The sequence below is a fragment of the Collinsella sp. CLA-ER-H4 genome, assembly GCF_040092395.1.
Lineage (GTDB): Bacteria > Actinomycetota > Coriobacteriia > Coriobacteriales > Coriobacteriaceae > Collinsella.
This window is the reverse complement of the sequence record NZ_JBBNLQ010000010.1, coordinates 1-57,671: the sequence shown is the minus strand read 5'-3', so window position 1 is coordinate 57,671 and position 57,671 is coordinate 1. Positions and strand designations below refer to the sequence as shown.

Sequence of the window (57,671 nt, the reverse complement as noted above, 5' to 3'; positions counted from 1 at the left end):
CGTGACCGTCTACGAGGCGAGCGATCACTTGGGCGGCCAGATTGTGCTGGCGGCTGCGCCCCCGCGCAAGGACGAGATCATGCGTTCCGTCGAGTACTACGAGAAGATTCTGCCTGGCCTGGGCGTAAAGGTTGAGCTCAGCCACGTCGCTACGGCAGAGGACCTCAACGCCGCCGATGCCGCGATTGTGGCCGTGGGCGCGCACGACGTGGTCATCCCCGTTCCGGGTGCCGACTCGGACAAGGTCGTCTCGAGCTGGGACGTGCTGGCCGGCAAGGTGGAGCTTACGGGCCGCGTCGCCGTCATTGGCGGCGGCCTGGTGGGCACCGAGACTGCCGAGTACCTGCTGCAGCACGGCTGCGAGGTGGCGATCGTGGAGATGCTCGACAAGATTGCCGCGGGCGAGTCCGAGACCATTCTGCCGCTGATTATGAGCGACTTTGCCGAGCACAACGTGGAGCAGCACGTGAAGACCCGCCTGACCGCCATTACCGACGAGGGCGTGGAGGCCGTGCGCACCACCGAGGACGGCGCCGAGGAGCCGGTAAATATCGCCTGCGATTACGTGGTGATGGCCGTGGGCTCCAAGGCCAACGCGTTTGACCTGGACGGCGTGACGGTGCCCGTGACCTGCGTGGGCGACTGCTCGGGCGAGCGCACCGCCGACATTGCGAGCGCCATCCGCACGGCGTATCACGCGGCCAACGAGCTGTAGTTGAGCATCGCGGCCAGGCGGGGCGGTAGCACGGATCCGCCTCGCCCGACTGCGTCCCGTCGGGTGTCAATCGGTGCGGGGCCTGCAAGCGCAGCAGGTCCCGCCCTTTTGTTTTGCTCCGGTGGATGGCAATGCGCGGTAATCATGAGGAGTGAGGACGTCTACTGCCTTGCAGATTACTCAAAATTATTGGGGGAGGGGTTAATAACTATATCTTCTATACCAAAGGACATAAAGAGATGCCAATTTTGTTGACAAGCGAATGACGATTAGCTGCGAGTCAGCTACCAGCGTAAATAATCGATAAAGAAATGTCGTAATTTGGTGCCAAATGCCCAGATAACGCCGCGTCTATTTTAATTAACTGCTTTGAGCAAACAGTAAAATGCTACTATCTAACTTGCACGTAAGAAAGCAGATTAACGGTTAAAGCTAAGAAGTGGCAGGTATGTCGGAAGCAACTAGGACTCGCACGCATGCGCCTGAGGTTAGGCAGCGCGCCGTCGAGATCCTCCAAGAGGGGGTCGGTCATCGCGCCCTCGCTGCGGAGCTTGGCATTCCCCAGGCCACGGCTCGTCAGTGGGCCCGCGCGTATGCCGTGGGCGGTGCCGACGCCGTTCTCAACGCCGGTTCGCATCATCACACCTATTCGTACGACGTAAAGCTCGCTGTGGTTAAGGACCGTCTGGAAAACGGCTTGACGGTTCGCGAGGCCATGATCAAGCACAAGATTCCCAGCGAGTCTTCGGTCAAGGCTTGGTGCCGTCAGTACCGCGAGAGCGGTGAGTCCGCACTGGTCGATAAGCCGCGCGGTCGCAAGCCGCGCGTTAAAAAGGCGGAATAGCAAACGGGATGGTGCGCCCACAGGGGCGCATTTTTCTTGCCGCGCCAACTTTTTGGACCGGCGCGAGCCTATTGGGACATCCTCCAAAGTGCCCAATAAACCGCGCGCAGTGGCCCGCGCGTCCGTCGCTGCGGTAAAGGGACGTCACCCCTCTACTCCAATGCGGACAGACTCCTTGCCCCGTACGCCTAAAACTCCCCAGTTGACCGAAAACCTGCCACCGCAACCCCGTAATTGAGCTATAACGTTAAACAATTGCAGCGTTTTTGCATGGGGGAGTGATGGTATGACGCTACTGTATTTCCTTACCCTGTTTCCGCTGGTACCGGCGCTGGGCATGCTGCTCGCGCGCGGTGACCGCACCCGCGATGCGGTGGGGCTCATAGGCTCCGGCATTATTATGGCGGTGACAGTTGTAGTCGCCGTCATGTTTTTTGGCACGGGTCCGCAGAGCTTTGAGGTTGCCCCCGGCACCTCGCATGTGCTCTCGATCATCAGTTCCGTTATCGACGTCATCCTGTGCGCCGTCATCCTGTACAACGCGTACAAATATAGGAACGCGCTCACCACGGTGCTCAGCGTAGTCCAGTTGGTGGGCTCGCTCGCCTTTGCAGCCATGACGCTGCCCGCGACCGAAGCCGTCACCGCAACCCCGCTCTACCTGGACTACATGAGCGTGATCATGGTCCTCGCCGTCGGCATCGTCGGCAGCCTTATCTGCGTGTATGCCCTGGGCTACATGAAGGACTTCCAGGCCCACGACGAGCACGAGGCTGCGCTGCGCGGGCAGACCGCGCCCGACCGTCGCCCGCAGTTCCTGGCGCTTATGTTCCTGTTCCTCTCAGCCATGTTCGTCATCGTGACGAGCGACAACCTTGAGTGGCTGTTCTGCGGCTGGGAAATCACCACCGTGTGCTCGTTCCTTATGATTGGCTACACGCGCACGCCCGAGGCCATCAAGAACGCCTTCACCCAGATCATCCTCAACATGCTGGGCGGTATCGCGTTTTTGGCCGGACTCATGTACCTGCACGTTAACAGCATGCCGCTGACCATCTCGGGCATGATCGAGCTTTCCGGCGCCGGAACCGCGCAATCTGCGCTGCTGGTGATGCCGGTCATTCTGTTGTCGCTCGCCGCGCTCACCAAGGCCGCACAGATGCCGTTCCACACGTGGCTGTTGGGTGCCATGGTTGCCCCCACGCCCACGAGCGCCCTGCTGCACTCGTCAACCATGGTCAAAGCCGGCGTGTTCCTGATGGTCAAGCTGAGCCCACTCTATGCCATCTATCCCGTGACCGGCTTTATGGTCACGAGTGTGGGTGCCATCACGTTTTTGCTCGCTGCCCTCATGGCCATCTCGCAGAGCAACGCCAAACGTGTGCTCGCGTACTCCACCATTTCCAACTTGGGCCTTATCAGCGCCTGCTTGGGTGTCGGCGCGCCCGAGGCCGTATGGGCCGCCATCTTTCTAATCCTGTTCCACACGGTGGCAAAGTCGCTGCTGTTCCTGTGCGTGGGCACGGCCGAGCATCATATCGGCAGCCGCAATATCGAGGACATGGACGGTATGTTCAGCCGCATGCCGCACCTGACGCGCCTTATGATGCTGGGCATCATGGGCATGTTTGTGGCGCCGTTTGGCATGCTCGTGTCCAAGTGGGGCGCCCTGGTGGCGTTTGCGCAGACCGGCAACGTGCTCATGATCATGGTGCTGGCCTTTGGCTCGGCCGCGACGTTCTATTTTTGGGGCAAGTGGCTTGCCAAGCTTTCGGGCGTCGACCCCACGGCTCAAAACGTCGAGGTCAATGTCCATAAGACCGAATGGATGGCGCTCAACACCATCGCCGCGCTGCTGATTCTGTGCTGCGTGGCGTTTCCGGTTATCTCGAGCGGTCTGGTATCGCCCTATCTCGCCATGGTGTTTGGACGCGTGCCGTACGTTATTGGCAAGGACGCCATGTATCTGATGGTGGTTATCGTAGCGTTTATCGCCGTGGTGCTGCTGACGTCGTTCCGCGTGAGCAATAAGCCGCACGTCAACGTGTACCTTTCGGGCGTGGGAACCGACAAATATCGCCATTTCCGCGGCTCGATGGGACGCGAGGTGAAGGCCGAAAAGCGCAATTGGTACTCGGAGGACGCCCTTGGCGAGAAGCGTATTGGCCCCGCGGGTAGCGTCGTGTGCTGCAGCATTATCTTGTTTGCGCTGCTGTGTTGCGCGTGGATTGGGCCCGAGCGGCTTGCCATGAGCGCGCCCTCGGTGTTGCGCGGCAAGTATTTTGAAGGTTCGGGCGTCGTGGGCATCTTTATTGGCACCGTGGCGTTTGCCTTGATTGCGCCTTTGGTTGGTGGCCTGATCGACGGCGTTGACCGTAAGCTTTCGGCTCGCATGCAGGGCCGCGCGGGCCCGCGCCTGCTACAACCCTTCTACGATGTGGCCAAGCTCCTGCGCAAGGCCCCCGCCAGCGTAAACACCATGGACGACACCTACATGGCGTGCGCGCTCATCTTTACCGTGGTGGGCGGCGGCATCTTTGTGTCGGGCTCCAACACGCTGCTGTGCGCGTTTATGGTTACCCTCGCCGCGATCTTTGTGGTGTTGGCGTCCGCCTCGACGCAAAGCCCGTTTGCTCAGGTCGGCGCCGACCGCGAGCTGCTGCAGGTCATGAGTTACGAGCCCGCCGTTCTGCTGATGAGTGTGGGCCTGTACCTTGCCACCGACAGCTTCGATTCCATTGCTGTGACGGGGCAGTCGGCCCCTATCATCGTGTACAGCGCGCCCATTTTCCTCGCGTTGCTCGCGGTGCTTACCATCAAGCTGCGCAAGTCGCCGTTTGACCTTTCGTACTCGCATCATGCGCATCAGGAGATCGTCCAGGGCGTCGCCACCGAGATGAGCGGCGGCACGCTGGCCAAGATGACCCTTATGCACTGGTGCGAGACCGTGCTGTTTTTGATGTGGGTGGGCATGTTCTTTGTTTGGGACAACCCCGTGAGCTGGGTTGTAGCCCTGGTCGTGATGGCCGCGACGTATTTTGTCGAGGTCCTGATCGACAACACCTTCGCACGCAGCACCTGGCGCAGCTGCTTTAGGCTCGGATGGGGCGTGGCGCTGGTGTTTGGCCTGCTCAACCTTATGCCCATCCTCGTCGACGTATTTATTTAGGAGGCGGCATCCATGGATCATAAAATGTCGCGCTCGCCGTGGGTTATTCATTACGACGGCTCGAGCTGCAACGGATGCGATATCGAGGTGTTGGCCTCGCTCACGCCGCTGTTCGATGCGGAACGCTTTGGCGTGGTCAACACCGGCAACCCCAAGCATGCGGACATCTTTTTGGTGACGGGGTCGGTCAATGTCCAGAACCTGCCTGTCGTGCGCCAGATTTACAACCAGATGCTCGAGCCCAAGTGCGTGGTGGCCTGCGGCATCTGCGCGTGTTCGGGCGGCGTGTTCCGCGATGCCTATAACGTGACCGGCGGCGTGGACCGCGCAATTCCCGTGGATGTGTACGCGCCTGGGTGCGCCATTCGCCCCGAGACCGTGATCGATGCCATCGTGGAGGCGTGCGGCATCCTGGACCAGAAAGAGGCCGTGATGCGCGCCGGCGGCGATCCGCTTACCGTGGGCGGCGCCGCTACTTGGGACGGTGGCGTTGAGCTGGGCGAGGACGGGTTTGTGGCTGCGGGGGCCGGGGCCGGCGACGCGCATGCCGCTGGCGACGCACCTGCTGAGACGCCCGCCGCTGCAAGGGAGGCCGAGTAATGCAAAAGGCAATCTATACCACCGTCGGGATTGACGAGCTCCTGTCTCATGCCCAGGCGCTCAAGGGCGTCGGCGCGCGCTTTGTGCAGATGCATGCCGAGCGCAACGTCGACGATGGCTCGTATCGCTTGGTCTATACGTTTATCAACGTTCGTGCTGCTCAGGAGCATATTGCGCAGGACGGCAGCTATGCGATTGAGAACCTGGTGGTTGAGGGCATCGACCAGTACCAGGAGATTCCGTCCATCAGCTCGTATTACCCCGCGGTGTTCCCGTTTGAAAATGAGGCCCACGACCTGTTTGGTCTTGCCATCACTGACATGCAGGTCGACTTTAAGGGCTTTTTCTACCAGGTTTCGACTGCCGAGCCCATGAGCGTTATCACGCCCGAGGTGAAGGCCGCGCGCGAGAAAGCCATGAAGGTCCGTGCCGCTGCCGAGGCCAAGGCGCGCAAGGCCGCGGCCGAGAAGGCTGCCGCTGCCGCCGCTGCTGCCGGTGATGCTGCGGGCGCTGCCGCTCAGCCCGATGCGGCTGCCGGCTCCGATGCTCAGCACGATGAAGCTGCTGCGAAGGCCGCGCTCAAGGCCGCCGAGCTGGAAGCAAAGCTCGCCGCCATGGATCCCGAAAAAGCGGCCAAGGTCCGCGCGGCGCTTGCCGCCAAGGCTGCCCGCGACAAGCAGAAAAAGGAGGCGTAAGGTCCATGGCACATCGCTCCGTTATTCCGTTTGGCCCGCAGCACCCGGTGCTGCCCGAGCCGCTTCATCTGGACCTGGTGATCGATGACGACCGCGTCATCGAGGCAATTCCGCAGATCGGCTTTGTGCACCGCGGGCTCGAGAAACTCACCGAAAAGCGCGACATGCATCAGTTTGGCTACATCGCCGAGCGCATCTGCGGCATCTGCGCCGTGGGCCACAGCTGCGGCTATGCCAGCGCCTGCGAGCGCATGCTCGACATCGAGGTGCCCGGCCGTGTGCAGTATATCCGCACCATTTTGCACGAGCTTTCGCGCATTCACTCGCACCTGTTGTGGCTGGGCCTGCTCGCCGATGCCTTTGGCTTCGAGGCGCTGTTCTATCGTTCGTGGACCCTGCGCGAGCAGATTCTCAAGATCTTTGAGGGCACGTGCGGCGGCCGCGTGATTTTGTCGATCAACGAGATCGGCGGCCTTAAGCACGACATCGAGGACTCCGAGCTGGCGGGTATTGTCCAGACGCTCGACGCCATGCGTCCCGACTACGAGGCTCTGGTGCATACGTTTTTGGACGACAATAGCTGCGGCGAGCGCCTGCATGGCGTGGGTGTGATCAGCAAGAAGGACGCGCTTGATCTGTCGATGGTCGGCCCGTTCGGCCGCGCCTCGGGCGTGGACTACGATGTGCGCATGTTTGGCGACGGTGCCTATGCGGATCTGGCCGCGTTTGAGCCTATTGTTGCTAGCGATGGCGACTGCTATGCCCGCTGCCAGGTGCGTTGTGCCGAGGTCACACAGGCCATGGACGTCATCAAGGAGCTTGTCGGCAAGATTCCGCACGACGGAATCGGCGGGCGCACCAAGCTCACGCCGGCCGACGGCGCGCGCGGCGAGGTTGTGATTGAGCAGCCGCGCGGCGAGGCGTATTACTATGTGCGCGGTAACGGCACCAAGAACCTGGACCGTTTCCGCGTGCGCACGCCGACGTCGCAAAACCTGGCGGGTCTGACACATGCGCTGCAGGGCGTGCTCCTTGCCAACGTGCCCATGATTATCCTGACCATCGACCCCTGCATTAGCTGCACGGAAAGGTAGGCGCGGCATGAGTTTACTGACATTTGCCAAGACGGCCTTGGGTTCTATGGTCAAGCAGCCGGTCACGGTTTGTTATCCGCAGGAGAAACTGACGGCGCCCGAGCGCTTGCGCGGGCACATCGTCAACGACATGGACGTGTGCATTTGCTGCGGCATGTGCGCGCGTCGCTGCCCGGCGGGCGCGCTCGCGGTCGATCGCAAAGGCGGCACCTGGTCGATCGACCCGTATGTCTGCGTGGTGTGCGGTGAGTGCGTCGAAAGCTGCCCCAAACATTGCCTGACTATGGACACCGCCCGTACTCCAGTCACGGCGGATAAGACTCCCACGATAGAAACCAAGCCGGAGTAGCGCTGGAATAGAGCTGGAATAGAGCTGGAATAGGGTCCGGTGGGGCAAAATTGCCCCACCGGACCCGCGCTTAACGCGCGGTGGAGCCGCCGCGAACAAAACTATGCCGGATTACGGGGCTGGATAGCGAACCTCCGACCATACAGAAAATCGCAAAAACAAAACCGCAGGTAGATAGCCTTCCGTTTTTGAAAAAATGAAGGTATGGATGAGGGTCCCGACTTTAGCCCCGTAATCCGGCATAGTTTTGAAATGGCACCATATCCGTAACAGCCCCTGATCTCCCGTGGACAGAGGGAAACGGATCATTTTGGCCTTGCGAGGGCTGCCTCGTGATCCGTCTGCCACGAAATGGGCCCATCTACTACGTTTAGGCCGCTACCCTCAACCATGCCAAAAAACGCGAAAACAAAATTGCAGGTAGAACGCCTGCGGTTTTTCATGAAAAGCGGTTATGGTCGGGGGTATCGATTCAAACGTAGTAGATGGGCCGATTTCGTAGCGAGCACCACCAATTGATCCCCCGGAGACGGAGGAAAACGGATCATTTTGGCCTGTCGGCTCCGAGCCGCACCCGTTTTCCTGCGAAAACTCTCGTGTCTCAACTTTGGTGAGACATTTGTCTCACGCCCAAAATCAAATCTGGAACGTGTGTCACCTGCCCTAATTGTGTCTCATTCCGTAACTTTAGGCTGATGCAAGGTCTGTGACCGCGAGAAGGGAGACGCGATGAGTAAGTACACGAGGGGTCTCTTGGCGGTGATACTTGCCGTAGTGCTAGTATTGCCAGCTGCAGCATTTGCCATGCTGCCCGAGGCCAACGCCAGGTCCAGCACAGGAATGGACGGACCGACAATGAGCGGAAAGGTCGTCGTCGATCCCGACACCAGCGGACGCTGGGAAATCTGGGCGGCCGGTCACAACGGTAATAAAGTAACGACTCAAAACGTCGGCCGAATCTGGACCGACAAGACGGTCGAGGCAACTGAGGAAAACGAAGAGTCGGATTTTCTGACCACGCTTTCGGCCATGTCCTCGACGTCTAATTCAACCGTGACGGTTACTACGCCGCTCGACATCGTGATGGTGCTGGATGCATCTGGCTCGATGGATGATCCTATGGGTGGCGGAGATCGCACTAAGCGTATCGATGCACTGAAGAACGCTGCGAACAGCTTTATCGATACCATCGCCAAACAAAACGAGAGTATCGAGGGTGTCGATAGGCAACATAGGGTTGCCATTGTTAAGTTTGCGGGCGAGAAGTCCAACAATATCGGCAACAATATGTATCGCGACGGAGGGTACTCCTACAATTACACCCAGGTTATGAAAGAATTGACCTACTGTTCCGGCAGCAATGCGGATGATCTCAAGAAGAATACAATTAATAAAATTCAGCCTGCCGGCGCCACGCGCGCCGACTATGGCCTAGAGCTGGCCGAGAAAATCACTACCACTTATGGCCGCAAAGATGCCAAGAAGATTATTGTGTTCTTTACCGACGGTACGCCAACAAAGCAAAATACATTCGATGCGGGTGTCGCCAACGCTGCCGTGACAGCTGCTAAGAATATGAAGGACGGCAAGGCCACCGTTTATACCATCGGCATCTTTGATGGCGCGAACCCCAGTGCTGGTATCCAGGATTCGGGAAAAAGCCAAAAAGAGAACAAGTTCATGCAGGCCGTTTCGAGCAACTACCCCAATGCCACGGCATGGGATGCTCATGGTGCACGCGCGGAAAACTCCGACTACTACAAGTCGGCGACCGATGCCGAAGAGCTCAAGAAGGTCTTCGACGACATCTCACAGGCCATTACGTCAGAGGCGCCTTATCCGACCGAAATTGATAAGGGCTACGACGCGACCAAGTCCGGCTACATCACGTTTACCGACGAGCTGGGCGACTTTATGCAGGTCGACAGCTTCACCGAGGTCGTCATCAACGGCACGCCGTTTACCAAGACGGACAAAACGGTCAATAAAGAAACCAATACCGACACCTACGAGTTCACCGGCAAGGCAAAAGACCTGCTCATTACCGTGCAGCGTGCTGGTGATGACAATCCCCAGAAGGGCGATGTCGTAACGGTCAGCATTCCTGCGTCGTTGATTCCGCTGAGCCACTTTAAGACCGTAGACGGCAAGCTTTCGGTCGACAGCGCTCAGCCTATCCGCGTGAAGTACACCTCGAGCGTGAAGAGCACTGCACTCGACAACCTGTTTACGCCCGAGAAGGTAACGGGGCTCAAGGATTACATCGAGAACAATACGACCGTTGCCAACGGCGCCAAGACCGTGAATTTCTACGCGAACAAGTGGGCTGCCGGCGATCTGGGCAATACGGTTGCGACCTTTGAGCCGGCCGACACCAACCGCTACTACTACTTCCAGAAGCAGACGCCCATTTACACGGACAAGGATTGCACGCAGCCTGCAAAGAATTCGCTGGCAGATACCGGCACCTATTACTACAAGGATGAGTTTGAGGAGCAGGGCGAAAACGGCGAGGCCAAGCCCGCCTCTGCCGTCATCGAGTTTATCGGCGGCGACGCTGCGAAGTTTGACGGCGCTATTGTTGCTGACGAGGACGGCAACCTTTCGTTTAGCGTGGGAACCGCGCGCCTAGCCTTTATCGACGAGCTCCACACCACCAAGGATAACGTGGGCGGCAACAACACCGAGACCGCGAAAGACGTTCTCAACCCCAAGTGGAACAACACGTCCGCCAAGGCGACCGCGACGCATGTCAATTCCTACTTGGGCAACAACGGCAAGATTAGCTTTGCGTACAACATGACGCCGGCGACGGTGGAGACCAAGGCTAGCTTTGGCCTGACCAAGGTGCTCGAAGGCCGCGCCTGGACGAAAGGGGACACGTTTGAGTTTGAGCTGACGTCCGAGAATAACGCCCCGATGCCCGAGTCCGCGACTGCGCCCGTGACCAAGGACGATCAACACGAGGGCAAGGCTGCCATTGACTTCGGCACGATCGAATACACCAGTCCTGGCACGTATGTCTACAAGGTCAGCGAAAAGAACGCCGGGACCACGGTTGACGGCATTGCCTACAGCAAGAACGTCGCGGAGATCACCGTGATGGTAACGCCCAACAAGAAGGGCGAGCTCAGCGCCGCTGTGAAGGTGACTTGGAGCGAAGCCGACGAGACCGAGTTCAAGAACGTCTACACTGCGGAGCCTGTTGAGTCCAGCGTTACCGACAAGATTGACGTGACCAAGTCTCTGACCGGGCGCGACCTTACGGCCGGTGAGTTCAGCTTTGAGCTGCGCGAGATCAAGGGTGAGGACTCTGAGCTTATCGAGACCGTTGCGAACGCTGCCGACGGCAAGGTGACGTTCAGCGCCATCAAGTACACCGAGATTGGCCAGCACACCTACACGCTGCATGAGGTTAAGGGCAACGCCGGTGGTATTGACTACGACGACGCGGTCTACACCATCGTGACGACCATCGCCGATAACGGCAAGGGCCAGCTGGTTGCCACGCATGAGCTAAAGGATGCCAAGGACGTCAAGAGCATCAAGTTCGAGAACGTCTACACCACGAATGCTGCCGAGGCCTCGCTTGCGGGCATCAAGAACCTGCAGGTCGCCGACGGCTTGACTCCGGCTGACATTGCCGGCAAGTTCACCTTTACCGTGACCGGTGAAGAGGGCGCACCCATGCCCGCGAACGCGAGCGTGACCAATGATGCCAAGGGCAAGGTCGACTTTGGCAAGATTACCTTTACGCTCGACGACCTTAACAAGGCTCTGGGTGAGAAGTCCGAGAAGCGCGAGCACACCTTTACCTACACCGTGACCGAGTCCGGCGAGGTCGCTGGCGTGACCAACGACGCTAAGCCGTCGCGCGAGGTTTCCTTCACCGTGACCGATGACTGCAAGGGGAATCTGCGCGTATCCCGCAAGCCGGACGGTGATGCGGCCTTCACGTTCACCAATACCTATAACGTGACGCCTGTCGAGACGAGCGTCACCGAACAGATCACCGCGACCAAGGTCCTGACCGGCCGCGATCTCAAGGATGGCGAGTTCTCCTTCGAGCTCGTCGAGGGCGACAAGGTCGTCGCTACCGGCACCAACGCCGCCGATGGCACAATCGTCATGGACAAAATCACTTACGATAAGCCCGGCACTCACACCTACAAGCTGCGCGAGAAGCTCCCCAACGAAGCGGGGCTGAGCAACGGGATTACGTACGATAAGACGAACTACACCATCAAGACGAGCGTCATCGACAACGGCGACGGCACGCTTAAGGTGACCCATACGCCCGAGGGCACCAAGCCGGCGCGCTTTGAGAACAAGTACAACACTGCCCCGAACGAGTCCAGCGTTACCGACCAGATCACCGCGAAGAAGGTCCTGACCGGCCGCGACCTCAAGGCCGGAGAGTTCTCCTTCGAGCTCGTCGAGGGTAACGATGTCGTCGCCAAGGGCACCAATGCGGCCGACGGCAAGATCACGATGGACAAGATCACCTACACCGAGGCCGGCGAGCACACCTACACGCTGCGCGAGGTCAAGGTCGACGCCGACAACGGTATCACCTACAGCACCGCGGCCTACACCATCGTGACCGCCGTCACCGATGATGGCAATGGCAAGCTCACGGTTAAGCATGAGCTGCAGGACGTCGAGAAGGCTGTCTTCGAGAATGCCTACAGCGTTACTCCGAATAACTCCAGCGTCACCGACCAGATCACCGCGACCAAGGTTCTGGACGGACGCGACCTCAAGGCCGACGAGTTCTCCTTCGAGCTCGTCGAGGACGGCGAGGTCGTCGCCACCGGCGCTAACGACGCCGATGGCAAGATTACGATGGGCAAGATTACCTACACCGCCGCCGGCAAGCACACCTATATCCTGCGCGAAGCCAAGGGCGCCGAAGGCAACGGCATTACCTACGACAGCACGACCTACACCATCGTGACTACCGTTACTGATGACGGCAATGGTAAGCTCACGGTCAAGCACGAGCTGCAGGGCGCCAACGAGGCGAAGTTCAACAACAGCTACAAGCCGAATCCTAACGAGTTCAGCGTCACCGACGAGATCAAGGCGAACAAGGTCCTGACCGGCCGCGATCTCAAGGACGGCGAGTTCTCCTTCGAGCTCGTCGAGGGCGAGGGCGAGGATGCCAAGGTCGTCGCCACCGGCAAGAACGCCGCCGATGGCAAGATCACGATGAGCGCCGTGAAGTACGACAAGGCCGGAACGCACACCTACACGCTGCGCGAGGTCAAGGGCAACGCCGGCGGTATCACCTACAGCGATGCCAAGTTCACCATCGAGACCACCATCACGGACAACGGCGACGGTACCCTCAAGGCCGAGCATGTCCTGAAGGACGCCGAGGCTGCGACCTTCGAGAACACCTACAGCGTGACCCCGCTCGATGCAGAGCTCGACTTTGACCTGAACAAGGTCATCAGCGGCCGCGACTGGACGGATGGGGACGAGTTCAGCTTTACCATCACCGCCCCCGAAGGCGCCCCGCTGCCCGATCCTGCAACCGTAACCGTGAGCAAGCACGATGCGAAGGATGGCATCGCTGCCGTCAAGTTCGGCAAGATCCGCTACACGGCTGCCGGAACCTACACGTACGAGATCCGCGAGAACGCGGGTAACGCGGCCGGCATGGCGTATGACGGGCATGTCGCGACCGCCGAAGTGACCGTGACTGAGGACGGCGAGGGCAAGCTGACCGCCAATGTCACCAAGAAGGAAAACGGACGCTTCACCAACACGTACCGCACTGAGCTTAACTACACCGCGGCCGGCGGCCTCAAGCTCAGCAAGAGCCTCTCCGGACGTCCTATGACCGAGGGTCAGTTCACGTTTACCGTGACGCCTGCCGACGAGGCCTCGGCCAACGCGCTTGGCCTGCTGCCCGGGGCCAACAGCTTCAAGTCCCCCGAAGCGGCAGAGGCAACGGTCGGACTGATCGACATTCTGGCTGGTCATGAGGTTAAATTTACGCAGGCTGACGCCGGCAAGACCTTCAAGTACACCGTGGCCGAAAAGAACGACGGCCAGCCCGGTTACACCTACGATGACGCCGTACGCACGGTGACGATCGCCATCGCCGACGACACCGCCGGTACGCTCTCTGCTACGACGACCGTTTCCGGTGGTCCCGAGGGTACGCATACGACGGTCCACAAGAGCGGTGAGAACAAGGTCGAGAGTGCCCTGGTCCCGTTCCACAACAGTTACAGCGCTACGACCAATACGCCTGGTGGTACCGCTGCTCAGGTTGTCGCCACCAAGACCCTGACCGGTCGCCCGATGGTCGACGGCGAGTTCTGGTTCGGCATCGCCTATCAGGGTGAGCTTGTGGCATACGAAAACCTCAAGCCCAATATCGGCGGGCACGTGAGCTTTGATACGCTGCACTACGACACTAAGATGCTTGCTAATCTTGAGGCTGCTGGGCTTGCTTATCGTACCGATAAGGACGGCAAGCTTGCCTGGACCATTAACTACACGGCTTACGAAGATTTATTCGGGCTGCCGAATGGCGTTTCCGCTACAACGTGGAGCTTTGGCTTTAAGGTTATCGTCGTCGACAACGGTGACGGTACCCTGACGGCGACGGTCGACTACGGCGGCGTCGAGCCCTTGTTCGAGAACGTCTACGGCGCCGACGCCGTGGATGCCGCGCTCACCGGTACTAAGAAGCTCCAGGTTGCCGAGGGCCTGACCCCGGCCGACATCACGGGTAAGTTCACCTTTACCGTGACCGCCGACGAGGCAGGTGCCCCGATGCCCGAGCGCACGACCGTAACCAACGACGCAGCCGGTAACGTGGACTTTGGCAAGATCCACTTTACGCTCGAGGACCTCAACCGCGCTCTGGGCGTGACGGACGATGCGACCGATAAGGCCGAGGCAGACGAAGCTGACGACGTCGACGCTGACGAGGCAGAGGCCGACGCCGACGCTGATGCCAACGTTGACGAGCCCGGCGACGAGTCCGAGCCCGCAGCCCCCACCGCCCCGCGCTCGCACACCTTTACCTACACGGTGACCGAGTCCGGCAGCGCCCCTGGCGTGACTAACGACACCAACGCCACGCGCAAGGTTTCCTACACCGTGACTGACGACGGTGCGGGACATCTGATCGTCAAGCGCGACGGCGGCGACGGTGCGGCCTTTACGTTCACCAACACGTACGGCGTGGCACCTACCGATTCTGTCGTGACCGATCAGGTCAAGACCGTCAAGCGTCTGACCGGACGCGACCTTGCAGCAGGCGAGTTCACGTTTGAGCTGCTCGAGGACGACGTGGTTGTCGCTAACGGCACCAACGACGCTAACGGCACCGTGACGCTGAGCCCGATTCGCTACGAGGCACCCGGCACGCACACGTACACGCTGCGCGAGGCTTGCCCCAACGCGCTCGGCCTGTACAAGGGCGTCACCTATGACGGCACGACCTACACCGTCGTGACCACCGTCTCCGACAACGGCGACGGCACGCTGACCGCGACGCACAAGCTCGAGGGAACCACCGAGTCGGCTGGCTTTACCAACAAGTATCACGCCATGCCTACGCAGGTTTCCATCGGCGCTATCAAGGTGCTCGAGGGACGCGAACTCAAGAAGGACGAGTTTAGCTTTAAACTCGTTGGCGAGGACATCGAGTCCACCGTCACCAACGATGCCGACGGCAAGATCAACTTTGACAAGTTTGAGTACGACGAGCCCGGTACGCACGCCTACACCATCAGCGAGGTCAAGGGCGACGAGGTCGGTATGACCTACGACAAGTCCGTCTTTACCGTGACCGTCAACGTGGTCGATGACGGCGAGGGCAACCTCAAGGCGAACGTCGCCTTTACCAAGGGCGACAAGAGCGTCGAGGGTATCGTGTTCAACAACACGTACAAGAAGCCCGAGACGCCCGTGCCGACGCCCGATCCCGGCACGCCTAAGACCGTGACGAACATCGTCAAGACGGTCAAGGGTTTCCTGCCCACCACAGGCGACCAGCAGGCTGCCGCTCTACTTATGGCATTTGTCATCGCCATGGCCGGCGTCGGAGCCCTGGTCTGGGGTATCCGTAAGCGCTAGGCACGCTGGCAGCGCCCGGGGCCAAAAGGCCCCGGGCGGCTAGCGGGGAGCCAAAACACAGCCCCCACCCCACCCCTGGCCGCCACGGAGGTATCTCCCTCCTCCGTGGCGGCACTTTTGTGTGCCGGGGGCGCCACGAAACCGGCCCATCTACTACGTTTGGTCCCTTACCCCCAACCATGCCAAAAACGCGAAAACAAAACCGCAGGTAGAACGCCTGTGGTTTTCTGCAAAACCGGGGTATGGTCGGGAGTGTCGACTCAAACGTAGTAGATGGGCCAGTTTCGTGGCGAGCGGTTCCGGCTGATCCCTTGGGGACGGAGGGAAACGGATCATTTTGGTCCCGCTAGGCTGGCGGAGGCACTCGTGCAGGGCCGCCCGAACAAAACTATGCCGGTTTACTACGATGAATTCGACATTCCCGACCATGACTGCATTTTTCTAAATATTGCAAGCGTTCTACCTGCGCTTTTGCAAGCGCGCAATTTGCCGTGGTCGAAGGTGGACGATTCATCGTAGTAAACCGGCATAGTTTCGAAATGGCATTAAAGCGGTAGCAGCTATTTTGCTATGCCGGGGCGCTTGGCCTTTGGGCAACTACCCTCGCAGGTAGGCGATGGCGATCTGCGTGCGGTTGCGCAGGCCCATTTTGGCAAGGATCGAGCTGATGTGGTTGCGTACCGTGCCTTCGCCCATATAGGCGGTGGCAGCAATCTCCTTGTTGTCGAGGCCGCGGGCGATGAGCTCTGCGACTTCGAACTCGCGGTCGGTCAGGCTGGCAAAGGCGGCGGGCCGGCGAGGCGTGTCGGCCTCGGACCCCGCCCCATCAAAGTCGATATCCTCGATCGCCTTGCCCTCGAGCACGCGTTTACCGTCCATGACCTGCGCCAGTGCTGGCGGAATGGCGGCGACATCGGTCTTGATCAGGTAGCCGCGGGCGCCCAGCTTGAGCGCCGACACAATGTACTCGTCATCCGAGAATGTCGTCAGAAACACCACGCGTGCCGCAGGGTCGTGCTCAAGGATCTCGCGTGCCGCCGAAAGTCCGTCGCGCCCCGGCATCTGAATGTCGAGCAGCGCGATATCGGGCGCGTGCTCGCTGTAGAGCGCGACCGCCTCGTCGCCATTGGCGCCGGTACCCACCACTTCGATCTGCGGCTGGGCGCCCAGGATAATCTTGAGCGAATCGACCACCAAGCGGTCGTCGTCGACAACGATGAGCCTCATCGGCCCTCATCTCCTTGCTGTTTGGGGACGGTGGCAAACACGCGCCAGCCGGGGGCGCCGGCGCGCAGGCCGGCGGTGAAGGTTCCGCCAAGCGCCTCGACGCGCTCGCGCATGGAGGCGAGCCCCATGCCTTCTACGACGTTGCTGCTGCTCGCCGGGGTCGCGTCCGCGCCATCATCGGTAACGATGAGCTGGTAAAACGACGGATGCTCCATGCACCGCACGGTAATGGTTTTGGCATGGGCGTGGCGCATGGCGTTGGAAAGCGCCTCGCGCAGCACCGCCGCAAAGCAGTTGGCGACGTTGGCGGGCGCATGCTCGGCCAAAACCTCAAGCTCAATCTGCGGACCGCTGTCCGAGCGTGCGCCTTCAACGATGCGCTCGAGCTGCACGGAGAGGTCAGTCGCATTGTCGTTGAGCGCGTGGACGCTGGCGCGCACGAGCTGGAGCGCCTCGTCAACCGTGTGTTTGACGTCGGCGAAATCGGCGGCGACGCCGGGCTCATCGGCATGGACCACGCGCAAGGCCTCGGCTTGAAGCGAAGCGCGCGTGAGCTGGTGGCCCACGTTATCGTGGATTTCGCGCGCGATGCGGGCGCGTTCGGCGAGCGTCGCGAGCTCGACTTCGTAGTCCTGGCGGTCGGCGAGGTCGCGGTTGCGTGCCTCGAGTGCCAGGGCGCGTTCTTGCAGCTTGTCGCGGGTGCGACGCATGCGTTCCTGTTCGCGCTCCAGCTGCGCGGTGCGCAGCGACAGCAACGTGGCGGCGACCGAAAGGATGGCGGTTAGCAGCAGCGTTCGGGTGGTGAGCGCGCCGCCGCGAAGGTCCGCGACAAGCGCACAGACAAACACGGCGCCAATCGCCAGCGCGGGCCAGATGCGTTCACGGCGCACGCGTCGCGTGATGTCATAGAAGGCAAGGGGTGCGAACGGCATAAATGACGGCACGAAGACGGCCGCGATGATGTAAGCGTAACTTGCGGTCTCGCTTGCGCGGCGCGTGCGTTCCCCCTGTGCGACCTCGGCCAGCGAGGTGGCAATAACGCCAAGGCAAAACGCCGCGACCAGGCGAGCGTCCACAGCAAGACCCATGGCGGCCGCAATACAGCACGCCAGCACGATCGATTTGTCGAAAAGCCTGTTCATACGGGTATTGTACGCGAAGCCGCGCGTGGTGGAGGGACCGCCTGCGCAACCGTGACATTCCTCCCACGCGGCAAAGCGGGGACGTCGGCAGGCCGCACGGCCAAGCTCCGCACTCGTGACAAAGCTCACTGGTGCGCGCCGCTCGCTCCTGCGATGATGCAATCGTACCGGGCCGCAATCAACAGAAGGGCCGCCTCATGACAGACATCGTCCACGTCGAAAACCTCGTCAAGCGCTACGACGACCTTATCGCGCTCGACCACTTTAGCCTGAGCATCGCCCCCGGCGAGATCTTTGGCCTGCTGGGCCCCAACGGCTCGGGCAAGACCACGTCCATCAACTGCATTCTGCAGCTGCTCGCCTACGACAAAGGCACCATCGAGCTGTTCGGCGAGCCCATGACGCGCGCCCGCTACGACCTCAAGCGCCGCATCGGTGTGGTGCCGCAGCAGGTGGCGGTGTTTGACGAGCTTACGGTGCGCGAGAACATCGACTATTTCTGCAGCCTTTACGTCAACGACCGCAAGCGCCGCCGCGCGCTGGTGGACGAGGCGATCGACTTTGTCGGGCTGGGCGACTTTACCAAGTTTCGCCCCGGCAAGCTCTCGGGCGGCCTGGCGCGTCGCCTCAACATCGCCTGCGGTATCGCGCACAAGCCCGAGCTCATCTTCTTTGACGAGCCCACGGTGGCGGTCGACCCGCAGAGCCGCAACGCCATCCTGGAGGGCATCTGCCGCCTGCGCGACGAGGGCGCCACGGTGGTGTATACCAGCCATTACATGGAGGAAGTCGAGCAGATTTGCAGCCGCATCATGATCATGGACGGCGGACGTGTGCTGGCGCAGGGCACCAATGACGAGCTCAAACGCATGATTCAAATGGGCGAGCGCGTGACTGTCGAGGTCAGCGCCGTAGAGACCGCCACGGTCGAGCGGCTGCGCGCCCTCGAGCACGTGCTTTCGGTTGAGTTGTCCGGCGGCGAGCTCGTCTGCACCTGCGAAGCGAGCCCGCACAATTTGGTCGACATCCTCGACACGCTGCGCGCCGCCGATGTGGCGCTCGGCCGCGTGTGGAGCGAGCCGCCGACCCTCAACGACGTGTTCCTCGAGATCACCGGCCGCGAGCTGCGCGACTAGGGGGCAGCCATGTTCAACACCATTATCATCACGGTCAAAACGCTGCTGCGCCGGCCGAGCACGTGGGTCTGGGGCGCCCTCTTTCCCATCGCGCTTTCCACGATGTTCATGTTTATGTTTGCGAACCTGAGCTCCGACGGCACGGTCGACCCGGTGCCGGTTGCCGTCGTGGCGGACAAGGTCTGGGACGCTTCGACCTTTAAGGATGTGGCGACGTCGCTTGCCAAGGAAGGCGACGACCAGCTGCTCGAGATCCACGAGCTCGACGACGCAGCCGATGCGAACCGTGCGCTCAAGGCCGGTGAGGTCGCGGGTATCTATACGGTCGACGCTGCGGGCACGCCCAAGCTCACACTGCTATCGAGCTACGACAGCTCGCGCGCATCATCGGTGCTCACCGATCGCAGCATCCTGGAGACGGTGGCAAGCTCGTATACACAAAATGCCGAGCTCATGTCCCAGATTGCCCAGGACAACCCGGCGGCGCTCGCCGACCCCGAGGCGGTTGCGCGCGCCCTGTCGCTCGAGGGCGGCACCCGCCGCGTAAGCCTGACACGCACCACACCCGACGGCACGGTCATCTACTATTACGCGCTCTTTGGCCTGGTCGCGATGATGTCTGCCGAGTTTGCCGCCTTGAGCGTCATCGACCTGCAGCCCAATCTGTCGGGTCTTGGCGCGCGTCGCTGCGTGGGCGGTCTTTCCAAAACGGCGTCGCTGGCCGGTATCTTTGTGGGCTCGTGGCTGGTCTCCTTTGCCTCGATGGCGATCGCGATCGGCTACGTGCGTCTGGTCGTGGGCGTCGACTTTGGCGGGCGCGAGGGGCTGTGTTTGGTGGGCGGCGCCGCTTCCGCGCTTGCCGCCACGGGCTTGGGACTCTTTGTGGGCACGCTTCCCGTTAAGGGCGGCAAGGCGTCCAAGTCTGGCATCCTCACGGGCTTTGCCACTACGTGCGCCCTGTTCGACGGCCTCTACGGCGAGCCAGCGATGGCGCTTGCCGACGACGTCGCCCGCGCCTGCCCGGCTGAGTGCTGGCTCAACCCCGTCAAGCTTATCTGCGACATGTTCAACCGCCTGTATTTCTTTGAAGACTTGGGGCCTTTTGCCGTTCGCGCGGGCGCGCTGGTCCTCATGACGCTGGTGTTTGTTGCCGCCGCCACGCTGATTTTTGGAAGGAGCCGCTATGAGCACCTTTAAGACCGCGCTTCGCATGGCGCTGGCGCACCCGTTCTACCTGCTCATCTATACCGTGTTCATTTCGCTGATGGGCGTATTCATCGCGGCATCTGTGAGCTGGAACTCGTCGCAGCTCACCGAGTACAAGCCCTACGACGCCAACGTGATCGTGGTCGACCGCGATGGCAGTGATCTTTCACTTGCGCTCACCAAGCACCTAGGTTCGCGGTTTGACCTGGTCACGGGCGTCGGCGATGACACGTACGACCTTGCGGACGCGCTCTCCAAGAGCAACAGCGCCAAGGGCAGCGCCGACTGCGTGTTCTTTATCCCGGAGGGGTTCGAGGACGACCTGGTCGCGGCTGCCCGCGCGGGGGAGTCCCTGCCCAAGCTCGATGTGACCTACGGTGCCGGCACCATGGCGGCGGCGCTTTCGTCTGCCGAGGCTTCGCGCTGGATCTCGCTTGCGGGCGCTGCAGCCGCACTTGAGCCCACTGCCTCCAACGGCGACGTTGCCAAGGCCGCCGAACATGCCGCTGCAAAGCGCGCGGAGGTCCAGATCGAGCGGGTCAAGGTCGACTCGGCTGCTGCCGCCACGCTCGAGTCGTACTTCAACTTTGGCGCGTACGCGATTATCTCGTCGGTCATCGTATCGGTGGGGTTGGTGTTCTCGGGCATGAACGAGCCCGAGCGCGTGCGTCGTATGGATGCCGGCCCAATCTCCGAGCGCCAACGTTCGCTTGCCGTGTTTGCCGCCGCCGCCGTGCTCACCGTCTGCATCTGGTTTGTGTCGAGCATGATGGGCGTCGTGGCCTTTGCCGGCGCGGTCGCCGAGGTCGGCGTGGGCCGTGTGTGCCTGGCACTGGCGGCGACGTTTGCCCTGGCGTGCACGCCGCTGGCCGTTGGCTTTGCCCTTTCGGGCCTGGGTGCGCGCGAGGAGCTGCTCAATGGCGTGGGCAACCTGCTCGGCATGCTCATGACGTTTTTGGGCGGCGCTTGGATGCCGCTGTCGCTGATGGGCCCGGCCGTGCAGACCGTGGCGCACTTTGTGCCGACATATTGGGTGAACGACGCGATCGGCAAGGCGCTCGCGTCGGACCTGACGTCTGCCATGTTGGGCGACATTGCCTGCGACCTGGGCGTCACCGTGCTCTTTGCCGTGGTCATCGCCGCCGCAGGCCTGGCCCTCTCACGCACCAAATCCCGCGCCTAGTCACCTAGTCATCGGGTACTCATTGGGGACAGACTTAAACGACCAAGAGTGGTCATTGGGGACAGACTTAAACGACTAGTCATTGGGGACAGTCTTTGCCGAACCGCCGGCTTGCCGGCCGGGTTGCCAAGGACTGTCCTCAGCTGCCGGCAGAAAGGGAACGTCCCTAACTGGCGGGTGGCGAAAGAGTGTCCCCAACAGCTAGTCATTTAAGAACGTCCCCAATGACTAGTCTGAAATAAAATCCAGGCCTCGCCCAAAAATAGTTCGCCAAGGTTTACTATTATGTTCATAAAGTAGTACAAGGCTAACAATGGGGGATATCATGGCAACGCGGGAGGCCTACGTCCAGGTTAAGGATCTCAAAAAGCACTACGGCGACGGTGATGCGCGCCTGACGGTACTTGATGGCATCGACGCGTCCATCAACCGCGGCGAGATCTGCGTCATGCTGGGGCCCTCGGGCTCGGGCAAGTCGACCTTTCTCAACCTGATCGGCGGCCTGGAGGATGCCGACGGCGGCTCCATCATGGTGGACGGCTGCGACCTCACCACACTCAAGGCCGGAGACCTGGGCGAGTACCGACGCCGCGAGCTTGGTTTTGTCTTTCAGTTCTACAACCTGGTGCCCGACCTCACCATCAAGGAAAACATCGAGGTCACGGCGCACCTGTCCAAAAAGCCGCTCAACATCGACGACCTGCTGCGTTCGCTGGGCCTCTACGAGCACCGCAACAAGTTCCCGCGCCAGGTCTCGGGCGGCCAACAGCAGCGCTGCGCCATCGGCCGTGCGCTCGTCAAAAACCCGGGCCTGCTGCTGTGCGACGAGCCCACGGGCGCGCTTGACTACAAGACGTCCAAGGAAATCTTGCAACTCATGGAGGATGTCAACCGCACCTACGGCTGCACCATCATCATTGTCACCCACAATGCCGCCATCGCGCGCATGGCCAATCGCGTGCTGCGCCTGCGCGACGGGCGCATCGTCGAGGATGAGCTCAACGAGTTGCCCGTCGCGGCCGCCGAGCTCGATTGGTAGGCGGCGCCATGACACCTCTCGCAAAACGTCTCCCGCGCGAGCTGCGCCGCAATATCGGCAAGTACCTGGGCATCTTTTTGCTTATGTGCGGAAGCATCGCTCTCACCTCGGGTTTTTTGCTCGCAGCGCATTCCATCGGCTGCCTTATCGACGACATGCGCGATGCGTACACGATTGAGGACGGCCGCGTGACCACCTTCTTTGAGGCCACCAAAGACCAGCTCAAGGCAGCCGAGGACGCCGCCGGCGACGTCGGCGGCGTCACGCTCTACAAGAATTTCTCCATCGACGCCATCATCAAAAAAACCGCCGGCGACGACGGCACCAAGCGCACGCTGCGCACCTATGCGCACCGCACCAAGGTCGATATCGTGTCCTACTGTGAGGGTAGGCAGCCCAAGACGGACGATGAAGTGGCCATCGACCGTGTCTTCGCCACCAACAACGACCTCGCCGTGGGCGATAAGGTCGAGCTTGAGGGCCGCACCTACACCATCTGCGGCATCATGACCCAGCCCGATAGCCAGGCGCTGTTCCTCAACAACTCCGACTTTACGGTGAACACCATCACCTATGGCGTGGCCGAGGTCACCGATGCCGGCTTTGCCGCGCTTGAGGACGCCGGTGGCGCGCCTGCCTGCACCTACTCCTTTACCTTTACCGATCGCGACCTCCCCACCGCGGGTCGCATCGATGCGGAGCAGGATATGGTGGAAGCGCTCACCGATGCCGATGCGCGCGTGGATGACCTGATCGATGCCGATTCCAATCAGGGCATTGGCTATGCGCGCGATGACGTGGACGGCGACTCTATGATGTGGATGACGCTGCTCGACATCATCATCGTGATCATGGCGTTCGTCTTTGTGGTCCTTACCGACGCCACCATCGAGGAGGAGAGCGCCATCATCGGCACGCTGCTCGCCAGCGGCTATCGTCGACGCGAGATCGTGCTGCACTACCTTGCGCTTCCCGCTATCGTGGGCGTGGTCGCGGCGCTTTTGGGCACTGCGCTCGGCGTTGTGTTCTTTACCGAGCCCATGCGCAGCCTCTATTACGGTTCGTATAGCCTGCCGCCCTTCCAGGTGTACTGGAGCTGGGAGATCTTTGTGAAGTGCGCCGTAGTTCCCGCCGCCGCGCTCGTCCTCATCACGCTGGTTGGTCTGCTTCGCAAGATGGGCAAGACGCCGTTGCAGTTCCTTCGTCACGAGGCGAGCGGCAAATCGGGCACCAAGCGCGGCTTGCAGCTGCCGGAGCGCATGGGTTTTGTTTCCCGCTTCCGCCTGCGTATCTTCCTGCGCAACCTGGGCAACTTCGCCACGCTCTTCGTGGGCATTGCGTTTGCGTCGCTGCTGCTGCTCTTTGGCCTGGCGATTCTGCCCACGATGACGCACTATGCGGACAACCTCGAGACAGGCCTGGTCGCCGAGCACCAGTACACGCTCAAGGCGCCGCTGGAGCTCGAGGGTACTGCCGAGGAGCGCGAGCAGTGGTCGGCACTCGAGCGCTTGCAGTCGGTTGACGGCGCGCTGCTTTCCGCCGCTCAGGATGCCGATGACGAGCTTGACGACGCGGCCGATGCGGCGCAGGCGGCAGCCGATGCCGCGACCGCATCTCCGTCTGGCGAGAGCCTGACCGCAGCGCAGGATGCGCTTGCCAAGGTCCAGGACAAGAAGGATGCGCTTTATGCGCGCCTCGATGACCTTGCCGATGCCCTCGGCTGCAACCGCGACGAGGCCATCGACCTGATCGACAAGGCCTCTAAGATTGACGCTGACAACGACGATATCCACCCGGTTAACACGACCGATAACGGTGCAGACAAGATTGCGCAGACCGAGAAATATGCCGTTTACCAGCTGCAATACGACCGCGGCGATGGTAATGGCGAGGAGACGATTTCCGTCTACGGCATCTCGTCCGATTCGCGCTATTGGAAAGACCTCAACGTTGGCGATGGGCGCGTCGTCTTTGGCGGCGGCCTGCTCGACAAGTTTGGCTGGAGCGAGGGCCAGAAGGTCACGCTCATCGACAAGTACGAGGGGGAGCATTATTCCCTTGAGTACGCGGGCAAGGACTGTGCCTGGGGCTCCAAGTCGGACATGAATATCTATATGAGTATCGACGACTTTAACGAGCTGTTCGGCAACGACGCCGCCTACTTTAACGGCTATGTGAGCGACGAGAAGCTCGACCTCGATGCTCGTTACTTTGCCGGCGACACCACGCCCGACGACATGCGCGCCGTGGGCGACCAGTTCATCGGCATGATGAGCAAAATGATCGGAATGATGATCGGGCTCGCGGTGTTTATCTTCCTGCTGTTTATGTACCTGCTGACCAAGGCGGTGATCGACCACAGCGCCCGTTCGATCAGCTACATGAAAGTCTTTGGCTATCGCGATAGCGAGATCTCGCATCTGTACATCCGCTCAATCACGCTGTGCGTGGCGGCGTCGCTCGTGCTGAGCCTGCCGGTCATTATTGGCTCGCTCACGGCCATCTTCCGCTCGATGCTGCTCGCCTACAACGGCAATATCGAGATCTACGTGCCCGCTTGGTCCATGGCGGCGTGCGTGGGCATTGGCTTTGTGACCTACCTGGTCGTGGCGCTGCTGCACACGCGCTCCATCAAGCGCGTGAGCCTCTCCGAGGCGCTGAAGGTCCAGGAATAGAGAACCGCCCGCACGCGGGGGCACGAACCGAAGGAAGGGTGACCCCGCGTTATTTGCCCGCCAGGCCCGACGTGGGCAAACGCGCGCAACGTCAGACTTCCCCGAGCAGAAGGAGACCCATGGCAAGATCGGCAGAGGAACTCAAGCAGCTCTCCATCAAGGAGTTCACCGAGGCGGCAAAGGTCTACGAATCCGGCCATGCCGGCATTTACGAAATGTGCAAGGACGACTATCCGCAAATGCTCGAGGAGCTTGAGCTAGAACCGTTCGAGGACGCGCTCGACGTGGGCTGTGGAACCGGAGCCGTCCTAGAACTGCTCCACGCCCGGTACCCCAGCAAACACTTGACTGGACTCGACCTCACACCCGGGATGATCGACGTCGCCCGGGCAAAGCAGCTCGATAACGTCAGCTTTGTCGTCGGAGACGCGGAGGCACTGCCCTTCGAGCCCCGGAGCTTCGACGCCGTGCTCTGCTCCAACAGCTTCCACCACTACCCGCATCCGGAGAGGTTTTTCGCCGAGGTGGCACGCGTCCTTCGGCCCGGCGGGCGACTGGTCCTTCGCGACTACACCTCGAACGATGTCGCGGTCTGGCTCATGAACAACATCGAGCTACCGCTGGCACGCCTCTTGGGCCATGGCGACGTGCGCATCCTCAAGCTGTCCGAGCTACGCGCGCTCGTCGAGGAATCCGGGCTCACTCCGCTCAAGCTCGAGGCACAGAAGGGATTCCGCGCGCATCTGGTCGCGCAAAAGGGCTAGCGGTCCGCGCCAGGACGCTCCGTCACGCCAGGGCACGCCGTCAACGCCGCCACACCAGGGCACGCCATCAAACCAGATTGTGGCCACGCCAGAACGCGCCACCAAACCAAGGCGCGCCGCCACAAACGTGACGGCGCGCCCCACTTACCAGATGCCGATGATTCGCCGGTCTACCGGTCGGGTTGGCAAGGACTGTCCCTATATGTCGGCCTTCGGGGACGTTCCTTTCCTGCCGGCACTTGGGAACTGTCTCCAACTGCCGGGCGGTGAAAGAGTGTCCCTTGCGACTAGTCATTTAAGAGCGTCCCCAATGACTAGGTGCCGTACTTGACTTTAACTCTGCTTTAACTGGTACCATCCTCTATGTCTGTAACGCCATATAGACCGAGGGGATATATCTATGACCGCAACTGCACCCGCAGCACCCGCTAAGGTGTACTTCACCAACCTGCGCACGCATGCTCGCGAGAGCCAGCTCGACAAGCTCAAGCGCCTCATCCGTCACGCCGGTATTGAGCAGATCGACTTTGAGAACAAGTTCGTCGCCATTAAGATTCACTTTGGCGAGCTGGGCAACCTGAGCTTTTTGCGCCCCAACTACGCCCGCGCCGTCGCCGACGTGGTGAAGGAGCTGGGCGGCAAGCCCTTCCTTACCGACTGCAATACGCTCTATGTCGGTAGCCGCAAAAACGCACTCGAGCACATCGATACCGCCTACCAGAACGGCTTTACCCCGTATGCTACGGGTTGCCAGATCATCATCGCCGACGGCCTCAAGGGCACCGACGAAGCGCTCGTCCCGGTCGAGGGCGGCGAGTACGTGCACGAGGCCAAGATCGGTCAGGCGCTCATGGATGCCGATATCGTGATTAGCCTCACCCACTTTAAGGGCCATGAGCAAGCCGGCTTTGGCGGCGCCATGAAGAACCTGGGTATGGGAGGCGGCAGCCGTGCCGGCAAGATGGAGCAGCATGCCGCCGGCAAGCCGAACGTCTCGACCGAGCACTGCGTTGGCTGCCGTGCCTGCGAAAAGATCTGCGCGCACAACGCTGTCTCGTTCACCGACACCCGCGAGCGCGAGCTTGCCAACGGCGCTACTCGCACGGTGCACGTGGCTGCCATCGACCACGATCGCTGCGTGGGCTGCGGACGCTGCATTGCGGCATGCAACCAGGACTGCATCAAGCCCGGCTATGAGGCCGCGGCAGACGTGCTCAACTGCAAGATCGCCGAGTACACCAAGGCCGTCGTCGACGGCCGCCCGAGCTTCCACATCTCGCTCGCCATGGATATCAGCCCCAACTGCGATTGCCATCCCGAAAACGACACGCCTATCGTCAACGATATCGGCATGTTCGCGAGCTTCGACCCGGTCGCCATCGACCAGGCCTGCGCCGATGCCGTCATGGCATCCGAGCCGCTGCCCAACACCGAGCTCACCGACAGCGCGGCCAAGATGGAGCACAACCACGAGCATCTGGAGGGCGAGCAGGCGCGTGATCCCTTCTGCATCACGCATCCCGACACCGACTGGCGCGCGTGCATCGCGCACGCCGAAAAGATCGGCCTGGGCACGAGCGAGTACGAGCTCATCGAGGTCAAGTAGCGTCTAACTATTGGACAAAATAAGAGCCTTTGTAGCGTAAGTTGAGCAAAAGCCGCCCACGAGCACAACGCTCGCGGGCGGCTTTTCGGAAGTGCGGTGAAAAAACGAATACCGCCGACCGCAAACCGATTTTTGTCAACAAAACCCCAGACGTTGCTTTTTGCCTAAAAATTCTTGTCGAGGAAGTCATCGACCGTATTCCAGTAGAGCTCGGGGTCAACTTGCGCACTCTTGGCGTGGGTGGCGCCATGGATAGTGAGCTTTTGCTTGACCTTGCTGGCGCATGCGTCGTAGTTTTGGTCGAGCATGTCGTACGGCACAAAGGTGTCTTGGTCGCCGTGGATAAACAGCATGGGAACCGTCGCGTGTTTGAGTTGCTCCACACTGCTCGCCTTATGAAAGTCGTAGCCCGCGCGCACGTTGCACACCAAGTTTGCTACATCGAGCAAGGGAAAGCTGGGCAGGCCGAACACGTCCTTGAGCTGCAGAGAAAACTCGTCCCAAACACTCGTATAACCGCAGTCCTCGATAATGCATTTCACGTTTGCGGGCAGAGACTCCCCCGCGACGTTCATGGCGGTTGCCGCACCCATCGACTCGCCAAAGACCAGGATGCGTGCCTCGGGGTCAGCCTGAACGATTCGCTCAATCCATGCGACGATGTCAAGGCGCTCGGGCCAGCCCATGCCGATATAGTCGCCGCCGGAGCGCTCGTGGGCGCGGGCGGCGGGTGCGAGTACGTTCATGCCGCGGTCGTGGAATCGCTTGACGTATCGGGCCATACCGATGGGCTCGTTGGTATATCCATGCAGGCAGACGGCGTAGTCGTGCGTGCTCTCCGACGCAGCAAAATACCAGGCGGCAAGCTCGGTCCCGTCGTCCGCGGTGAGGCTGCTGCTCTCGCGGTTCTCTTTAAACCACGCCCGCGCCTCGGTGTCCTCGGCATCCGGCTGCTCACCTTCTTTGTCGTTCTTGCTATCCTGCATCATCTTCATGGTGTACGGCGCTTGGGGGTTCAGGGCAAAGTCAAACAAAAAGTTGCCGGCAAACCCCAGCAGCGCGACAACGACTACCAACGTAACAATGCCGGCTATCTTGAGCTTTCGATGGGGGTGTGCGCTTTGAGGCATTTACTGTTCTCCTTAAAGATGTTAATACATCAACATTTAATGCAAGCGCATTATGGACGTTCGCCGTTGATGCGTCAACAGGCAAAGAATGGGTAAACAAAGGGTCACGTATGGTGCAAATTTCGCACGTACCTAGACGCTTTGATATAGTGTTGAGAACTCTTTACGTTGGAGGATGTAACCGGCATGTCCGATTCGAGCGACAGTTCTAAGCCGCGACCCAAGACCGCGGCCGTTCCACACTACACGGTGGGCGAGGAGATCATGAACTCCGTCACCCATGGTGTCGGCTGCCTGCTGGGTATCGCGGGCCTGGTGCTCCTGATCGTATTCGCTGCCCTGCGCGGCGGAGGCCCGGCCCACATGGCCGCGGCGATTGTCTATGGTGTCAGCATTATCCTCGAATACCTAGCTTCTACGCTCTACCACGCGATTCAGCCCGCGCGCGCCAAGCGCGTGTTTCGCATCATCGACCACAGCTGCATCTACCTGCTCATAGCCGGCAGCTATACGCCGTTTTGCCTCATCACGCTCGCAAACGACGGCGGCGCTGTGCTGTTCTTTGCCGTATGGGCCATCGCCATCATCGGCATTGCCCTCGAGTGCTTCCTGCGCGAGCGCCAGCCGCATTGGGTAAGCGGCGTGGTCTACCTGCTGATGGGCTGGCTCGTCGTCTTTAAGCTGCCTGAACTTGTGGCGCTGCTCAACCCCGTGGCACTTGCCCTGCTCGCCGTCGGCGGCGTGTGCTACACCGCGGGCGTGCCGTTCTATATCGCCAAAAACGTGCGCTATCTGCACAGCGTGTTTCACCTGTGGGTGCTCGCCGGCAGCATCTTCCAGTTCATGGCGGTGATCCTCTTCGTAATCTAGCGACCACGCCAGCGCCCGTGCCCCCGCTCGGTCGCCAGTGCAATTGCCGTATCCGCCACCAACGTTTTAATCCGACGTCCCGAATCTTGGAGGTTCGAGAAACTCCCGATGGACATAACCATCTCCCTTATCACCACCCTCGTTTTGACCCTCATCAACGGCTACTTCTCTATGTCCGAGATGGCGCTCACCACGGCCAAGCGCGCCGTGCTGGAGCACGAGGCCGAGGAAGGCGACAAGCGCGCCGAGCGTGCCATTAAGCTGGCTGCCGACTCCGACCAGCTGCTCGCCACCATCCAGGTCGCCATCACGCTCGTGGGCTTCGCCTCGTCCGCCGTCGCCTCGACGAGTCTGTCCGACCCGCTCGCCACGTGGCTCATGAGCTTTGGCATCGCGCCGCTCTCCACCATCGCGCGCGGCCTGGCGCCGGTCATCATCACCGTCGCGGTCGCCTTCGTGTCCATCGTGATCGGCGAGCTCGTCCCCAAGCGCATCGGCCTGGCCAATGCCGAGGGCGTGTCCAAGCAGGTCGTGGGCCCGCTTTCCGTGTTCCAGAAGATCGCCCGTCCGCTCGTGTGGCTGACTGGCGCTTGCTCCGATGGCCTGGCCCGCATCCTGCGCATCAAGAGTGCCGACGACCGCCAGAACGTCTCGGAAGAAGAGATCAAGTACATGGTCTCGGAGCAGGACGACCTGCTCGACGAGGAAAAGCGCATGATCCACGAGATCTTCGACCTGGGCGACACCGTTGCCCGTGAGGTCATGGTGCCGCGCGTGGACACCACCATGTGCGAGGACGACGAGACGGTCGCCGACGTGCTGTCCACCATGCGCCAGACCGGCTTTAGCCGCATCCCCGTCTATCACGAGGATCCCGACAACGTCGCCGGCATTGCGCACATCAAAGACCTGATTCAGCCCGCGCTCGACGGCAAGGGCGACCAGCCCATCGCCGGTTTTTTGCGCGACGCCACCTTTGTGCCCGACACCAAGGACATCCTGCCGCTGCTGTCCGAGATGCAGACCTCTCACGACCAGATCGTGGTGGTCGTGGACGAGTACGGCGGTACGGCCGGCATTATCACCATCGAGGACATCGTCGAGGAGATCGTCGGCGAGATCGAGGACGAGTTCGACCCCGACAACAAGTATCTCACGCGCCTTTCGCGCCGCGAGTGGCTCGTTGATGGGCGTTTTTCGTGCGATGACGCGATTGAGCTTGGTTGGCCGCTCGAGGAAAGCGATGATTATGAGACCATCGCCGGCTGGATTTTGGAGCTTTGCGACTCGGTGCCCGACATCGGAGAGGTGTTTGAGGTCGCGGGGTACAAGTTTAAAGTGCAGTCGATGCGTGGCCAGCGCATCTCGCTCATTCGCGTGATCGCTCCGGCCGAAACCGATAAGAAGGATTCCGAGTCTTCGGCAGAGAAGCCGGCGGCGTCGGGTGCGGGCTCTGTGGATCCGCACGATGGCGACGAGTAGGGCAAGGAAGAGTAGGGGAGAGTTATGGCAGGCCTGTTCAACATCCTTAAGGTCACCGTCAGCGAGGACAAGATCTGCGCGCATGTGCTGGTGAACCCCGGCATGCCGCTCATGACCTCGGAGGATATCGAGGCCACGGCGCGCGTGTATTACCTGGTGCCGGCGATTGCCAAGCACCTGTGCCTGGGTGATTCCGGTCGCGAGTTCCAGGACTGCATGGGCCAGACCGAGCTCTGCCACCTGCTGGAGCACGTGACGGTTGAGCTCATGAACGAGACCGGGCTTGCCGGCAGCATCTCGTGCGGCCGCACGCGCGTAAGCGAGCACGACGAGCGCGTTTTTGAGGTTGAGCTTTCGTGCCCCGACGACGCGCTGGCCATCGGCGCGCTGTCTTCGGCCACCTTTATGATGGACTGGGCGTACCTGCACGCCGACCAGCCTGCCCCCGACGTGGAAGGCACGGTCGCGGGCCTGCGCAACCTGGTGCTGGGCATGCGCGCCGAGGCCGAGGGCAAGGATCCTCACGAGGCCGTCGCCGCTGCGAACGGCGAAGATGCTGCCGAGGCCGAGGGCGCTGACGAGGGCGATGTGCCGGTCGACGCCGAGCCCGTTGCCGATGCGACCGCCGAGCCCGTTCCCACCGAGCCCCAGGGCGTCCCCAACTTTGACGACGAGCCCCAGGTGGCGATTGATACCGAGGGCGCGGTTGCCGAGAACCACGAGGCCTCCGCTGCCGTCTTTGGCGGTGCGGCGACGGTTCCGGCAGGACCTGCGCATGAGGGCGGCCTGCCGCTCGTGGACGGCGCCGGCGAGGACCCGGGTGCCACGGTGGCCATGCCGGCTATGCCTCAGGAGTAGGCCTACGCGTTTATCACCATCACGTACCTGCGCCTTTGCCGTACGCAGATGAGCGGAGCGGCAAGTGATGCGCTGCGGGTATAATGGACAGCATTCAAACGGTGGGCACCGACGTGCCCGCAGGAGAGGAATGATCATGGGTAAGACTTTCAGCTTTGTCTCCGGCGCACTTTTTGGTGCCGCTGCCGGCGCTATTGTCGGCGTTGCTCTGGCCCCGCGCTCGGGCGCCGAGACCCGCGCCATGGCTGCCGATATCGCCAACGACGCCTGGGACAATATGCGCGACACCTACGAGCACAGCGCCGAGGAGGCCCGTGCTGCGGTGAATGACTTTGGCCCGATGGTCGACGCCAAGACCGACGACCTGCGCGCCAAGGTCGACCTGGCCCGCGAGCGCATGGACCAGCTGCGCGAGCAGCTCAACGACGCCATTTCGGGCGGCAACGTGACGCCTGCCGCCGACGTCGTGGTCGAGAACGCCGTCGAGGCTGATACCGAGGCTGCGGAGCCCTCGACCGAGGCATAATGCGCGCCGGGGATTTTGTCGGCGCCAAGATCTATCGCAAGCCTACCGAGGACAAGCGTACCAAAAAGGACGGCACACCGCGCAGCCCTAAAAAGCTCGGAAAGATTCACTTTCCGGTCTTTACCCCGGGCGGTACGCGCGTGGTCGGCTTTATGGTCCGCCAGTCCGATATCGCGGGCATGATCGAGCGTCCCGACCGATTCGTAGCGCTCGACGCCATTGGTGTCTACGAGGGCGCCATTGCGGTCGATGACGTCAAGGACACGTACGATGCCGCCGCTGCCAAGCGCCTCGACATCAACCTGGACGATTGCATCATCTGGGTCGGTATGGACGTGCGCACGGAATCGGGCGACGTCGTGGGCTATTGCTCGGACGTTGAGTTCAAGCCACGCTCGGGCATCGTGCAGGCATTCTATGTGACCGCCGGTGCTGCTTCGAGTGTTTTGGTTGGTGACACGCAGGTGCCGCCGACGATGCTGCGCGGCTATGCGGACGGCGCGATGATTGTTTCGGACGAGGTCAAGTCGCTCGGGTATTCGGGCGGTGCGGCTGCCAAGGCCGCCGAGGCCAGCGTCGTGGTGGGCGACAAGGTCAAAAAGGGCGCCAAGGTGCTCGACGACAAGGGATCGGTTGCCGTGGACAAGGGCAGTCGCGCACTGGGCAAGCAGCTCGGCAAGACGCGCGGCATGTTCAAGGCCTTTAAGGACGAATACCAAAAGGCGAGCGGAGGCTCGTCAAAAGCTACAAAATAGCGACGTACCAAATGATGGGAGGCAAGCCGGAGACCTGTTGCTCCGGCTTGCTGTGTTTATGGGGGAGGGCACATGCGCCAAAACGGATCCAACTTAAACGGGCGTTCGGGTGCGCGTCCGACGGCGCGCCGCGATCTGGGGCAGCTGCCCAGCGGTCAGCGCAAGCGTCACCGTAAGCCCGGCGCGATGTATCTCAACCATAGCCGCGGCTTTAGCGACCGCAGCGCTCGCATCGGCAACAACCGTACGCCCCGTCGTTCGTCTCGCCTGCCCTATGCGCTCATTGCCGTGGGCTGTGCGCTCGTGCTGTTTATTGCTGCCGTCGTGGGCTACGTCAACCGCAGTGTGGACGTGGAGCTCAACGGCCAGAAGACCGCGGTGCGTGTGGGCTCTACGCTGCAGAATCTCATCGACGACCAGGAGTTGACTGACACCTACGACGCAGGCGACCTGCTGGCCGTCGATGACAGCGTGCTCAAGCGCCATGGGGGCGAAAAGCTGTCGGTGAAGGTCGACGGCAAGCGCGTGAAGCAGGGCAAATGGGATAGCCGCGAACTTGAGGGCGGCGAGAAGGTGACGGTCAAGGATGGCCGTAACACCTACGAGAAGCACGAGGTTCAGGCTACGGTTATCGAGCCCAAGCTCAAGGTCGAGGGTACGGGCGCTATCGAGTATGTGCAGACGTGGGGCGTCCAGGGCCGCTCCGAGGTGTGGGTTGGTGAGCAGTCGGGCAAGACGCAAGACCGCGGCGAGGTTGTGCCCGCCACCGATTGCGTTGTTGCGTGCGCCAGCGTGGCGCCCAAGGGCAACAAAAAGTACGTGGCGCTGACGTTTGACGAGGGTCCGAGCGGCGCTACCAAGCAGATTTTGCAGGTGCTCAAGGAAAAGGGCGTCACCGCGACGTTCTTCCTTTCGGGCGATGCGGCCGAGGCCTCGCCTGCCACGGCCAAGGCGATTGTCGATGCCGGGTGCGAGATTGGATCCAACAGCTACAGCGACGATTCGCTCAAGGGTCAGGACCGTGAGGCGGTGCGCGAACAGATCACGAAAGGCACCGATGCGATTAAGTCGGCGACCGGCGTGAAGACGATGCTGCTGCGTGCTCCCTACGCTGCCTTTGACGAGCAAAACTGGATTGATGCGATGGACCTGGTCTCCGCCGTGGTCTCGTGGAATATTGACTCGGGCGATTGGCTGCTCAACGGTGCCGACGAGCAGGTCTCGACGGTGCTCGATTCGGTGACGCCGGGCAATATCGTGCTGCTCACCGATAGAGACGAATGCGCCGGGCAGACGCTCGAGGCGCTGCCGCAGATTATCGACGGCCTCATTGCCGACGGCTACAAGATCGTGACGCTCAGCGACCTGGTCAAGACGGACACGTCGCTGAGCAAAAAGCTCACCTCGCTGACGAAGGCCATCATGCCCAAGGACGCCGTGTTCCCCCAACTTGCCGAGGACGATGACACCACAGAGTAGTTATTGGGTAGTCATTTAAGAACGTCCCCAATGACTATGTCACGGATACGTCAGCGTTTGGTATGCCTGCAATGTGCAGCGCATAAATTCGATGTCGCCGGGCGATGCTGATGCTATAGTTACTGCGGTTAATGAGGGTCAAGAGAAAGGTTAAAGGTGAAATCCAAACCTCGACCATACAGTCGATGACCCCATGCAGGTGCTTTTTGCGCATGCACGGGGTGCAAGCGTCGAGTGGCGTGCCGCCCGCGCATGCGTATACATATCCAGAAGCCCCCGGACGCCGCACGCGCGGTTGCGTCCGGAGGAATAATGATGGGGAGCACCATTGAATTATCTGAGTGAGATGCTCAAATTGCCGGTCTTGGACGTCGACGGCGAAAAGCTCGGCGTGGTCAACGATTTTGGCATTGCTACCGGCGAAGTTTTTCCGCACGTGACGTCGCTCGCGTTCCGCGGACCCGGCAAGACGCCGTTTATGATCAGCTGGCGCAAATGGGTCGACCGTATCGACGAGACGGGTGTACACCTTAAAACGTCGGCCACCGAAATCCGTTTTTCGTACCTGCAGCCGACCGAACTCCTGCTCGCCCGCGACGTGCTCAACAAGCAGATTGTCGACACGCAGGGCATGAAGGTCGTGCGCGTAAATGACATCAAGTTTTCCATGTCGGGCGAAAATCAGCTGCGCCTGCTGGGCGCCGAGGTCGGTGCCCGCGGTCTGCTACGCGCCATCAGCCCTGCGCTCGAGCATATCGTCGAAGGCTTTATGAAGCACCTGGGCAAGCCGCTCAGTGAGGACATCATCGCTTGGTCCTACATGGACCTGCTCGACCGCTCGACCAAGAACATTCAACTCTCGGTGTCGCACAAGACGCTCGGCGAGCTGCACCCTGCCGACATCGCTGACATTATCGAACAGCTCGACCCGCGCCTACGTGCGCAGGTGTTTGCGCAGCTCGATACTGCCCAGGCCGCCGAGGCCATCTCGGAGTTCGATGACGACGAGCTCATGACCGAGATGCTCGAGGGCCTGTCCGACACGGACGCATCGTCGATGCTGGCCATGATGGACCCGGACGATGCAGCCGACCTGATCGATGAGCTCGATTACGAGAAGGCCGAGAAGCTCCTGCGCCTGATGGGCGTCAAGGAGGAGAAGGCGATTCGTAACCTGCTGGGGTATGAGGACAACACCGCCGGCCGCATCATGACCTCGGAGTTTGTCTCCCTGCCCGCCACGGCAACGGTCGGTGACGCCATCGAGGCGATTCGCGAGCTCGACGAGGACTTCGAGAGCGTCTACTACGTCTATACCGAGGATCCGAGCGGCATGCTGACCGGCGTGCTTTCGCTGCGCACGCTGATCGTAGCCGACCGCGACGCCACGCTGGGTCAGCTGGCCTATCGCGACCTGGTCTATGTGTCGCCCGACGAGGACCAGGAAGACGTGACGGACGAGATGACCAAGTACGACCTGGTCGCTATCCCCGTCTGTGACGAGAACCGTCATATCCTGGGTATCGTAACCTTCGACGACGCCATGGACGTTATTGCCGAGGAGCATCAGGAGGACCTGCAGATCGCCGGTGTCGGTTCGGGCGATAGCGCGTCCGACGACTCGACGAACGTGCTCAGCTGGTTCGTACATCGCCAGTACTGGGTTGTTGTATGGGGCATCGCGTCGTGCATCATGGCGACCGTGCTGGGAACGGCGCTCGGCTCCGCGCATCTGGTGGTGTTCCCCATGTGCGCCATGCCGCTCGTACTGCTGGCGGCCTCGCGCATGGTGTCGTTCGTCAAGAACTACTTCTTGGAGTATGACGGTCACGACGACGAGCCCAAGCCGTATCTGGGGTTCTTCTTCCAGAGCACGGGCATGGGCCTGATTCTGTCACTCGTGACCTACCTGTGCGCTCAGCTGGTGCGCACCGCCGCGTTCCCCGATGCGCCCATGTTTGAGGAGCAACTCTTTACCGGGTGCTTTAATATCGCTGCCATCATTTGCCTGGTTGGCAACATGAGTGCCGTGATTTACCTGATGGTGCTGTTCTGGCGTGACGAGCATGACCTCAACACGTCGGGCACCGCCATGAACGTTATTGCCGTCATGATCTCGTGCGTAGCGTACTGCGCCGCTGCGGTGCTGCTCACCATGTCGGTCATTGGTTAGGTGGTCGCGTGCAAAATACCAAGCAAAAGTCGGGCACCAAGCAAAAGTTGACCATCGCGGCCATCTTTGGCGCTATGGGTCCCGGTCTGCTGGCGGCGCTTTCGGGCAATGACGCCGGCGGCATTGCAACGTATTCCAGCGCGGGCGCCAGCTATGGCTATAAGATGCTCTGGATGCTTCCCGTCATGACTGTGCTGCTCATCGTGACGCAGGAGACCGCGGCGCGCTGCGGCTGCGTCACGGGCAAGGGCCTGGCATCGCTCATTCGCGAGCGCTTTGGCGTGCGCAAGAGTGTACTTGCTATGGCGGCGCTGTTGATCGCCAACACGGCTGTGACCATTTCGGAGTTTGCGGGCATCGCCAGCGGCCTTGCTCTCTTTGGCGTGCCGGCGAGCATCTCGGTGCCGTTGGTGGCGCTGCTGGTGTGGATGCTTACCATGTCGGGTAGTTTCCAGCGCATCGAGAAGATTCTGCTGCTGGTGAGCTGCGTGTTCGTGACCTATATCGTCGCTGCATTTATGGCTGGCCCCAACTGGGGTGAGGTCGCGGTCGACCTGGTCGTGCCTAACATTCAAAATGACCCCAGCTACGTGTCGCTCGTGGTCGCAACGATCGGTACCACCATCGCGCCGTGGATGATCTTCTTGGCGCAGAACAACGTGGTCGATAAGAACGCGGGCGAGGACGATATCGTGCTGCAGCGCATCGATACCGTGAGCGGCTCGCTTGCCGCCGATGTCATTGCCGGCTTTATTATCATCACGACCGGTACGGTGTTGTTCCCGGCGGGTATTCAGATTAGCGATGCCGCTGATGCTGCCCGCGCGCTGGAGCCTATTGCGGGTCAGTGGTCCACGGTGCTGTTTGCCTCGGGCCTGGTCGCGGCGAGCTTCTTGGCCGCCTGCGTGCTGCCGGGCGTTACGTCGAGCGCTATCTGTGAGGCATTTGGATGGGAGCGCGGTGCCGACCGCAGCTGGGACGAGGCCCCGGTCTATCGCGGCATCATTACGGCCATCATCGGTATCTCTGCCGTGCTGGTGCTTATGCCCGGCGTCGATCTGTTCCAGATTATGATGACCTCGCAGGTCATCAATGGCGTGCTACTGCCCGTGGTTCTGGTGTTCCAGGTGGTTATTGCCGCTGACCGTCACATTATGGGCACTAACCGCAACGGCCGCGTGTGGAATGTGCTCACTTGGGCGACTATCGGTGTGATTACGGTGCTCACGGTCGTCATGTTTGTGCTGCAAGCGATGGGCTACAGCGCTTAACGCCCACTTTTGCTTCCGAACAGGCCGCAGCCATGGGCTGCGGCCTGTTTTTGTCTGCTATAGGGTGTTAGTTATATGTCAGTGGGCAAAAAATGCCAAATATGAGTACTGTTGCTAAGTGAATAGCATTTACATTCAAGAAGATAATAAACATAACCTATAGTATGTTCATTAAAATTGGCTCCAATACGCCTTAAACCAGTCAGGTTGGCTGTCTTAGGGGGTTGTAGGGTTCGCTCGGACGTCATTTTGGGTGGTTTTGCCTGCTACTAAAATGGTAACAGTACTCATATTTGCCCTTTTTTGCCCACAGACCTTTGAGGGTGCGGCGAAAAGGGCTTGTTTTGATTGTTTGGGGCAGGCACGAGGCGCGGAAACGATGTCTGGAGCGACGGAGCGGCCTGGAATTCATCCGTAGAGGTCTTCATTGGCTGCGCCAGGAGTGTCCCTAACTGCCGGAGGGGGTGTCTGCCGTGGCAGACACCCCCTCCGGATGTGGGAAGTTTGCGCTGCAGGTTACTTGTCGGTGCCCAGCTTGTGCGGCTTGAGAGCGAGCGCATTGACGAGTGCGTCGGTGGCAGACTTGACGGCTGCCGGCTGCGGATCGTTGACGTGATCCTCGGGGTGTACGGGCAGGTCCTTCTTGACGGCATCGTGGATCAAGTTGAGGTACTCAGTCACGCCAGTGGTCGATAGATGCGTGCCATCGCCATCGAACAGGTCGTTGCGGTTGGCACTGTATCCGTACCAGTCGATAACGCGTACGTTCTTGTAGCGCGTAGCGGCGTTGGCGATGGCCTGGTTGGTAGAGCCAACCCACGGCTGCGGGCTGCGCGTGTTCACAAACACCACAATACGCTTATCTCCTGCATCGGCCATGATGGCGTCGATTTGGTCGTCGGTTACCAAGCCGTTGGTGCCCAGCGCAAAGACCACGATCTTGCCGGCAAGGTTCTGTTGAAGATAGCCCTCAAATGTCGCACGGCCCGCATCGAACTGGCGGCCCTTTTCGGCATCGATATGGCTGTGCGGGAACACGCCGTCAAAGGTGTCCACGGCACGCAGCGACACGGAGTCACCGATCATCAACAGGTCGTAGGAGCCATCGGGGAAGCCGTCGTTGTCCTTGTCGGTGTCGTCGGCCGCCTGCTGGTCGGTGGGCGCGGTGTTTTTGGCTTCCTTGTTCAGAACCTCGGCGCCCTCGCCGCTCAGCGCAGACGTCTCGGGCACAAAGATCAGGCCGCCCAGTGCAACGACCAACACGACAGCGCAGGCTGCGCAGACGGGGACGTGTGCGCGTGCCCAGTTGGCGGGCGTGGTGGTGCCATCGCGGAATTCGGCGACGGTGCGACCGAAGGCGCCCTTTCTAAACGGTGTCTCGATAAAGCGATATGAGCATTCGGCCACGGCGACCACCAACAGCACCTGCAAAATGTACTGCCACCAGGGCGTATCGTTGATGTTGGCGACCGGGTTCATGAGCAACAGCAGCGGATAGTGCCACAGGTAGATGCTGTACGAGCGCTTGCCAATCCACACGAGCGGCTCGGCGGACAGCGCGCGGGCAACCATTCCCTGGGGCTGCACGCAGGCGGCAATAACCATGAGCGTGAGGATTGAGCACAGCAGCGTGCCTCCGCGATACTGGAACGGAGTGTAGCCGTTGGTGAGCGCGACCATGGCAGCAAGGCCAACCAGACCCACGACGCCCAGCGCATCGATGGATGCGGGCGAGGACCAAAAGCGCACGAGGGCGCTCGGCTGTGCCGGGGCGGTCTCGGCTGATTCGTCGGCCTTCTCGCCAGGCTTGCCCTCGGCGTTCTTGCCGTGCTTGGCGGCGCCAGCCAGGCGATTGAGCCCCAAACAACGAGCGAGACGCACCGGCGCCAGGTCGCGATCGGGGATAAAGGCCATCCAGGCGCCCAGCAGCAGCGAGAACACGCGGGTGTCGGTGCCGTAGTACACGCGGCTGGGGTCGGCGGCAGGGTTGTAAAGCACCATCATGGCTAGGGCAGATACCGCGGCAAGGCCCAGAACCACGCGGCGCGTGTTGGGCTTGCTCACATGCATAGATACCATGGCAAACAGCAGTGGCGGCCAAATCAGGTAGAACTGTTCCTCGATGGCAAGCGACCAAAAGTGCGTGAGCGGTGAGGGGTCGCCCAGAGCATTGAAGTACGAGACGTTTTGGGCAATCTGCCACCAGTTGTTGAAGAACAGCAGCGACGGCAGGATGTCGGGGCGCATCTTGGTGAGCATCACGTGGTTGAAGATGGTGCACAGCGCGCAGGTCACGAACACTACCGTTACCACGGCAGGGACCAGGCGACGGATGCGGCGAATCCAGAAGCTCTTAAGGTCGATGCGGCCGGTCTTAGCGACTTCGTTGAGCAGCAAACGCGTGATCAGATAGCCCGAAAGCACAAAGAAGATCGTGACGCCGAGCAGGCCGCCCTGAGCCCACGTGAGGTTGAGGTGATAGAGCACCACCGCGACGACGGCGAGCGTACGCAGACCGTCGAGTGCAGGGATGTAGCGGGACTTGGGGCGAGCAGGCGTCTGCTCCGCGGCGGGAGTGTTGGCGCGGCCCGCGTTGTTGGCAGAAGCGCGATGGGGGCTCGCGGTGCGTCGCGGTTCGTTGGCACGGCGTTCGCCCTTCACGCGTTCGTGCGGCGCCGGCTCGTTGCCCGTGCGGCGTCGACCGCGCGAGCCCGATTGCGAGAGTTGTTCCATAAAACATCATCCAATGACGAGAATAATCAGCACGCCTTCATTGTAGCTGCCTGCTCCTGTGAATGCTTGCTGCTGGCGCAAGCTCAAGCACGCGTCCACATCAAAGTGAACTAAAGTTATAGGGGGTGCGAGAGCGCACGATCGACGGCCGGCGGTGGGCACAAAGCCTAAAGACGAGGAGGTTTCCATGGCGGATCACAGCATCGTTGCGGTGTTCGGCAGCATGAACATGGACCTTTCGGTGGCGTGCGAGCGCATGCCGCGCGCGGGCGAGACCGTCGGCGGCAGCGGTTTTATCACCAACGCCGGTGGCAAGGGCGCTAACCAGGCCGTCGCCGCCGCGCGCATGGGTGCGCGCACGTGCATGATCGGCGCGGTTGGGCGCGATACGTTTGGCGATGCGCTGGTGGCGGGACTTCAGGATGCCGGCGTGGGCGTTGAGTTTGTGGCGCGTCGCGATGACGTGGAGACCGGTACCGCGACCATCATTCGCTGCGAGAGCGATAACCGCATCGTGCTGTCACCGGGCGCTAACCATGCGCTTGCGGGTGAGGATGTGGCCTGCGCGCTGAGGCGTCTGGTGGCCCATGAGCTCGACGGCGACGCCAGCGAGATTGCCCAGGCTGCCGGAAGCGTCTTTATCGCCCAGGGTGAATGTGACCTTGCAGCGACGGCCGATGCGCTTGTTTGCGCTCACGAGCTGGGGTTCTATGCGGTCTTTAATCCGGCGCCTGCTTGTGAGTTGCCTGCGGAGGTCTGGCCTGCGGTCGACTTGGTCTGCCCCAACGAGACCGAGTGCCAGGTGCTGACGGGCATTCTGCCCACGGATGATGCGAGTTGCGTCGCCGCGCTCAATGCGCTGCTCGACAAGGGCGCCGGAGCTGCGGTCATCACGCTGGGTGGTGCCGGCTCGGTTACGCTCGGTGATGACGGCGAGCTGCTGCGCATGCCGGCGCTTTCGAGCACGCTAGTCGATACCACGGCCGCCGGCGATACGTTTATCGGCGCGTTGGCGGCGGCTCGCCTAGAGGGCCTGCCGCTCTTTGAGTGCATGGCCGCGGGTGCTCGCGCCTCGGCAGTGACGGTGTCGCGCCTGGGCGCTCAGCAATCGATTCCCACGCGCGCCGAAGTTGAACATTGGTTTGGTTAAACGATAAAGACGGAGAAGCGGAGTAGAACAATGGCAATCAAGAAGCTGATCCTTGATCTGGATATGGGAGTGGACGATGCGATGGCGCTGGCCTATGCCATCGCGAGCCCCGAGGTAGAGCTCGTGGGCATCACCACGTGCTTTGGCAACGTGCGCGTCGAGCAATCGGCGCACAATTGCCTGGCGGTGCTCGATCTGCTGGGTCGCCCCGAGGTTCCGGTGTACCTGGGTGCCGACCGTCCTCTGCAGGCGACTGAGCCCTATACGCCGCCGGCGTCCACCGCGCTCATTCACGGCAAGAACGGCATCGGCGGCGCGAGCGTGCCCGCGTCGCCCTACGAGCCGGTGGGGGCGACCTCGGCCGACGGCAACGCTGCGGTCGATTATCTGATCGATGCCGCGCGCACCTATGGTCCCGATCTGGTCTACGTAGCGACTGGCCCGCTCTCCAACCTGGCGCTCGCCCTGGAGCGCGATGCGGCGGCGATGATGTCCATCGGCCGCGTGGTCGTGATGGGCGGCGCCCTTACCGTGCCCGGTAACGTGAGCGCGGGCGCCGAGGCCAACATGGCGAGCGACCCCGAGGCAGCCGACGCGGTGCTGCGCTCGGGCCGTAAGCTCACCATGGTGGGTCTGGACGTGACGCATCGCGTGGTACTCACACGCCGCGACATTGCCGGCTGGACGGGCTCGGGCACCATGGCGGGATGCGCATTTGCGAGCATGGTCGAGCACTACATTGGCTCGTACGAGATGAACGCACCCTACCTGGGTGGTTGTGCGCTGCACGATCCGCTGGCCGTTGCCGTGGCGATCGACCCCACGCTCGTAGGTGCGCTCGGCTGCAACCTGCGTGTTGATCTGCTGGGCGAGTACCGCGGTCGCACCATCTGCGATGAGCGCCGCCTGTCCGATCCGGACAAGAGCGCGCTTGTGGCACTGACCGTGGATGCTCCGCGCTTCCTGTCCGAGTTCAAGACGCGTATGGCCCGTGTCCTTGGCTAAGTTGTCTTTTGGACGGGGCTTTTTTGACTGGTATGATTGGTGCGACCATTCGAACCAGCTAAAAGAGCCCCGTCCCAATTTGACTATCGAGAGGATCTGCCATGGAGCGCATCGCCAGCTTTTCCGTTGATCATCTGCTGCTTGAGCCCGGCGTGTATGTGAGCCGCATCGACCGCGATCCGGCGACCGGTGCCGCCGTCACCACGTTTGACCTGCGCCTGACCACGCCCAACAAGGAGCCGGTCATGAACACGGCCGAGTGCCACACCATCGAGCACCTGGGCGCGACGTTCCTTCGCAATCATGCCGAGTGGTCGAGCCGCATTGTCTACTTTGGCCCCATGGGCTGCCGCACGGGCTTTTACCTCGTTGTGTTTGGCGAGGTGACGAGCGAGGAGATCCTGCCGCTCGTGCGTGAGCTGTTCGAGTTTGTCGCCGACTTTGAGGGCGATGTCCCCGGTGCCGCTCCCGAGGAGTGCGGCAACTACCTGGACCAGAACCTCCCCATGGCAAACTGGCTCGCGCGCCGTTACCTCGACCGCGACCTGGCCGATATCGACGAGAAGCATCTGCACTATCAGCAGGCGTAAGGGCTTTGTCGTCCAAACGCGCGCATTGGGCGCCTTTTTGTTGATTGGTCGGGACGAGCGTTCAAAATCGCTCATGTTTGTTCTAGAATGTTCGTATAGTCACATTTACGAACAGGAGTGAACATGCATATCTACTCTGTCAACGATCCCGAGTTCAAATCCTATGGCAACGTTTGGGATGACGTTCCGTCTGAGCTCACGTCGCCCGTGCTCGAGGCGCTCTCTGCCACGCCCATCCCCGAGGGCAGCAAGTACGTTGCAAGTGCGCCGGAGCTCGAGGGCGTCAAGGATGCCGATAAACTGGGCTTTCTCATGTTTGGTGGCCGTCCCTTCCAGCTCGGCTGGTGCAACGGCCACAACACGCGTCTCAACTGCCTGGAGTACCACCGCGCGAGTGAGTTCAACCTGGGCGCGCGCGACTTTATCCTGCTCGTGGCGCATCGCTGGGAGATCGAGGACGGCAAGCTCGATACCGCGTGCGTCAAGGCGTTCCGCGTGCCGGCGGGCAAGGTTGTCGAGGTTTTCAACACCACGCTCCACTACACGCCGTGCATGGTCGACGACGGTGGCTTCCAGGTGATGGTGGCGCTTCCCGCCGGCACCAACGGCCCGCGCCCCGAGGCCGCAACCGACATGCCTACCGCCGGTGACAGCTACTGCTACTGGAAGGCCGACAAGTGGGTTCTCTGCCATGCTGACAGCCCCAAGGCTGCCGAGGGCGGCTACGTAGGCCTCATTGGCAAGAACCTCGACATCGCCTGCGACTAGAATCTTCTGTCTCGATATGTAACATCTGGCGGGCCAAATCGTCTCTACCTGTTACAGATTTAGACAAACTGCAGGGGCTGCCCGAAAGATCTCGATCTGTAACACCAGGCCCGGTTTTGGCGGCCTAACTGTTACAGATCGAGACAAACGGGCCCAAACCACCACAAAGGTGCCTGTCCCCATTGCGGTGGCTGCCTAGAGTTGGCTGCGCAGATAGTCAGCCATATATGGAACGGCGAAACGCACGTAACCGCGGCGCGCCTGTTCGATTACGCCGGCGTCGATGAGGCGCCGGCGATACTTTTGCGCATAGTCGGGTGTGACTGACATACGTTTCGCTACATCGGAAATGCGCGAAACGGCGTCTTCGTCATCAGTCATTGCGTCGAGAAACGCGACGTCTTGGTCCGATAGCGCGGCGAGCGTCGTTTCACAAACATCGTTTTCGAAATCGGCTTTTGACGCTTCGATAGCTCCGTCGACTTGCTCTGGCGTTACGTGTTCTCCTGTCTTGCAGCGATTGCCGATGTTATAGCCGATGAGCTGCAGCATATAGGGCGAGCCTTGGGTTGCGCGAGCGGCACGGAGGCGAAGATCGCCTGGAATATCAAGGTCGAGCTCTTCGAAAGCCCGCTGATAATAGGCATCGACATCTCCGACTGAAAGCGGTTCGAGCGTGACCTTGCGAGCGCGGTTGAGAAATGTCAGCACGCGGTCATTGAGCGTTGCACAGACGGCTCCCGGGAGACCTGCCATAACAAGCGCGACGTTGAGTCCCTCACCGACCAGCTCTTGATAGGCGGTGACGAGCTGTCTAATCTCAGGTGAATTAGCTTGGAGCTCATCGATAAGGATGAGGATGCCGTGCCCCTGCTCGGTCAGCTTGCGCGCCAGCTGCGTGAGTTTGAACTGGAAACTCTTGGTCTCCTGCACATCGCGTGTGAACTCGAGACCGGCTGAGAAGCCGAAGACGCTCAAGCTACCGCCAGAAAGTTTGGGGAGATGACGCTTGCTGACATAAGGCTCGCCTGCTTCTTGGATTTTTTCAACAATGCGCTCAAGCATATCTTCGGAGGCTACGGTGGGTGTGGCGACAACAAAACCGAGCTTGCGTGCGCGGTCGGCAAGTTCCCACAGAAGAACCGTCTTGCCGCTGCCTCGCTGGCCGAGCATGAGCATGGCTCGGTCTCGATTGCCCGGCTCCTGCTCAAGACCGGAGATGAATGTCGAAATCACGTTCCCGCGACCCACCAGATAGGACGGGCGATTTCCAAATGAGGGGGAGAAGATGGTTTCAGTCATAAGTCTCCTTTCCTTTTTTTCCTATTTTTTCCTTTCTTTCCTATTCAGTCAAATGAATTGCTGAGCGAAGGCGGTTACGTAGGCCTCGTCGGCAAAACCTCGACATCGCCTGCGACTAGAATCTTCTGTCTCGATCTGTAACATCTAGCGGGCTAAATCGTCTCTACTTGTTACAGATTTAGACAAACCGTAGGGGACAGACCGAACAATCTCAATCTGTAACACCAGGCCCGGTTTTGGCGACCTACCTGTTACAGATCGAGACAAACCGCCCCCAACCACCACAAAGGTGCCTGTCCCCTTTGTGGTGGATTGGGCGGGCGGGTATCAGAAAGTGTCAGGCGGGGGCGGCTGCTGGGCCGCCGTGTGCGAAAAGAAGTATCGGCCCGTGCCGTTGCCGTTGAGCGACGCGTTGTTTGCAGGGATACTGAACCTATGACAACAGCGTGCGAAGGGGTTGATACATGGCTTTCCGTAATGACTTCCTGTGGGGCGGCGCGACGGCTGCCAACCAGTGCGAGGGCGCCTACGACGTGGACGGCCGCGGCCTTGCCAACGTGGACGTGGCTCCGCACGGCCCCGAGCGCTATGCGGTGGTCTCCGGCCAGCGTAAAATACTCGACTTCGAGGACGGCTATTACTATCCCGCGCAGACCGGCATCGATTTCTATCACCACTACAAAGAGGACATTGCTCTCTTTGCCGAGATGGGCTTTAAGACCTTCCGTATGAGCCTGGCTTGGACCCGCATCTTCCCCAACGGCGACGAGACCGAGCCCAACGAGGCCGGCTTGGCCTTCTACGAGGACGTGTTCCGCGAGTGTCAGGCGCACGGCATCGAGCCGCTCGTGACCATCACGCACTTCGACTGTCCGATTCACCTCATCAAGGAGTACGGCGGCTGGCGCAACCGCAAGCTCATCGACTTCTACAAGAACCTCGCGACCACAATCTTTACCCGCTACAAGGGTCTGGTGAAGTACTGGCTCACCTTCAACGAGATCAATATGATTCTGCACCTGCCGTTTATGGGTGCCGGCTTGGTCTTTGAGGAGGGCGAGAACAAGGAGGCTGTCGAGTACCTGGCCGCCCACAACGAGCTCGTTGCCAGCGCTTGGGCAACCAAGATCGCTCACGAGATCGACCCCGAGGTCAAGATCGGCTGCATGCTTGCCGCAGGTAGCTACTACCCCTACAGCTGTCGTCCGGGCGATGTGCGCCAGGCGCAGCTCGACAACCAGGACAATTACTTCTTCGTCGACGTTCAGAGCCGTGGCTACTACCCGGCCTATGCCGTCAAGAAGCTCGAGCGTCTGGGTATCGATGTGGGCATGACCGACGAGGACCGCGAGATCCTGGCCGCCAACACCGTCGATTTCATCAGCTTTAGCTACTACAGTACCCGTTGCTCCGCCGGTGCCGATAACCCCGATGTCGAGCGCACCCAGGGCAACGCCTTCGCCGGCGCCAAGAACCCCTACCTGCAGGAGAGCCAGTGGGGCTGGGCCATCGATCCGCTGGGCTTCCGTATTACGCTCAACGACCTGTACGACCGTTATCAGAAGCCGCTGTTTGTGGTTGAGAACGGTCTGGGCGCCAAGGATGTTGTCGAAGAGGATGGTTCCATCAACGACGACTACCGTATCGACTTCCTGCGTCAGCATATTGCCGCGATGCGCGATGCGGTGACCGAGGACGGCATTGACCTGCTGGGCTACACCACCTGGGGCCCGATCGACCTGGTATCCGCCGGTACGGGCGAGATGTCCAAGCGCTACGGCTTTATCTATGTGGACCGCGATGATGCGGGCAACGGCACCCTCAAGCGCTCCAAAAAGAAGAGCTTCGACTGGTACAAGAAGGTTATCGCTTCTAATGGTGAGGACCTGTCCTAAGGAAGCTGAGACACTCGACTTCAGAGTCTCCTGACCAAGACGCCCGGCGAGTATGTGCTCGCCGGGCGTCTTGCCGTCTGCGGATTTTGGGACATGCGGCCCGCTTTTTCGACCCATCTGTCGGTACACTAAAAGCACTATGGGTACCCGCGAGCGACATATCGGCCACGCGGCCGCCCGATCCGCTCCCGTGGCGGATCCCAGGGGTGGCAGGCTCTTCGCCATGCCGCGATTCCTTGTTGGCATAACACATCAGGTGTACCGCCACCGCGTCTTTGCTATCGCCGGTGTCATCACCGCGCTGTTCCTCATGCTTTTGGCAGTCTTGCCGGCGCTGTTCGCCTTCGACCCCAAACTTTCTAACGCCGTGCCCGCCTATAGCGAGGTGTCCGAAGAGGTCGTGGATGCGCTCGTCCATTCGAGCTCTCTCCCGCTGCTTGTCGCCGCAATTATATTTTCGATCTGGGGCGTATCGGTCTATCTGCGCTGTTTGGACTATGTGTTGCGCCGCCGCCTTGTTGCCATCGCCTCCATCTGCGCCCTGTGGATGATCGAAGTCATTCTCAAGTACAAGTCGTTCACGCCGTTCTATGCCACCGTGCTGTGGTACCTGTACTACGTGCCCATGACGCTCATTCCGCTGCTCTACCAGTTGTGTGGTCTGCGCCTTGCGGGCCTGGAGCAACACCGCCTGGGTCGCCGCTACTGCGCTGCGCTGTGGATTGTGGCCATCCTGCTTATCGGATTTGTGCTCACCAACGATTTTCACCAGCAGGTCTTCCGCTTTGACCGTACGAGCGACACCTGGAGCAACGATTACACGTACGGCTGGGGTTATTTCGCTGTCCTCGTGTGGACGGCCTTTGACTTCGTGGCCTTTTTTATCCTGGTTGGTCGGTCCTCGTCCTTTCGCATCCAGCGTTTCTCGGGCACGGCGGCGCTCGTACTGCTGGGTGGCGCATTCTTTGCCATCTCGTATGCGTTGCGCGTGCCCTGGGCATGGAGGCTCAACTTCTCGCTCGTCTATTGCGTCTTGTGCGTGGTGGCGATGGAAATCTGTCTCGATTGCGGTGTCATTCCGTCATATCACGACATCGCCGGCATTTTCGACACCTTGCCGCTCGACCTCAAAGTTCTAACGCGCGACCTGCAGGAGGTCTATGCCACGCCGGTGTCAAAGCCAATGCCGGTAGGCGTGCGCGAGGAGTTGCGGACCCAGGAGCACGGCCACGCCCATGCCTTTGCCGTGGCGTCCGATCCCGATGTGATGTACCGTGCCTTTCCACTGCTGGGCGGATCGGCCCTGCTTGCCCAAGACGTGTCGGAGCTCAACGAGCTTAACCGTGAGCTGGCACATCGTCGCATGGAGCTGCAGCGTCAAAACGAGCTGCTCGCCGCCGACTACGACCTTAAGACGCATTTGGCAGATCAAGAGGCCGAGACCTTGCTGGTCCAAGACGTGGACCAGGCGATTGCCCGCGCGCTCGAAGGGATGTACGACCTGCTGAGCTCGCTGCCGCCGTTGACCGACGAGGCGTCTTCGCACGAGCGCTACCGCATGCTGCAGCGCGCCAAGATGCTCGTCGCCTATTGCAAGCGCAAGGGGTCGCTCACGTTGGCACAGCACGGGGAGAGCGGTTTTGATCGCGACCGCATTCAGCTCATTGCCAACGAGCTCGCAAGCGACCTGCGCACCATCGATATCGACTGCGCCTCGATTATCGCCATACGGCGCCCGTTGCATGCCAGTACGGTAAGCGCCCTGTACGACTGCGTGTATGACTTTGCGTTTTTTGCCTACACCACCGACCATCCGGCGCTTATGTATCACTTGGGCGACCATGACCGATGCAGTGTCGAGCTGCGTGCCACGCTTTTTTCCAACGATGATGAAGATCTTTCGCAGACGCTCGCTGCGCAAGAGCTCGAAAGCGCTCTGCAAGGGCGCAACGTGGCATACCGCCTTGAGGGCGAGCCCGGCCAGCTGCGCATGATCGTCTTGATGCCGAGGGCGGGTGAGTGACGATGCAGATTTCGCTCATCCTTCCCCAAATCGTTGCGCTCGATGTTGTCTTTGCCCTGGCTGCGTGTCTGCAGACGATTCACGTCCCGCTCATCTCATCGCGCCGCTCGTCCTATAACCGTAAGGTGATTTGCGCCTACGAGGCGAGCCTCGTGCTTCACCTAGTTATTTCGGCGCTCATCTTGTTCGCGTCGTCTGGCTCGTATCTGGTGGCGCCGCTTGACGTTTGCGCCAGGGCAATGGACGGAGTGCCGTGGCTCAATGCCGCAATCTTTGCCTATGGCGTGGTGCTTATGGTGCGCTATCGTCGCCCCGTCATGCTGGTCGAGCTGCTGCTTGTTGTCGCCGTTACACCGCCGGTGGTTTTTGCCATGGGCTCGGCGTGGACCGTTGTCCTTATCGCAGAGGGAGCGTTCTTCCTGTTCCGTTCCATCGCGGGGCTCTTGATGGACGTCCGTAACCGCCAGGAGGATATCACCGCGTTCTCGACGATCGAGACCATCAACGTGATTCCCGTGGGCATCCTGTATCTGGACCCGAGGGGCCGTCCGCTGCTCATGAACCGCTGCATGCGCAAAAACCTGGTGGAACTTCATATGCCCACCGACCTAGGCGATATGAGCGGCACATGGAACGGTCTGCGCAAACTCAGCATGCAAATGCCCGAAAGCAGCCAGAACCGTGTGCGGATTAATCTGGACCGCTTTGGTGAGGCGCGGGCGGTGGTCGAGGTTTCTCCCGCCGAGATTCGCTTGTTTGTGCACGATGACGTTATGGTTTCGGGCCGCCTCTTTGAGCGCATTATCGGCCTGGATGTAACAGAGTATGCGCATGCTCATGATCGCCTGGCGCAAGCCAACCACCTGCTTGAGCTTGCGGGCCAAGAGCTCCAAGCCCAGATCGAAGAAGTCAAAAAAGTTGCTGACAATGCGGCCTATCTGCGTATGCGCGCTCGCGTGCACGACGTGATCGGGCAGCGTCTGTCCATCCTCCATCGTTATCTGGAGGAGGGGCGCCTGGATGACGAGTCACTCGAGCAGATCGACCCGCTGCTGCGCTCAATCGCTGCCGATCTGCGCAGCGGGGGCGACGCCGAACCGGCAGAGCAACTGGGCGATATCGTCCATGCCTTTGGTCTGGTGAGCGTGCAGATCGATGTGGAGGGCGAGCTGCCAAGCGACGCGCGTGTCGCCGCAGCCTTTCTGCAGATTATCCGCGAGGCCTCGACCAATGCCACCAAGCATGCGCAGGCGCATCGGGTCCATGTGCGCCTGTGGCGGGAGACGTCGGAAGGCAGCGCTGTTGCGCGGATGACCGTTTCTAACGACGGCGCGCCTGCACCCGTATCGTATCGCGAGGGAACGGGTATTCCAGGTATGAGGCATGTCGCGCAAGATCTGGGCGGCTGCCTGGAAGTCCATGCCGCCCCGCCCTTTACGCTTGCGGTGTCCATCCCGCTCAACGCCAGCGCCACAGCTCAAAGGAGAAACTCATGATTCGCGTCCTTATCGTCGAAGACCAGGCTATCTTGCGCGAGAGCCTGGCGCGCTCCGTTGGCGACCAGCCCGATATGACCGTTGTTTCCGCCATTGCCGATGCTTCCGAGGCCTTGGGTGTCGCGCTCAAGGAGCGCCCGGACATGATACTGATGGACGTGTGCACCGAACACGATTCAAACGGCATCGTGGCGGCGGCGCGCATCAAGGAGCAACTGCCCGAGTGTCGCATCATTATCATGACCGGCATGCCCGAGATCACCTTTGTCGATCAGGCCCGCGAGGCGGGCGTCGACAGCTTTGTGTACAAGAACGTCGGTATCGACGAGCTGTTCGCCGTGATGCGCTCCACGCTGGCGGGCTATTGCACGTTTCCCAAGCCGCCCGAGAGCATTTTTTCGGGCACGGCGACCCTCGACGATGTCGAGCTGTCGATTTTGCGCCTTGCCTGCGAGGGCAAGAGCCGCCGCGAGATCGCGGCCGAGCTGTTTATGAGCGAGGGCACCATCAAACGCCGCATCTCGGAGATTCTCAACAAGACCGGCTACGACAACATCATGCGCCTGGCCGTGCATGCGGTGACCGAAGGCAGCATCGTCCCCAACATGGAGCGCCCGTAGTCGGTGTGCCGCCCGTGCTCCAACGCCGAAGATAGGTCGCCCGCCGTTTTGCATCTAAAAACGGCGGGCGACCTGCTTGTATGGGCAGCGCTGTCGGCATAAAGCGGCGGGGCCGCAGGATCATTTCCTGCGGCCCCGCCTGGCATGTGCGCGGATATGTCCGCCAATCCGCGGCTATCGGTGTCTGCCGTTACGCGATGGTTGCGCTGTAAGAGGCGACGTCCTCGTAGGAATCGGTCAGGTAGGCGTCGATGCCGATGGTCGTGTTGACCAGGTCGTCAAGGCTGTCAAGCTCGCCGCTCGAGAACGTGAATTCCTCGGTGGCGCTGGTGCCGGGCATCAGGTTAGCCGAGAACCAGGGTTCCTTCATAGTGCCGTTGACGTTGGTCTTGCCGGAAGGAGCGTAGAAGGTCAGGTCCTTGTCGCTCTTGTTGGTGATGTTGACGACAAAGCCGATGTCGCCCCAGTCGTCCTTGAACTTCTCGGTGATGGTGATGGTGCACAGATCGTCATCGGCGACGGTGACGGCGGGGGAGATTTCGACACTCTGGACGTCGTCGTCTTCGACGGCCTCATCGATCTCCTCTTCCTTCTCGGCCGCCTCGCGATCCTTCTTCACCGTACCGGACAGGTCCTTGTCGGACTTGGTAAAGACAAGATTGCCGTCATCTTCTTCGAGGATGAGTTTGCCGTCCTTGAGCTTCATGTCGTGCGACTCATCTTCGGCGGTGATAGTTACGGTGGTGGCGTCCTTTGCCTCCCATTTAAGGTCGACGACTTCAAGGAACAGGTCGAGGGCGCCTGTACCGTCCTCATCGAGAATCAGGACGCAGTGGACACCCCAATCCTCGAGCATCTTCATGTACTCATCGGTCAGCTCTTCGCCATCCACGGTTCCACCCGAGAGTTCCCAGCTGCCGACGAAGTTGGCCTTGGGGTCTTTGCCGCCGCCGCTGCAGCCCGTCAGGGCAAAGGCGAGCGCCAGGACGCATGTCAGGAATGCAAGTACGGACTTTTTGAACGTTGTCTTCATGGTGTCCTCCTTCTTGTGTGAAAACCCATAGAAGCAAATGCGGGGGTGGCGGATCCCCCGCCAATTACCAGATAGAGGGGCTAGGGCCGGGGCGTTCCGCAGTTGCTGCAGAACTTGCCGCCGTTTTCGCTGCCGCAGTTGGGGCAGAACCACTTGGTCGGTGCCGGGGCGGGTGCGGGACTGCCGCACTCGGAGCAGAACTTGCCGGTGTTGGTGGCACCGCAGCTGCAGGTCCACGTGCCGGCCGCGGGGGCAGCGGCAGGAGCCGGCGCGGGGGCGGGTGCCGGAGCCGGAGCCGGCTGCGGGGCGGCCTGCTGCTGTGCCTGGCCGGCGGCGAACAGCTGGCTGGCGTTCATGCCGCCCATGCCACCTGCCATGCCCATGCCCATAAAGCCGGCCATCGCGCCGTTGGGGTTGGCGGCTGCCGCGCGCATCGCGTCGCTCTGGGCACTGGCGATGTTGGCGGCCGCCATGGTGGGATCACGCATGACCGCGGCCTTCTGCAGGTCCTTGATCATCTGCTCGTCCTCTTGCGAGGCGGCGATGGAGTTGACGCCAAAGCTCACGATCTCGACGCCGCGCAGGTCACGCCAGTCGGCAGAGAGGACCTCGTTGAGCGCGCGGGCGAGCTCGGTGGTGTGGCCGGGGATGGCGCTGTAGCGGATGCCCATCTCCGAGATCTTGGCAAAGGCGGGCTGCAGGGCGGTGAGCAGCTCGGACTTAAGCTGGCTGTCGATCTTGTCGCGCGTGTAGCTATCGGTCACGTTGCCGCATACGTTGGTGTAGAACAGCAGCGGGTTGGTGATGTGGTACGAATACTCGCCGTTGCAGCGAACGGAGATGTCGACGTCCAGGCCAATGTTGTTATCGACCACGCGGAAGGGCACGGGCGAGGCGGTGCCGTACTTGTTGCCGATGATCTCCTTGGTGTTGATGAAGTAGACGCGCTGGTCCTTGCCCGCGTCACCGCCAAAGGTAAAACGGCTGCCGATATTGGCGAAGGTCTCCTTGATGGAATCGCCCAGGTTGCCGCTAAAGACGCTCGGCTCGCTGCCGGTATCGAAGACGAACTCACCGGGCTCCAGCGCGACTTCGATGATCTTGCCGTTTTGCACCACGAGCATGCCTTGTCCGTCGTTGACGGCGATGACCGAGCCGTTGGAGATGACGTTGTCCTCGCCGCGCGTGTTGGAGCTGCGGCCACCGGTACGTTTGCTGCCCTTGCAGGCCAAGACGTCAGCAGGCATCGATTCGCAGTAGATAAATTCCTTCCACTGGTCGGCCATGACGCCGCCGGCAGCTCCCAATCCAGCTTTCAAGAGTCCCATGGTGATCTTCCTTTCTCGTCAAAGGCCAGGTGGTATTGGTTGGATTGCTTAGTCGTCCTTGTCGTCTTTCATGACAACGGTGGTCTCGGTGTGGCTGAAGGTGTCGTGCTTCTCGGTCAGGTCGAGCTCACCACAATACTCATCGGCACAGGTTGCTTCGTTGGCCGTCTTGAGCTGGCCTACCAGTAGCACGTCTCCGATAATCACGATGATCAGCGGCGCGATGATATTGATGAGGATGCCCTCGATATCAAAGGTGAGGTAATCCGGATCGAAGGCGTATTCCCCCATAAAGAGAATCTGGGAGAGGATAAATCCGATCACAAAGAACAGCACCGAGGCGATGGCGAGCTTGGGCTTGGAGCAGGGGAGCTCGCCGACCAAGCGGCCGGTCTGGCCGTTCATGGCGAACAGGTAGCTCTTGCCGTTCCACGAGGTGGAGAGCATCCAGACGGGGAACAGGGCGTAGTCGCTGTCTTCCCAGGTGTAGTCGAGCTGCTTGCTTTCGACCGTGGCATCGTCGTATTCGTCGACGACGGTCTCGCGCAGGGCCGAGATCGTGCTTTCTTCCATGCGGCGCTCGGCGCGCGCCTTGCAAGTCTCGCAGTCCTCGTCGTAACGGTTGGCGATGTAGCCGGGCATATATGCGACCGAGAACGGACGCAGTGCGTCGTAGTCAAACGGCTCGATGGCGTCCATGTGGCCGTCGGGCATCTTGGACGATCCGTCGACGGGCACGCGCTTAAACGAGATATTGCCCTTGCGATAGGCATCGTAGTGGTCGGTGGTCGTGACGGTGCGGTCGGATTCCTCGGTCACGGTCTCGTTGGTCGCGTCAAAGTACACTTCGCCGTCCACGCGGGCGCCGTAAAGCCAAAACGGCACGTAGACGCCTTGGACTTCGTCGATGTGGTTGCCGGTGACAAAGCTCTTGGGCAGCAGGATCTTGCCCTTGTAGTGCTCTTTGAGCGCGGCCATAACGTCGTCGCGGCCGAGCTTAAACGGAATCACCAGGTCGGGCGAGAAGTCGCCCGAGAGCTGACCGGGTGCCACGGCGGGGTTGCCGCAGTACGGGCAGGTGGTAACGGCGACGGTGCCATCCGAGATTAGCTCGGCGCCGCACGACGAGCAGATGTAGCCGGCGTTTTGGGCGAGCTCCTGCACCGCGTCGTCGGCGACGGGCTTGGGCGTTGCGGCTGCTGCATCGGCTTTGGCATCTGCCTTGTCCTGGCGCTCGCGATAGAGGGCCTCGACTTCTTCGACTTCAAAACGAGAATCGCAGTAGTCGCAGACGAGCTTTTGCTCGGCACTGGCAAAGTGAAGGGGGCCGCCACACGCGGGGCATTGATAGTTAACGCTCTCGAAGGCCATGATCGGTCCTTTCGCTGCCGGAGGCTATGCGCCGATGGCGCCGCCGCAGTATTCGCAGCGCCCGCTGGCATCGGGAATGGTGGTGGCTCCGCAGAAGGGGCAGGTCACCGCGGTCTTGGGGGCCTTGGCGGCCACGACGCTGTCGCGCGTCTCCTGGCGCAGCTGCACCAGCGCATCGCGGACCTCGGTTGCCTGGCGCTTGGCCTCGCGGTATTCGATGGAGCCGCGCTGATCGATGGTGGAGTCGTTCACGCGCAGGTTGATCTCGGTAAAGTACGGCGTGTTGACATGGATGGTCAGATTAAAGTCGTAATCCAGGTCGTAGCGCGGCGGGTTGTAGCTCTCGCGCTCGCCGTCCTTGGTCTCGCGATAGATCTCGGTGCGCTGCTCGTCGATATCCATATCGCAGCCGAGTACCTGCGAGAACTCGATGATGTCGGGATTGGCGTCGCGCCAGCGGCTCTGCGAAGTGATGATCAGCAGGCCCGCGTCCTCATCGAGCATAATATTGGTGCGCCCGGCAGAAAGCGTACGCGTGGGGTTGAACGACGCCAGGCGCTCGGCATTGGCCTCGCGGTAGGCGAGTTGCTCACGGATATCGTCCGCGGTGCTGGAGCGATAGCCGTGAAAGTAGGGGGAGAGCTTGCCGGCGCACTCTTTGCACAGGTAGCCTTCATTGATTTTTGTCTTACCTAGAAGTCCCAGCTCGGTACCGCAAATCGCGCACTCTTTCTTCTCGAACATCTTGTCAAAGAAGCCCATGGCTGCCTCCCATCAACAGGTAGCGTGTGTCACTTTTGATGATGGGGGAGTGTGCGATCCTTCGCGATACCCAGACGGCTCAAGGAGTCTCCACAACTGGGACACATGGCCCATTTTTGACTAGTCGTTGGGGACGTTCTTAAACGACTAGTCGCGGGGGACACTCTTCGGCTACTCATTGGGGACGTACTTAAATGAGTGGTAGTTGGGGACACTCCTGGCCGAGCTAGAGATCGCGCGCGTCCCTTCTGGTCCATGCGGCTCAAAATCGCGGCGTGATGTGGACGGCTGGGGACGAATTGGCAACATTTCGAGCCTGGCTTCGATATTGAGACTGGTTCTTTATTAAAATAGATTTCCAGACAATTGAGCGGCCGGGGGTTAACCATGAGGGGCATGGGAGACACAACCACATATCTGCGTCGGGGCATTCGGGAGATTATATGCCTGGCGCTGTTCTTCTTCACGTTTTTGGCGTGCGAGTATCTCTTTGATGTGCGCATGGCCGAGTTCGTGTCTCCGAACGAGGTCGTTATTTATGAGAGCCTTGTCATCGGCGCGAGCGTGATTGGCTTCTTTGTGCGTCCCATTCTGTACTATCGCCGTCCCCATGCTATCGACGCAACGAGTGACGTCACGGGCGTTTTGCTGGTGGCGGCATTGCTGCTGTTGATTATGGCGGTTCAGGTTGAGGTGGTAATTGCCGGCGGTTTGGTGGCGTGCTGCGCGCTGGGCTACTGCGGATCGACTGCTCATGCAAATTTTGCGAGGCGCTTTGCGCGAACGCCCTGCTTGGCGCGCGCCGCCGCACTTTCTTACGCCATGGGCGTTCTGGTGCAGGTTCTCAACCACATGGTGATGCCTGTCGGCATTCCTCAGCAGGCTGTTCTGGTCGTCTGTGCGATCGCGCAGGTGGCGTTGCTCCACGGTGCCCGACGCGCCAAGCTGCGCGACGAGTCCGACCCCAACTTTGAACCCAGTGCTGCCGGGCTTTCGGTAGATGCTCTGGAATATGGCGCCAAGTGGCATGACGATCCCGAGGCAAAGGCGGCATTCCGTCGCGCCGTAGTTCGCCTGACCGTGGCGACGGCGTATCTTTCCAGCGTATTCGCCGCTCTCAACGCGGGCTTCACGACCCTGCATGCTGTCGGAGCCGTCGATTTGGGCGATTGGCCGCGCCTGCTGCTTGTCGTGAGCTCGTTGGCCGCTGGCGCACTATTTGACCTGCACGGCCGTTCGTATATGAATATTGGCATGACATGCGCCGCCATGTTGTCCACGCTTTCGTTCTTTGTGCTCATTGTCGACGGCAATGGCGGCAACGAGCTCGCTGCCACGATCATCTTTTATTTGGGCTCGGGCTTTTTCGTGGTGTTCGGGACCTCGGACGTTTTTCCGGACCATGTCCCGGCGCTATGCCGCATGGCCCCTCTCCTCGCGATACTCCCTAATGGTCTTCCATCCTAGGTCCTTCTTGAGCTTGCCGTCCCTGTACCACTCGATA

At 60.7% G+C, this 57,671-nt stretch carries 42 protein-coding genes (1 of these 42 running past the window's edge); 33 read left to right on the top strand and 9 right to left on the bottom strand.

The features are described 5' to 3' along the window. From bilR to AAAX34_RS07315, 9 genes are all read left to right on the top strand, one after another. A protein-coding gene (gene bilR / locus AAAX34_RS07355; RefSeq protein ID WP_349110659.1) for a bilirubin reductase, long form crosses the window boundary here: on the top strand, nucleotides 1–715 show its 3' portion. It extends 1,316 nt beyond the left edge of the window; 715 of the gene's 2,031 nt are visible here — the last part of the coding sequence; the start codon falls outside the window, past its left edge; it ends in the stop codon at nucleotides 713–715. Between the two features lie 448 nt (nucleotides 716–1,163). Next, the gene (locus AAAX34_RS07350) at nucleotides 1,164–1,559 is read left to right on the top strand and encodes a transposase (RefSeq protein ID WP_006235758.1); all 396 of its coding nucleotides are present in this window, start codon (nucleotides 1,164–1,166) and stop codon (nucleotides 1,557–1,559) included. 286 nt (nucleotides 1,560–1,845) lie between these two features. Continuing rightward, the gene (locus AAAX34_RS07345; protein ID WP_349110657.1) at nucleotides 1,846–4,728 is read left to right on the top strand and encodes a proton-conducting transporter membrane subunit; all 2,883 of its coding nucleotides are present in this window, start codon (nucleotides 1,846–1,848) and stop codon (nucleotides 4,726–4,728) included. A 12-nt stretch (nucleotides 4,729–4,740) separates the two neighbouring features. Continuing rightward, nucleotides 4,741–5,328, top strand: coding sequence for an NADH-quinone oxidoreductase subunit NuoB (gene nuoB, locus AAAX34_RS07340; protein ID WP_349110655.1), 588 nt, complete (start codon nucleotides 4,741–4,743; stop codon nucleotides 5,326–5,328). Further along, on the top strand, nucleotides 5,328–6,023 hold the full coding sequence (locus tag AAAX34_RS07335) for an NADH-quinone oxidoreductase subunit C (protein WP_349110653.1): 696 nt from the start codon (nucleotides 5,328–5,330) through the stop codon (nucleotides 6,021–6,023). Before nuoB ends, AAAX34_RS07335 begins: the two co-directional genes overlap by 1 nt. 5 nt (nucleotides 6,024–6,028) lie before the next feature. Continuing rightward, a complete protein-coding gene (locus AAAX34_RS07330) occupies nucleotides 6,029–7,117 on the top strand; it encodes a nickel-dependent hydrogenase large subunit (protein WP_349110651.1) in 1,089 nt (362 codons plus the stop codon). A gap of 7 nt (nucleotides 7,118–7,124) precedes the next feature. Next, nucleotides 7,125–7,466, top strand: coding sequence for a 4Fe-4S dicluster domain-containing protein (locus AAAX34_RS07325; protein ID WP_349110649.1), 342 nt, complete (start codon nucleotides 7,125–7,127; stop codon nucleotides 7,464–7,466). Between the two features lie 855 nt (nucleotides 7,467–8,321). Next, on the top strand, nucleotides 8,322–15,569 hold the full coding sequence (locus AAAX34_RS07320) for an FctA domain-containing protein (RefSeq protein WP_349110647.1): 7,248 nt from the start codon (nucleotides 8,322–8,324) through the stop codon (nucleotides 15,567–15,569). Nucleotides 15,570–15,842: 273 nt separating this feature from the next. Beyond that, complete coding sequence (locus AAAX34_RS07315) at nucleotides 15,843–16,088, top strand: hypothetical protein (RefSeq protein WP_349110645.1); 246 nt, start codon at nucleotides 15,843–15,845, stop codon at nucleotides 16,086–16,088. A gap of 78 nt (nucleotides 16,089–16,166) precedes the next feature. Here the strand turns inward: AAAX34_RS07315 and AAAX34_RS07310 are convergent, their stop codons facing one another. Together AAAX34_RS07310 and AAAX34_RS07305 are read right to left on the bottom strand one after the other, a co-directional pair. Continuing rightward, nucleotides 16,167–16,796, bottom strand: a complete 630-nt coding sequence (locus AAAX34_RS07310; protein ID WP_349110643.1) for a response regulator transcription factor — start codon at nucleotides 16,794–16,796, stop codon at nucleotides 16,167–16,169. Further along, entirely contained in the window at nucleotides 16,793–17,938 is a 1,146-nt protein-coding gene (locus AAAX34_RS07305; protein ID WP_349110641.1) for a histidine kinase, read from the bottom strand. Before AAAX34_RS07305 ends, AAAX34_RS07310 begins: the two co-directional genes overlap by 4 nt. A gap of 197 nt (nucleotides 17,939–18,135) precedes the next feature. Here AAAX34_RS07305 and AAAX34_RS07300 point away from each other — a divergent pair, with 197 nt between their 5' ends. The 7 genes from AAAX34_RS07300 (at nucleotide 18,136) to AAAX34_RS07270 (ending at nucleotide 27,547) form a co-directional block, all read left to right on the top strand. Continuing rightward, the gene (locus tag AAAX34_RS07300; RefSeq protein WP_349110640.1) at nucleotides 18,136–19,074 is read left to right on the top strand and encodes an ABC transporter ATP-binding protein; all 939 of its coding nucleotides are present in this window, start codon (nucleotides 18,136–18,138) and stop codon (nucleotides 19,072–19,074) included. Between the two features lie 9 nt (nucleotides 19,075–19,083). Next, a complete protein-coding gene (locus AAAX34_RS07295) occupies nucleotides 19,084–20,271 on the top strand; it encodes an ABC transporter permease (protein ID WP_349110638.1) in 1,188 nt (395 codons plus the stop codon). Then, on the top strand, nucleotides 20,258–21,463 hold the full coding sequence (locus AAAX34_RS07290; protein WP_349110637.1) for an ABC transporter permease: 1,206 nt from the start codon (nucleotides 20,258–20,260) through the stop codon (nucleotides 21,461–21,463). The genes AAAX34_RS07295 and AAAX34_RS07290 overlap by 14 nt, the downstream gene beginning before the upstream one ends. A 325-nt stretch (nucleotides 21,464–21,788) precedes the next feature. Further along, complete coding sequence (locus AAAX34_RS07285; protein WP_349110635.1) at nucleotides 21,789–22,502, top strand: ABC transporter ATP-binding protein; 714 nt, start codon at nucleotides 21,789–21,791, stop codon at nucleotides 22,500–22,502. An 8-nt stretch (nucleotides 22,503–22,510) separates the two neighbouring features. Beyond that, the gene (locus AAAX34_RS07280; RefSeq protein WP_349110634.1) at nucleotides 22,511–25,177 is read left to right on the top strand and encodes an FtsX-like permease family protein; all 2,667 of its coding nucleotides are present in this window, start codon (nucleotides 22,511–22,513) and stop codon (nucleotides 25,175–25,177) included. Nucleotides 25,178–25,296: 119 nt separating this feature from the next. Continuing rightward, on the top strand, nucleotides 25,297–25,941 hold the full coding sequence (locus AAAX34_RS07275; RefSeq protein WP_316365023.1) for a class I SAM-dependent methyltransferase: 645 nt from the start codon (nucleotides 25,297–25,299) through the stop codon (nucleotides 25,939–25,941). Nucleotides 25,942–26,341: 400 nt separating this feature from the next. Continuing rightward, nucleotides 26,342–27,547, top strand: a complete 1,206-nt coding sequence (locus AAAX34_RS07270) for a DUF362 domain-containing protein (protein WP_349110633.1) — start codon at nucleotides 26,342–26,344, stop codon at nucleotides 27,545–27,547. Between the two features lie 164 nt (nucleotides 27,548–27,711). Here the strand turns inward: AAAX34_RS07270 and AAAX34_RS07265 are convergent, their stop codons facing one another. Beyond that, nucleotides 27,712–28,677 (bottom strand): alpha/beta hydrolase, encoded by a 966-nt coding sequence (locus AAAX34_RS07265; RefSeq protein WP_349110632.1) that lies wholly within the window; start codon nucleotides 28,675–28,677, stop codon nucleotides 27,712–27,714. A 186-nt stretch (nucleotides 28,678–28,863) separates the two neighbouring features. Here AAAX34_RS07265 and AAAX34_RS07260 point away from each other — a divergent pair, with 186 nt between their 5' ends. The 8 genes from AAAX34_RS07260 (at nucleotide 28,864) to AAAX34_RS07225 (ending at nucleotide 38,091) form a co-directional block, all read left to right on the top strand. Beyond that, nucleotides 28,864–29,547: a hemolysin III family protein gene (locus AAAX34_RS07260; RefSeq protein ID WP_349110629.1), complete on the top strand. Its 684-nt coding sequence runs from the start codon at nucleotides 28,864–28,866 to the stop codon at nucleotides 29,545–29,547. Between the two features lie 108 nt (nucleotides 29,548–29,655). Further along, nucleotides 29,656–31,029 (top strand): hemolysin family protein, encoded by a 1,374-nt coding sequence (locus AAAX34_RS07255; protein ID WP_349110627.1) that lies wholly within the window; start codon nucleotides 29,656–29,658, stop codon nucleotides 31,027–31,029. A 24-nt stretch (nucleotides 31,030–31,053) separates the two neighbouring features. After that, nucleotides 31,054–31,887, top strand: coding sequence for a hypothetical protein (locus AAAX34_RS07250; protein ID WP_229058903.1), 834 nt, complete (start codon nucleotides 31,054–31,056; stop codon nucleotides 31,885–31,887). Between the two features lie 136 nt (nucleotides 31,888–32,023). Next, nucleotides 32,024–32,413 (top strand): YtxH domain-containing protein, encoded by a 390-nt coding sequence (locus AAAX34_RS07245; protein WP_035136593.1) that lies wholly within the window; start codon nucleotides 32,024–32,026, stop codon nucleotides 32,411–32,413. After that, entirely contained in the window at nucleotides 32,413–33,168 is a 756-nt protein-coding gene (locus AAAX34_RS07240; RefSeq protein WP_006235736.1) for a hypothetical protein, read from the top strand. Before AAAX34_RS07245 ends, AAAX34_RS07240 begins: the two co-directional genes overlap by 1 nt. A gap of 72 nt (nucleotides 33,169–33,240) precedes the next feature. Continuing rightward, nucleotides 33,241–34,647 (top strand): polysaccharide deacetylase family protein, encoded by a 1,407-nt coding sequence (locus AAAX34_RS07235; protein WP_349110626.1) that lies wholly within the window; start codon nucleotides 33,241–33,243, stop codon nucleotides 34,645–34,647. A gap of 328 nt (nucleotides 34,648–34,975) precedes the next feature. After that, nucleotides 34,976–36,820, top strand: a complete 1,845-nt coding sequence (locus tag AAAX34_RS07230; protein ID WP_271737750.1) for a CBS domain-containing protein — start codon at nucleotides 34,976–34,978, stop codon at nucleotides 36,818–36,820. Between the two features lie 74 nt (nucleotides 36,821–36,894). Next, nucleotides 36,895–38,091 (top strand): Nramp family divalent metal transporter, encoded by a 1,197-nt coding sequence (locus AAAX34_RS07225; protein ID WP_117637211.1) that lies wholly within the window; start codon nucleotides 36,895–36,897, stop codon nucleotides 38,089–38,091. 516 nt (nucleotides 38,092–38,607) lie between these two features. On the opposite strand, the gene AAAX34_RS07220 is transcribed toward AAAX34_RS07225, so the two are convergent. Further along, nucleotides 38,608–40,824 (bottom strand): acyltransferase family protein, encoded by a 2,217-nt coding sequence (locus AAAX34_RS07220; protein WP_349110622.1) that lies wholly within the window; start codon nucleotides 40,822–40,824, stop codon nucleotides 38,608–38,610. Between the two features lie 187 nt (nucleotides 40,825–41,011). Between AAAX34_RS07220 and AAAX34_RS07215 the strand changes: the two genes are divergently transcribed. The 4 genes from AAAX34_RS07215 to AAAX34_RS07200 all read left to right on the top strand — a co-directional run bounded on the left by AAAX34_RS07215 (nucleotide 41,012) and on the right by AAAX34_RS07200 (nucleotide 44,337). Further along, complete coding sequence (locus tag AAAX34_RS07215) at nucleotides 41,012–41,974, top strand: ribokinase (protein WP_225094091.1); 963 nt, start codon at nucleotides 41,012–41,014, stop codon at nucleotides 41,972–41,974. Nucleotides 41,975–42,004: 30 nt separating this feature from the next. Beyond that, nucleotides 42,005–42,979 (top strand): nucleoside hydrolase, encoded by a 975-nt coding sequence (locus AAAX34_RS07210; RefSeq protein ID WP_138374336.1) that lies wholly within the window; start codon nucleotides 42,005–42,007, stop codon nucleotides 42,977–42,979. A gap of 101 nt (nucleotides 42,980–43,080) precedes the next feature. Continuing rightward, nucleotides 43,081–43,569 carry an S-ribosylhomocysteine lyase gene (locus AAAX34_RS07205; RefSeq protein WP_117798872.1) on the top strand — a complete coding sequence of 163 codons (489 nt, stop codon included), beginning with the start codon at nucleotides 43,081–43,083 and terminating at the stop codon, nucleotides 43,567–43,569. Nucleotides 43,570–43,692: 123 nt separating this feature from the next. Next, on the top strand, nucleotides 43,693–44,337 hold the full coding sequence (locus AAAX34_RS07200) for a DUF4867 family protein (RefSeq protein WP_349110619.1): 645 nt from the start codon (nucleotides 43,693–43,695) through the stop codon (nucleotides 44,335–44,337). A gap of 195 nt (nucleotides 44,338–44,532) precedes the next feature. On the opposite strand, the gene AAAX34_RS07195 is transcribed toward AAAX34_RS07200, so the two are convergent. After that, nucleotides 44,533–45,639: an ATP-binding protein gene (locus AAAX34_RS07195; protein ID WP_117848350.1), complete on the bottom strand. Its 1,107-nt coding sequence runs from the start codon at nucleotides 45,637–45,639 to the stop codon at nucleotides 44,533–44,535. A 464-nt stretch (nucleotides 45,640–46,103) separates the two neighbouring features. Between AAAX34_RS07195 and AAAX34_RS07190 the strand changes: the two genes are divergently transcribed. From AAAX34_RS07190 to AAAX34_RS07175, 4 genes are all read left to right on the top strand, one after another. Continuing rightward, entirely contained in the window at nucleotides 46,104–47,534 is a 1,431-nt protein-coding gene (locus tag AAAX34_RS07190) for a 6-phospho-beta-glucosidase (protein ID WP_349110617.1), read from the top strand. A 223-nt stretch (nucleotides 47,535–47,757) separates the two neighbouring features. After that, nucleotides 47,758–49,557 carry a histidine kinase N-terminal 7TM domain-containing protein gene (locus AAAX34_RS07185; protein WP_349110615.1) on the top strand — a complete coding sequence of 600 codons (1,800 nt, stop codon included), beginning with the start codon at nucleotides 47,758–47,760 and terminating at the stop codon, nucleotides 49,555–49,557. After that, complete coding sequence (locus AAAX34_RS07180) at nucleotides 49,554–51,053, top strand: hypothetical protein (protein WP_349110613.1); 1,500 nt, start codon at nucleotides 49,554–49,556, stop codon at nucleotides 51,051–51,053. The genes AAAX34_RS07185 and AAAX34_RS07180 overlap by 4 nt, the downstream gene beginning before the upstream one ends. Then, complete coding sequence (locus AAAX34_RS07175; RefSeq protein WP_195361880.1) at nucleotides 51,050–51,673, top strand: response regulator transcription factor; 624 nt, start codon at nucleotides 51,050–51,052, stop codon at nucleotides 51,671–51,673. Before AAAX34_RS07180 ends, AAAX34_RS07175 begins: the two co-directional genes overlap by 4 nt. 190 nt (nucleotides 51,674–51,863) lie before the next feature. Here the strand turns inward: AAAX34_RS07175 and AAAX34_RS07170 are convergent, their stop codons facing one another. The 4 genes from AAAX34_RS07170 to AAAX34_RS07155 all read right to left on the bottom strand — a co-directional run bounded on the left by AAAX34_RS07170 (nucleotide 51,864) and on the right by AAAX34_RS07155 (nucleotide 56,167). Then, nucleotides 51,864–52,706 carry a hypothetical protein gene (locus AAAX34_RS07170; protein ID WP_349110611.1) on the bottom strand — a complete coding sequence of 281 codons (843 nt, stop codon included), beginning with the start codon at nucleotides 52,704–52,706 and terminating at the stop codon, nucleotides 51,864–51,866. An 80-nt stretch (nucleotides 52,707–52,786) separates the two neighbouring features. Next, nucleotides 52,787–54,034 carry an SPFH domain-containing protein gene (locus tag AAAX34_RS07165; protein WP_349110609.1) on the bottom strand — a complete coding sequence of 416 codons (1,248 nt, stop codon included), beginning with the start codon at nucleotides 54,032–54,034 and terminating at the stop codon, nucleotides 52,787–52,789. A 48-nt stretch (nucleotides 54,035–54,082) separates the two neighbouring features. Beyond that, complete coding sequence (locus AAAX34_RS07160) at nucleotides 54,083–55,405, bottom strand: hypothetical protein (protein WP_349110607.1); 1,323 nt, start codon at nucleotides 55,403–55,405, stop codon at nucleotides 54,083–54,085. Between the two features lie 24 nt (nucleotides 55,406–55,429). Continuing rightward, complete coding sequence (locus tag AAAX34_RS07155; protein WP_349110605.1) at nucleotides 55,430–56,167, bottom strand: DUF4428 domain-containing protein; 738 nt, start codon at nucleotides 56,165–56,167, stop codon at nucleotides 55,430–55,432. A 396-nt stretch (nucleotides 56,168–56,563) separates the two neighbouring features. Between AAAX34_RS07155 and AAAX34_RS07150 the strand changes: the two genes are divergently transcribed. Further along, nucleotides 56,564–57,634, top strand: a complete 1,071-nt coding sequence (locus AAAX34_RS07150) for a hypothetical protein (RefSeq protein ID WP_349110603.1) — start codon at nucleotides 56,564–56,566, stop codon at nucleotides 57,632–57,634. Nucleotides 57,635–57,671 lie beyond the last annotated feature (37 nt).

What these genes read in the sequence shown, in the direction of transcription:
- AAAX34_RS07350 (WP_006235758.1), top strand. Translation starts at nt 1,164, where the DNA reads ATGTCGGAAGCAACTAGGACTCGCACGCATGCGCCTGAGGTTAGGCAG.
- AAAX34_RS07345 (WP_349110657.1), top strand. Translation starts at nt 1,846, where the DNA reads ATGACGCTACTGTATTTCCTTACCCTGTTTCCGCTGGTACCGGCGCTG.
- nuoB (WP_349110655.1), top strand. Translation starts at nt 4,741, where the DNA reads ATGGATCATAAAATGTCGCGCTCGCCGTGGGTTATTCATTACGACGGC.
- AAAX34_RS07335 (WP_349110653.1), top strand. Translation starts at nt 5,328, where the DNA reads ATGCAAAAGGCAATCTATACCACCGTCGGGATTGACGAGCTCCTGTCT.
- AAAX34_RS07330 (WP_349110651.1), top strand. Translation starts at nt 6,029, where the DNA reads ATGGCACATCGCTCCGTTATTCCGTTTGGCCCGCAGCACCCGGTGCTG.
- AAAX34_RS07325 (WP_349110649.1), top strand. Translation starts at nt 7,125, where the DNA reads ATGAGTTTACTGACATTTGCCAAGACGGCCTTGGGTTCTATGGTCAAG.
- AAAX34_RS07320 (WP_349110647.1), top strand. Translation starts at nt 8,322, where the DNA reads ATGAGCGGAAAGGTCGTCGTCGATCCCGACACCAGCGGACGCTGGGAA.
- AAAX34_RS07315 (WP_349110645.1), top strand. Translation starts at nt 15,843, where the DNA reads ATGGGCCAGTTTCGTGGCGAGCGGTTCCGGCTGATCCCTTGGGGACGG.
- AAAX34_RS07310 (WP_349110643.1), bottom strand. Translation starts at nt 16,796, where the DNA reads ATGAGGCTCATCGTTGTCGACGACGACCGCTTGGTGGTCGATTCGCTC.
- AAAX34_RS07305 (WP_349110641.1), bottom strand. Translation starts at nt 17,938, where the DNA reads ATGAACAGGCTTTTCGACAAATCGATCGTGCTGGCGTGCTGTATTGCG.
- AAAX34_RS07300 (WP_349110640.1), top strand. Translation starts at nt 18,136, where the DNA reads ATGACAGACATCGTCCACGTCGAAAACCTCGTCAAGCGCTACGACGAC.
- AAAX34_RS07295 (WP_349110638.1), top strand. Translation starts at nt 19,084, where the DNA reads ATGTTCAACACCATTATCATCACGGTCAAAACGCTGCTGCGCCGGCCG.
- AAAX34_RS07290 (WP_349110637.1), top strand. Translation starts at nt 20,258, where the DNA reads ATGAGCACCTTTAAGACCGCGCTTCGCATGGCGCTGGCGCACCCGTTC.
- AAAX34_RS07285 (WP_349110635.1), top strand. Translation starts at nt 21,789, where the DNA reads ATGGCAACGCGGGAGGCCTACGTCCAGGTTAAGGATCTCAAAAAGCAC.
- AAAX34_RS07280 (WP_349110634.1), top strand. Translation starts at nt 22,511, where the DNA reads ATGACACCTCTCGCAAAACGTCTCCCGCGCGAGCTGCGCCGCAATATC.
- AAAX34_RS07275 (WP_316365023.1), top strand. Translation starts at nt 25,297, where the DNA reads ATGGCAAGATCGGCAGAGGAACTCAAGCAGCTCTCCATCAAGGAGTTC.
- AAAX34_RS07270 (WP_349110633.1), top strand. Translation starts at nt 26,342, where the DNA reads ATGACCGCAACTGCACCCGCAGCACCCGCTAAGGTGTACTTCACCAAC.
- AAAX34_RS07265 (WP_349110632.1), bottom strand. Translation starts at nt 28,677, where the DNA reads ATGCCTCAAAGCGCACACCCCCATCGAAAGCTCAAGATAGCCGGCATT.
- AAAX34_RS07260 (WP_349110629.1), top strand. Translation starts at nt 28,864, where the DNA reads ATGTCCGATTCGAGCGACAGTTCTAAGCCGCGACCCAAGACCGCGGCC.
- AAAX34_RS07255 (WP_349110627.1), top strand. Translation starts at nt 29,656, where the DNA reads ATGGACATAACCATCTCCCTTATCACCACCCTCGTTTTGACCCTCATC.
- AAAX34_RS07250 (WP_229058903.1), top strand. Translation starts at nt 31,054, where the DNA reads ATGGCAGGCCTGTTCAACATCCTTAAGGTCACCGTCAGCGAGGACAAG.
- AAAX34_RS07245 (WP_035136593.1), top strand. Translation starts at nt 32,024, where the DNA reads ATGGGTAAGACTTTCAGCTTTGTCTCCGGCGCACTTTTTGGTGCCGCT.
- AAAX34_RS07240 (WP_006235736.1), top strand. Translation starts at nt 32,413, where the DNA reads ATGCGCGCCGGGGATTTTGTCGGCGCCAAGATCTATCGCAAGCCTACC.
- AAAX34_RS07235 (WP_349110626.1), top strand. Translation starts at nt 33,241, where the DNA reads ATGCGCCAAAACGGATCCAACTTAAACGGGCGTTCGGGTGCGCGTCCG.
- AAAX34_RS07225 (WP_117637211.1), top strand. Translation starts at nt 36,895, where the DNA reads ATGGGTCCCGGTCTGCTGGCGGCGCTTTCGGGCAATGACGCCGGCGGC.
- AAAX34_RS07220 (WP_349110622.1), bottom strand. Translation starts at nt 40,824, where the DNA reads ATGGAACAACTCTCGCAATCGGGCTCGCGCGGTCGACGCCGCACGGGC.
- AAAX34_RS07215 (WP_225094091.1), top strand. Translation starts at nt 41,012, where the DNA reads ATGGCGGATCACAGCATCGTTGCGGTGTTCGGCAGCATGAACATGGAC.
- AAAX34_RS07210 (WP_138374336.1), top strand. Translation starts at nt 42,005, where the DNA reads ATGGCAATCAAGAAGCTGATCCTTGATCTGGATATGGGAGTGGACGAT.
- AAAX34_RS07205 (WP_117798872.1), top strand. Translation starts at nt 43,081, where the DNA reads ATGGAGCGCATCGCCAGCTTTTCCGTTGATCATCTGCTGCTTGAGCCC.
- AAAX34_RS07200 (WP_349110619.1), top strand. Translation starts at nt 43,693, where the DNA reads ATGCATATCTACTCTGTCAACGATCCCGAGTTCAAATCCTATGGCAAC.
- AAAX34_RS07195 (WP_117848350.1), bottom strand. Translation starts at nt 45,639, where the DNA reads ATGACTGAAACCATCTTCTCCCCCTCATTTGGAAATCGCCCGTCCTAT.
- AAAX34_RS07190 (WP_349110617.1), top strand. Translation starts at nt 46,104, where the DNA reads ATGGCTTTCCGTAATGACTTCCTGTGGGGCGGCGCGACGGCTGCCAAC.
- AAAX34_RS07185 (WP_349110615.1), top strand. Translation starts at nt 47,758, where the DNA reads ATGCCGCGATTCCTTGTTGGCATAACACATCAGGTGTACCGCCACCGC.
- AAAX34_RS07175 (WP_195361880.1), top strand. Translation starts at nt 51,050, where the DNA reads ATGATTCGCGTCCTTATCGTCGAAGACCAGGCTATCTTGCGCGAGAGC.
- AAAX34_RS07170 (WP_349110611.1), bottom strand. Translation starts at nt 52,706, where the DNA reads ATGAAGACAACGTTCAAAAAGTCCGTACTTGCATTCCTGACATGCGTC.
- AAAX34_RS07165 (WP_349110609.1), bottom strand. Translation starts at nt 54,034, where the DNA reads ATGGGACTCTTGAAAGCTGGATTGGGAGCTGCCGGCGGCGTCATGGCC.
- AAAX34_RS07160 (WP_349110607.1), bottom strand. Translation starts at nt 55,405, where the DNA reads ATGGCCTTCGAGAGCGTTAACTATCAATGCCCCGCGTGTGGCGGCCCC.
- AAAX34_RS07155 (WP_349110605.1), bottom strand. Translation starts at nt 56,167, where the DNA reads ATGGGCTTCTTTGACAAGATGTTCGAGAAGAAAGAGTGCGCGATTTGC.
- AAAX34_RS07150 (WP_349110603.1), top strand. Translation starts at nt 56,564, where the DNA reads ATGGGAGACACAACCACATATCTGCGTCGGGGCATTCGGGAGATTATA.